Origin of the sequence: Paenibacillus sp. FJAT-26967, assembly GCF_001541095.1 — a bacterium.
In the GTDB taxonomy this organism is placed as follows: Bacteria; Bacillota; Bacilli; order Paenibacillales; family NBRC-103111; genus Paenibacillus_F.
Map to the genome: position 1 here is coordinate 1 of NZ_LMXH01000009.1, position 57,671 is coordinate 57,671.

The 57,671-nt window shown below is 45.8% G+C and carries 54 protein-coding genes and 1 other annotated feature (1 of these 55 running past the window's edge); of the genes, 42 read left to right on the forward strand and 12 right to left on the reverse strand.

Features of this window, described 5'->3' with window-relative positions:
• Positions 1-142: 142 nt before the first annotated feature.
• The 4 genes from AR333_RS21955 to AR333_RS21970 all read right to left on the reverse strand — a co-directional run bounded on the left by AR333_RS21955 (position 143) and on the right by AR333_RS21970 (position 3,550).
• Positions 143-523, reverse strand: coding sequence for a hypothetical protein (locus tag AR333_RS21955; protein WP_068777519.1), 381 nt, complete (start codon positions 521-523; stop codon positions 143-145).
• Between the two features lie 108 nt (positions 524-631).
• The gene (ligD, locus tag AR333_RS21960; RefSeq protein ID WP_068777520.1) at positions 632-1,525 is read right to left on the reverse strand and encodes a non-homologous end-joining DNA ligase; all 894 of its coding nucleotides are present in this window, start codon (positions 1,523-1,525) and stop codon (positions 632-634) included.
• A gap of 52 nt (positions 1,526-1,577) precedes the next feature.
• Complete coding sequence (gene ligD / locus AR333_RS21965) at positions 1,578-2,516, reverse strand: non-homologous end-joining DNA ligase (RefSeq protein WP_068777521.1); 939 nt, start codon at positions 2,514-2,516, stop codon at positions 1,578-1,580.
• Between the two features lie 185 nt (positions 2,517-2,701).
• Positions 2,702-3,550, reverse strand: a complete 849-nt coding sequence (locus tag AR333_RS21970) for a Ku protein (protein ID WP_068777522.1) — start codon at positions 3,548-3,550, stop codon at positions 2,702-2,704.
• A gap of 264 nt (positions 3,551-3,814) precedes the next feature.
• On the opposite strand from AR333_RS21970, the gene AR333_RS21975 reads away from it, so the two are divergent.
• From AR333_RS21975 to AR333_RS22015, 9 genes are all read left to right on the forward strand, one after another.
• Entirely contained in the window at positions 3,815-3,997 is a 183-nt protein-coding gene (locus AR333_RS21975) for a hypothetical protein (protein WP_068777523.1), read from the forward strand.
• 156 nt (positions 3,998-4,153) lie between these two features.
• Entirely contained in the window at positions 4,154-5,185 is a 1,032-nt protein-coding gene (gene thiL / locus AR333_RS21980; protein WP_068777524.1) for a thiamine-phosphate kinase, read from the forward strand.
• 10 nt (positions 5,186-5,195) lie between these two features.
• Entirely contained in the window at positions 5,196-5,669 is a 474-nt protein-coding gene (gene tsaE / locus AR333_RS21985) for a tRNA (adenosine(37)-N6)-threonylcarbamoyltransferase complex ATPase subunit type 1 TsaE (RefSeq protein ID WP_084783969.1), read from the forward strand.
• The gene (gene tsaB / locus AR333_RS21990) at positions 5,666-6,790 is read left to right on the forward strand and encodes a tRNA (adenosine(37)-N6)-threonylcarbamoyltransferase complex dimerization subunit type 1 TsaB (RefSeq protein ID WP_068777525.1); all 1,125 of its coding nucleotides are present in this window, start codon (positions 5,666-5,668) and stop codon (positions 6,788-6,790) included. The genes tsaE and tsaB overlap by 4 nt, the downstream gene beginning before the upstream one ends.
• Positions 6,791-6,813: 23 nt before the next feature.
• Entirely contained in the window at positions 6,814-7,314 is a 501-nt protein-coding gene (gene rimI / locus AR333_RS21995) for a ribosomal protein S18-alanine N-acetyltransferase (RefSeq protein ID WP_068777526.1), read from the forward strand.
• Positions 7,315-7,484: 170 nt separating this feature from the next.
• Entirely contained in the window at positions 7,485-8,513 is a 1,029-nt protein-coding gene (tsaD, locus tag AR333_RS22000; RefSeq protein WP_084783974.1) for a tRNA (adenosine(37)-N6)-threonylcarbamoyltransferase complex transferase subunit TsaD, read from the forward strand.
• A gap of 909 nt (positions 8,514-9,422) precedes the next feature.
• Positions 9,423-9,762 (forward strand) — a binding site (T-box leader).
• A gap of 172 nt (positions 9,763-9,934) precedes the next feature.
• Positions 9,935-11,479: a 2-isopropylmalate synthase gene (locus AR333_RS22005; protein ID WP_068777528.1), complete on the forward strand. Its 1,545-nt coding sequence runs from the start codon at positions 9,935-9,937 to the stop codon at positions 11,477-11,479.
• A 308-nt stretch (positions 11,480-11,787) separates the two neighbouring features.
• Complete coding sequence (locus tag AR333_RS22010) at positions 11,788-13,536, forward strand: alpha-glycosidase (protein ID WP_068777529.1); 1,749 nt, start codon at positions 11,788-11,790, stop codon at positions 13,534-13,536.
• Positions 13,537-13,585: 49 nt separating this feature from the next.
• Positions 13,586-15,325, forward strand: a complete 1,740-nt coding sequence (locus AR333_RS22015) for a methyl-accepting chemotaxis protein (RefSeq protein ID WP_068777530.1) — start codon at positions 13,586-13,588, stop codon at positions 15,323-15,325.
• Positions 15,326-15,556: 231 nt separating this feature from the next.
• On the opposite strand, the gene AR333_RS22020 is transcribed toward AR333_RS22015, so the two are convergent.
• The gene (locus AR333_RS22020) at positions 15,557-17,497 is read right to left on the reverse strand and encodes an ABC-F family ATP-binding cassette domain-containing protein (RefSeq protein ID WP_068777531.1); all 1,941 of its coding nucleotides are present in this window, start codon (positions 17,495-17,497) and stop codon (positions 15,557-15,559) included.
• A gap of 250 nt (positions 17,498-17,747) precedes the next feature.
• Between AR333_RS22020 and AR333_RS22025 the strand changes: the two genes are divergently transcribed.
• The 10 genes from AR333_RS22025 (at position 17,748) to groL (ending at position 26,629) form a co-directional block, all read left to right on the forward strand.
• The gene (locus AR333_RS22025; protein WP_068777532.1) at positions 17,748-18,566 is read left to right on the forward strand and encodes a 5-formyltetrahydrofolate cyclo-ligase; all 819 of its coding nucleotides are present in this window, start codon (positions 17,748-17,750) and stop codon (positions 18,564-18,566) included.
• A gap of 23 nt (positions 18,567-18,589) precedes the next feature.
• Positions 18,590-19,084, forward strand: coding sequence for a cyclic pyranopterin monophosphate synthase MoaC (moaC, locus tag AR333_RS22030; RefSeq protein WP_156430988.1), 495 nt, complete (start codon positions 18,590-18,592; stop codon positions 19,082-19,084).
• 36 nt (positions 19,085-19,120) lie between these two features.
• Positions 19,121-19,621 carry a molybdopterin adenylyltransferase gene (gene mog / locus AR333_RS22035; RefSeq protein WP_068777534.1) on the forward strand — a complete coding sequence of 167 codons (501 nt, stop codon included), beginning with the start codon at positions 19,121-19,123 and terminating at the stop codon, positions 19,619-19,621.
• Positions 19,611-20,681 (forward strand): molybdopterin-binding protein, encoded by a 1,071-nt coding sequence (locus AR333_RS22040; RefSeq protein WP_068777535.1) that lies wholly within the window; start codon positions 19,611-19,613, stop codon positions 20,679-20,681. The genes mog and AR333_RS22040 overlap by 11 nt, the downstream gene beginning before the upstream one ends.
• Positions 20,682-20,720: 39 nt before the next feature.
• Positions 20,721-21,017: a twin-arginine translocase TatA/TatE family subunit gene (locus AR333_RS22045; protein ID WP_068777536.1), complete on the forward strand. Its 297-nt coding sequence runs from the start codon at positions 20,721-20,723 to the stop codon at positions 21,015-21,017.
• 46 nt (positions 21,018-21,063) lie between these two features.
• Positions 21,064-21,852, forward strand: a complete 789-nt coding sequence (gene tatC / locus AR333_RS22050; protein ID WP_068777537.1) for a twin-arginine translocase subunit TatC — start codon at positions 21,064-21,066, stop codon at positions 21,850-21,852.
• 136 nt (positions 21,853-21,988) lie between these two features.
• Positions 21,989-22,567, forward strand: coding sequence for a glycerol-3-phosphate acyltransferase (locus tag AR333_RS22055; protein WP_068777538.1), 579 nt, complete (start codon positions 21,989-21,991; stop codon positions 22,565-22,567).
• Positions 22,564-24,156: an aminotransferase class V-fold PLP-dependent enzyme gene (locus AR333_RS22060; RefSeq protein WP_068777539.1), complete on the forward strand. Its 1,593-nt coding sequence runs from the start codon at positions 22,564-22,566 to the stop codon at positions 24,154-24,156. The genes AR333_RS22055 and AR333_RS22060 overlap by 4 nt, the downstream gene beginning before the upstream one ends.
• Before the next feature lie 419 nt (positions 24,157-24,575).
• Positions 24,576-24,857: a co-chaperone GroES gene (gene groES / locus AR333_RS22065; RefSeq protein WP_068777540.1), complete on the forward strand. Its 282-nt coding sequence runs from the start codon at positions 24,576-24,578 to the stop codon at positions 24,855-24,857.
• Positions 24,858-25,000: 143 nt separating this feature from the next.
• Positions 25,001-26,629, forward strand: a complete 1,629-nt coding sequence (gene groL / locus AR333_RS22070; RefSeq protein ID WP_068777541.1) for a chaperonin GroEL — start codon at positions 25,001-25,003, stop codon at positions 26,627-26,629.
• 55 nt (positions 26,630-26,684) lie between these two features.
• On the opposite strand, the gene AR333_RS22075 is transcribed toward groL, so the two are convergent.
• A complete protein-coding gene (locus AR333_RS22075) occupies positions 26,685-27,599 on the reverse strand; it encodes a site-specific integrase (RefSeq protein ID WP_068777542.1) in 915 nt (304 codons plus the stop codon).
• Between the two features lie 509 nt (positions 27,600-28,108).
• Between AR333_RS22075 and AR333_RS22080 the strand changes: the two genes are divergently transcribed.
• Positions 28,109-28,447, forward strand: coding sequence for a phage holin, LLH family (locus AR333_RS22080; protein WP_068777543.1), 339 nt, complete (start codon positions 28,109-28,111; stop codon positions 28,445-28,447).
• Here the strand turns inward: AR333_RS22080 and AR333_RS22085 are convergent.
• Entirely contained in the window at positions 28,444-29,031 is a 588-nt protein-coding gene (locus AR333_RS22085; RefSeq protein ID WP_068777544.1) for a hypothetical protein, read from the reverse strand. The two genes, AR333_RS22080 and AR333_RS22085, sit on opposite strands and share 4 nt — an antisense overlap.
• A gap of 558 nt (positions 29,032-29,589) precedes the next feature.
• Positions 29,590-30,000, reverse strand: a complete 411-nt coding sequence (locus AR333_RS22090; protein WP_068777545.1) for a type II toxin-antitoxin system HicB family antitoxin — start codon at positions 29,998-30,000, stop codon at positions 29,590-29,592.
• Positions 30,001-30,126: 126 nt separating this feature from the next.
• On the opposite strand from AR333_RS22090, the gene AR333_RS24815 reads away from it, so the two are divergent.
• The 6 genes from AR333_RS24815 to AR333_RS22115 all read left to right on the forward strand — a co-directional run bounded on the left by AR333_RS24815 (position 30,127) and on the right by AR333_RS22115 (position 33,709).
• Positions 30,127-30,270 carry a hypothetical protein gene (locus tag AR333_RS24815; protein ID WP_156430990.1) on the forward strand — a complete coding sequence of 48 codons (144 nt, stop codon included), beginning with the start codon at positions 30,127-30,129 and terminating at the stop codon, positions 30,268-30,270.
• A 198-nt stretch (positions 30,271-30,468) separates the two neighbouring features.
• A complete protein-coding gene (locus AR333_RS22095; RefSeq protein ID WP_068777546.1) occupies positions 30,469-30,846 on the forward strand; it encodes a pentapeptide repeat-containing protein in 378 nt (125 codons plus the stop codon).
• Positions 30,843-30,920 (forward strand): hypothetical protein, encoded by a 78-nt coding sequence (locus tag AR333_RS25830; RefSeq protein ID WP_367584971.1) that lies wholly within the window; start codon positions 30,843-30,845, stop codon positions 30,918-30,920. The genes AR333_RS22095 and AR333_RS25830 overlap by 4 nt, the downstream gene beginning before the upstream one ends.
• Positions 30,921-31,179: 259 nt before the next feature.
• Positions 31,180-31,800, forward strand: a complete 621-nt coding sequence (locus AR333_RS22100) for a stalk domain-containing protein (protein WP_068777547.1) — start codon at positions 31,180-31,182, stop codon at positions 31,798-31,800.
• Between the two features lie 608 nt (positions 31,801-32,408).
• A complete protein-coding gene (locus tag AR333_RS22105; protein ID WP_253735948.1) occupies positions 32,409-32,600 on the forward strand; it encodes a hypothetical protein in 192 nt (63 codons plus the stop codon).
• A 713-nt stretch (positions 32,601-33,313) separates the two neighbouring features.
• Positions 33,314-33,709: a hypothetical protein gene (locus AR333_RS22115; protein WP_068777549.1), complete on the forward strand. Its 396-nt coding sequence runs from the start codon at positions 33,314-33,316 to the stop codon at positions 33,707-33,709.
• Between the two features lie 80 nt (positions 33,710-33,789).
• Here the strand turns inward: AR333_RS22115 and AR333_RS22120 are convergent, their stop codons facing one another.
• Both AR333_RS22120 and AR333_RS22125 read right to left on the reverse strand, forming a co-directional pair.
• On the reverse strand, positions 33,790-35,400 hold the full coding sequence (locus AR333_RS22120; RefSeq protein ID WP_084783977.1) for an S-layer homology domain-containing protein: 1,611 nt from the start codon (positions 35,398-35,400) through the stop codon (positions 33,790-33,792).
• A gap of 249 nt (positions 35,401-35,649) precedes the next feature.
• A complete protein-coding gene (locus tag AR333_RS22125; RefSeq protein ID WP_068777551.1) occupies positions 35,650-38,109 on the reverse strand; it encodes an O-antigen ligase family protein in 2,460 nt (819 codons plus the stop codon).
• Positions 38,110-38,271: 162 nt separating this feature from the next.
• Between AR333_RS22125 and AR333_RS22130 the strand changes: the two genes are divergently transcribed.
• The 15 genes from AR333_RS22130 to AR333_RS25675 all read left to right on the forward strand — a co-directional run bounded on the left by AR333_RS22130 (position 38,272) and on the right by AR333_RS25675 (position 54,650).
• Positions 38,272-39,204, forward strand: a complete 933-nt coding sequence (locus tag AR333_RS22130; protein ID WP_068777552.1) for an NAD-dependent epimerase/dehydratase family protein — start codon at positions 38,272-38,274, stop codon at positions 39,202-39,204.
• 17 nt (positions 39,205-39,221) lie between these two features.
• A complete protein-coding gene (locus AR333_RS22135) occupies positions 39,222-39,995 on the forward strand; it encodes an ABC transporter permease (RefSeq protein ID WP_253735949.1) in 774 nt (257 codons plus the stop codon).
• 22 nt (positions 39,996-40,017) lie between these two features.
• Positions 40,018-41,295 (forward strand): ABC transporter ATP-binding protein, encoded by a 1,278-nt coding sequence (locus AR333_RS22140; protein WP_068777553.1) that lies wholly within the window; start codon positions 40,018-40,020, stop codon positions 41,293-41,295.
• Entirely contained in the window at positions 41,292-42,458 is a 1,167-nt protein-coding gene (locus AR333_RS24405; protein WP_084783970.1) for a class I SAM-dependent methyltransferase, read from the forward strand. The genes AR333_RS22140 and AR333_RS24405 overlap by 4 nt, the downstream gene beginning before the upstream one ends.
• A 10-nt stretch (positions 42,459-42,468) precedes the next feature.
• The gene (locus AR333_RS22150; RefSeq protein ID WP_068777554.1) at positions 42,469-44,721 is read left to right on the forward strand and encodes an HAD-IA family hydrolase; all 2,253 of its coding nucleotides are present in this window, start codon (positions 42,469-42,471) and stop codon (positions 44,719-44,721) included.
• On the forward strand, positions 44,718-45,935 hold the full coding sequence (locus AR333_RS22155) for a glycosyltransferase family 4 protein (protein WP_216638993.1): 1,218 nt from the start codon (positions 44,718-44,720) through the stop codon (positions 45,933-45,935). The genes AR333_RS22150 and AR333_RS22155 overlap by 4 nt, the downstream gene beginning before the upstream one ends.
• A gap of 20 nt (positions 45,936-45,955) precedes the next feature.
• Positions 45,956-47,818 (forward strand): DUF6020 family protein, encoded by a 1,863-nt coding sequence (locus AR333_RS22160; RefSeq protein WP_068777555.1) that lies wholly within the window; start codon positions 45,956-45,958, stop codon positions 47,816-47,818.
• 42 nt (positions 47,819-47,860) lie between these two features.
• Positions 47,861-48,604 carry a sugar phosphate nucleotidyltransferase gene (locus tag AR333_RS22165; RefSeq protein ID WP_068777556.1) on the forward strand — a complete coding sequence of 248 codons (744 nt, stop codon included), beginning with the start codon at positions 47,861-47,863 and terminating at the stop codon, positions 48,602-48,604.
• Positions 48,605-48,622: 18 nt separating this feature from the next.
• The gene (rfbC, locus tag AR333_RS22170) at positions 48,623-49,189 is read left to right on the forward strand and encodes a dTDP-4-dehydrorhamnose 3,5-epimerase (RefSeq protein WP_068777557.1); all 567 of its coding nucleotides are present in this window, start codon (positions 48,623-48,625) and stop codon (positions 49,187-49,189) included.
• Positions 49,186-50,202, forward strand: coding sequence for a dTDP-glucose 4,6-dehydratase (gene rfbB / locus AR333_RS22175; protein ID WP_068777558.1), 1,017 nt, complete (start codon positions 49,186-49,188; stop codon positions 50,200-50,202). The genes rfbC and rfbB overlap by 4 nt, the downstream gene beginning before the upstream one ends.
• A gap of 1 nt (position 50,203) precedes the next feature.
• Positions 50,204-51,061: a dTDP-4-dehydrorhamnose reductase gene (rfbD, locus tag AR333_RS22180; RefSeq protein ID WP_068777559.1), complete on the forward strand. Its 858-nt coding sequence runs from the start codon at positions 50,204-50,206 to the stop codon at positions 51,059-51,061.
• Positions 51,045-51,977 carry a glycosyltransferase family 2 protein gene (locus tag AR333_RS22185; RefSeq protein WP_068777560.1) on the forward strand — a complete coding sequence of 311 codons (933 nt, stop codon included), beginning with the start codon at positions 51,045-51,047 and terminating at the stop codon, positions 51,975-51,977. Before rfbD ends, AR333_RS22185 begins: the two co-directional genes overlap by 17 nt.
• A 102-nt stretch (positions 51,978-52,079) precedes the next feature.
• Complete coding sequence (locus AR333_RS22190; RefSeq protein WP_068777561.1) at positions 52,080-52,976, forward strand: glycosyltransferase family 2 protein; 897 nt, start codon at positions 52,080-52,082, stop codon at positions 52,974-52,976.
• A 76-nt stretch (positions 52,977-53,052) separates the two neighbouring features.
• Positions 53,053-54,459, forward strand: a complete 1,407-nt coding sequence (locus tag AR333_RS22195; protein ID WP_068777562.1) for an undecaprenyl-phosphate glucose phosphotransferase — start codon at positions 53,053-53,055, stop codon at positions 54,457-54,459.
• 62 nt (positions 54,460-54,521) lie between these two features.
• Positions 54,522-54,650, forward strand: coding sequence for a hypothetical protein (locus AR333_RS25675; protein ID WP_301336135.1), 129 nt, complete (start codon positions 54,522-54,524; stop codon positions 54,648-54,650).
• A 300-nt stretch (positions 54,651-54,950) separates the two neighbouring features.
• Here the strand turns inward: AR333_RS25675 and AR333_RS22200 are convergent, their stop codons facing one another.
• Positions 54,951-55,700 (reverse strand): SDR family NAD(P)-dependent oxidoreductase, encoded by a 750-nt coding sequence (locus AR333_RS22200; RefSeq protein WP_068777563.1) that lies wholly within the window; start codon positions 55,698-55,700, stop codon positions 54,951-54,953.
• A 233-nt stretch (positions 55,701-55,933) separates the two neighbouring features.
• On the opposite strand from AR333_RS22200, the gene AR333_RS22205 reads away from it, so the two are divergent.
• Positions 55,934-56,545, forward strand: a complete 612-nt coding sequence (locus AR333_RS22205; RefSeq protein ID WP_068777564.1) for a TetR/AcrR family transcriptional regulator — start codon at positions 55,934-55,936, stop codon at positions 56,543-56,545.
• 93 nt (positions 56,546-56,638) lie between these two features.
• Here AR333_RS22205 and AR333_RS22210 read toward each other — a convergent pair whose 3' ends face one another.
• Positions 56,639-57,671: the 3' portion of an adenine deaminase gene (locus tag AR333_RS22210; protein WP_068777565.1), read on the reverse strand. Its footprint extends 797 nt past the window's final position; 1,033 of the gene's 1,830 nt are visible here — the last part of the coding sequence; the start codon falls outside the window, past its right edge; its stop codon occupies positions 56,639-56,641.

Consider the following 57,671-nt stretch of genomic DNA (forward strand, 5'->3'; position numbering starts at 1 on the left):
ACAGGCAAAATTAAACGGCCTCAGTCCCGTGGAGTTCAGGACTAAGGCCGCCTAGTGTCTTTACTTATTTATAGTGTCTACTTGACGGGGTGCAGTTCAAAAAGGTCATAACTGACCTGAGAGATAGCCCTTTATTTTTTAATTAACGAGGTTTAGCAAATTTCAATAAAAGCACAGTGGCAATCTGGGGCGAAATGCCTGTCAGAACCAGCAGATTCAATACCAGATAGACAGGATCGGTGAATGTGTCCGTAATGACCAGAAGAAAGGCTGTAAACAGATAGAACAGACTGGCAAAGTAGGTATAAAAGAAGCTTCTGGAGCGGATTGCCCTGAACCTCGTATCATCCTTGGAGGCATAAGGGGCGAGATAAGCCTGAGCCAGCATATTTGCCGCGATAGAGAAGGTGAACATGAGAGTCGGCCAGTAGTTAAGGCTTGTGGAATCATTGGCTAGAATAAACCAGATGCTCACGCCTATCAGAACAAAAGCGCCTATAAGAAATAGAATTGTATTCTTCATGGCTTCACTTCCCGTGTCAGGTGTAACGTAGTGAAACTGCAAGAAATGAAGGGGCAGCAACTTCATAATTATACCAATCAGGTAAGTGATTGGCTACTTTCCATCCATTTACTCCAAATGGGCAAGAACCGCATCCAGATTCTGCGGGGGAACTTGCTCGATAAGATCGCCCATTTTGTGAATCCGGTCGATAATGACGTGCAGAGTAAATTCACGGGGATCGCTCCGCTGCTCCACTTCCTGCCACAGCAGCGGGGTGGACACCGTACCGGCCGTCCTGGCCCGGGGAGTATAGGGGGCCGACAAGGTTTTCCCGTACCAATGCTGCAGGTAGTCGAAATAGATCAGATCGCCACGGTTCTTTTTAAACCGTTCCACGGTAAAAAGTCCGGGATATTTCTTGACCGCATACGTCCCGATAAAATGGCCGATTTTCCGCAGCTGTTCGAACGTATATCCGCGCTGGATGGGTACATAAATCTGAATGCCGGTTGCTCCCGATGTTTTGGGAACGGACCGGATGTTCAGGGAATCCAGAATTTCTCCTATTACATGAGCGGCTTCCATAATACGCGGCTCGACTTCCAGGCTCGGGTCTATGTCGATGAGCCACTCGGCAGGCAGCGTGTCTCCGATGTGATGGAAGGAAGGATGAAATTCCAGACAGGCGAGATTTCCCAGCCAGATCAGAGTAGGGAGAGAATCCAGATTAACATAATTGATCCCGTCCAGCGGGGCCAGGTTAACGAATTCCGGCACAGGCTCGGGACTGTTTTTCTGATAGAACGATTTGTCGTGGATCCCGTGAGGAAAGCGGATAGTGGTTAAGTGACGGTCGCGGCAGTAGCGCAGCAAATAAGGAGAGAGTTCGATCAGCTTTTGCAGAAAATCGAGTTTCGTGATGCCGGCCTCGGGCCATAAGGGCTTCTCGGGGTTGGTAATGGTCAGTTCATGACCTTCGATCTTGATGGTTCCTTTGCTTTTCTTCGAACTCACGGACAATGCCTGGCCCCCCTTTCTTCTATGTATATGAAGTGTCCTCCACCTAAAAATTTTAGAAATGACAATCTTCCGGAGGAATCTGTGTGAACGATTGGATACTCGGCTGCCGTAAAGTTCCCCTCGGTGTCCATTCCATATAGTGAATTTTCACGGTGAGAAGCGGCTGAATCCATACAGCTTCCTTGGAGCGTTCCGGTATATTAGTAAAAGGTCTCTCGTCGATTCTAAGCTCCTCCGCCTGCCGGGTTATCTTCTTCCAATCCTGTACAGTCAGTTTGCCTGTACCTGCGTGGCCGATATATATCAGTCGCTGCCGGTCGTCATATAAGCCGAGCAGAAGCGCGTTGACCGTGCCAGCACGGCGGGTGACGCCTCCCACGACGGCAATCAGATCCTGGATGTATTTTTTCTTCATCCAGCGCTTGTCCTTCCCGTTGATCGCATAGGTGCTGTCCAGATTCTTGAGCACGATCCCTTCCAATTCGTGCTCCTTAGCTACCGTATCAAGCGGCTGCAGATCGGTATAGCTGGGCACGACTTGGACAATGGGATGAGGCTGTCGGATGATGGTATCCAGAAGCTGCTGACGTTCTCTCAGACTTTGACTGGTTACCCACTCTCCGTTGCAGTAGAGCACATCAAACACCATATAATGAATGGGGACTGCGTTGACCGCGTGACGGACCTTCTGCTCGTTCTTCAAGCTATCCCGTTTCATCACCTTATGAAAAGAAGGGGTACCTTCCTCAAGTGCAATAATTTCACCATCGAGAATAACGGAATCCGCACGACAGTATGAGCCGATATCTTGAAGTTCGGGATATTGCTGAGTCCGTTCGTTGAGCCTGCGGTTAATCAGGCGGACGGATTGGCCATCGAAGTATGTGAGCATCCGGACGCCGTCCCATTTAATTTGTGCTATCCACTCGTTTCCGCTTGGAAGCAGCGATGTGGAAACAGGCTCAAAAGGAATGACGGGATCATTAATCATAGTTCACCTCGCAATGGATTACCTTGTTTAAACCTGCGGCCAGCCTGGTTGCCCGGACAACGGTCGTTCTCCCAATATTCGTTAGACAAGAAAGGAAGAGAACGGGCTGGTGGGAAATGAATAAGCCGGGAGCTTGAAAGAAAAGCCCGGCCGGTTAGGCAGGGCTGTATCTTGCGTTCCATTCATTACGACACCGTTTCCTTCGCCTTCGCTTTGGCTTTGCTCTTGCGTGCCTTCGGTTTGGCATCCGCCGGGTCCGTTGCCACGGGCTTGACGGCTTCCAGACTGGCTTGCAGTGCCGACATGAGATCGATTACGTTCGTATGCGGCTGCTGCGGAGCAACCTGAACTTCTTGACCCGCAACTTTCTGCCCGATCGCTTCAAGCAGAGCGTTCCGGTAGTTATCCTGGTATTTGCCCGGCTCAAATGGCGTGGAGAGCTGCTCGATCAGCATCTTGGCCATGGTGAGCTCTTTATCGTTCACGTTGATCGCTTCGGGAAGGTTGGGCACCTGGTTAATCGGACGAATTTCATCCGGGTAGAATATGGTTTCCATCGCGATGCAGTTGTCAATCACGCGGATAGCCGCGAGGCTGCTTTTGGAGCGGATAGAAATATTGGCGATGCCGATTTTGCCTGTCTGGCGCATGGATTCAAGCAGCAGGTTATAAGCGTTAGCACCGGTATCCCCCGGGGATAAGTAGTAGGTTTTTTGAAAATAAATCGGATCGATATCATCCAGGTTCACAAAATCAAGAATCTTGATCTCTTTAGTCGCTTCTCCCGAAATTTTCTCAAGTTCTTCTTTCTCAAAAAGAACAAACCGTCCAGGCTCATATTCGTAGCCCTTCGTAATTTCTGCCCATTCAACCTGCTCATCACACGTTGTGCATGACCGCACATAGGATAGAGGGGTGGTACATTTTTTGTGGATATAGCGCATCGAAATGTCTTTTTCTTCGGTGGCGGAGAACATTTTAACGGGAACATGAACCAGACCGAAACTGATGGCACCTTTCCAGACCGTATGCATACTTACTCCTCCTTACGGATCAGCAGCTTGAGCTGCAGGATCGCAGTAGTCGCCTAGAATGTCTTTACTTATCAGTATATCCACCCTTTACTCTTCTTATGATCGGTTCGTGACTTGAATGCTTTGGACCTGTTGGAGGAAGTCTAATGCTATGTGTGCGGTTTGAAGCTTGAATCTAATCTGGAGTCAAATCTTGATTCTTGAATCTTGAAGTTTAAGCGGCAGCCTGTACTTCATAAACCGACTTAGGAGAGGTGAATAGTAATGAACGATAATCAGGGCAGAGACGATTATTTTATGGATATTGACCGGATGGTGAATGAGGGCCTCGGAGGCGGTCAAATCACGTATTCCAAAGGGGTCCTGGAGAACGGATTGATTGACGAATCAACGACCGACACGATGGAATATAAGGAGTCGCTGCAAAAAGAGGACGAAGAAAGCTGAGAACCGCGCCTGGCAGGCCTGTACGAGGTCTTGCGGGCGCGGTTTTTCGCAGGTAATCCAGATAGTTGTCAGAGCCTGAAAATGCCTTGCGTGCGGTTGCTACAAGACTCCATGAGGTCTATAATAGGAGGCAAACCGAACCGGAGGATTAAGGTCATGGAACAAGATGAATTCAGCCTGATCCGGCTCCTTACCGCAGGAAGGGAATCGGAGGAAGAACTGCGTACGCGCGGGGTCGTGACAGGGATTGGCGACGATGCCGCGGTTGCAGCTCTATCCCCGGGTATGCAGCTTGTTGCGACCTGTGACACAATGACAGAAGGAATACATTTCCTGCCGGTTACGATGCGGGATGAGGATATCGGGTTCAAAGCCATGGCTTCTAACATCAGCGATATTGCGGCGATGGGTGCGCGGCCGCGTTATGCGCTTATTGCGCTTTCTGTGCCGCCAGATGCGGATGTGGAGCAGATCCGAAGGATCTACGACGGTTTGTACGAATGCGCCGCGCTCTACGGCGTTACCGTTATCGGCGGAGATACCACTTCGACGCGCAGCGGAATCGTGCTGACCGTCACCGTTCTCGGCGAAGTCGCCGCAGGGGAAGCGCTGCTGCGCAGCGGCGCGAAGCCGGGCGACGCCGTCTTCGTTACTGGCCCGCTGGGCGGCTCCGCGGCGGGCCTGGCATGGCTGCTGCGCCGCGGCGTGAAGGCGGCCCAGTGGGGCGCGCTGCCCGCCGCAGAGGCGGAGCTGGTGCGCGCCCATACCCGACCGCTGCCGCAGGTTGCGGCGGGAGAACTGCTTCAGCGCACGGGCCTATGCCGTGCGCTGAATGATATCAGCGACGGGCTCGCGAGCGAAGCCGGCGAAATCGCCGAGGCTTCGGGAGTCGGGCTGCTCATCGCGGAGGAGCTGCTGCCGCTGGCGGCGGGTCTGGCCGCATGCGCGGAAGAACTGGCCGCCGACCCGCTGGAGTGGGTCCTGTACGGCGGCGAGGATTATCAGCTTCTGGGCACGGCGCAAGAAGCCGATATGGCCGTGCTGCGCGAGGTTTTCGCGCAGGACGGCCTGTCCCTGTACGTCATCGGCCGTGTGACGGACGCTGACGGCGGGGTGAGGCTGCAGCGCCCGGACGGGACTGTGCAGCCCCTCCCCAAGCGGGGCTACAATCATTTTGCAGCGAATTGAGGCGATGGACATGGCTTATCTCTACAGAGCCGCAAATGAAGAGGATACGGAATCACTGGCGCGGCAAATCGCTTCGTTGGTGATGGCGGGCGCCGTTATTGCGCTGGACGGTGATCTGGGTGCAGGCAAAACACGCTTTTCCCAGGCGATAGCCCGAGGTATAGGCGTGGAGGGCGTAGTGAACAGCCCTACTTTCACCATTATTAAAGAATACGAGGGAAGCGAGCTTCCTTTATATCATATGGATGTGTATAGGATTTCCCTGGAAGAAGCGGAGGACCTTGGACTGGATGAGTATTTCTACGGGGAAGGACTAACGCTGATCGAGTGGGCCAGTCTGGTTAAGGAGCTTCTTCCTCCGGACCGGCTGGAAATATACATAGAACATGGGGGAGACAATAACCGCGTGTTCCGGCTTACTCCCAGTGGGGCCGCTTATGAGGCCTGGTGCGCAAATTTGAAAGAGAACGGATGGTTAGTATGAACAGCAGGAGTTTGAAGATTGGGCAAGAGAACGCCCCCGCAGCCTCTTTGGATAAACATTCGGATGAGGGCGGAGGCGGGAGCCGCGTGGAACCGGGACTGCATGAAGCGGCGGCTGCTTTATCGAATCAGCCGATTATAGAGGGAAGTCCGCAGACAGCGGCTGGCAGTGCGGTCAGCGGATACTGCCTGGCCATTGATACCTCGACCTCTTCCCTCGCTCTTGCTCTTCTAGAAGATGGTGTTCCTCTTGATGAGAAAAGTTCTCAAGTAGATCGTAATCACTCGATTTATATTATGCCGCATGTTCAGGAACTGCTTGCGGCTAACGGGCTCCGTCCCCGGGATTTGCGGTCTGTCGCTGTCGGGCAGGGCCCCGGCTCTTACACAGGGGTCCGCATCGCGGTTACTTTGGCTAAGACATTCTCATGGTCGCTTAACATACCCATGGCAGCCGTTTCAAGCCTAGAAGCATTGGCGCTAGGCGGACGTACGGCTGCGCTGGAGCAGCAGAGGGAAGGCGATTCACTTTCCGTGACGAACAGGACGGCGCCGAGTCCGGAAATCCCGGGAGGCCGTAAGCAGGCGGGAGATACTCCTGTCCACGGTGCTGCAGCTCCGGTCCGCTGGTTCATCCCGCTCATGAATGCGCGCCGCGGGCAAGCCTTCACAGGTTTGTATGCGGCTGCAGGCGATGAGCCTGCGGCTCTTCTTGCCGCGGATGCAGCGGGAGATAATGAGAACGGGTCGCGATGGAGCTGTCTCATCCCGGACGGCATCCGGCTGATGACGGCTTATACGGCCCAGCTCAGCGAATGGGTCTCCGGCGGAAGCCTGCCTCCAGATGCAGGATTGCAGACCGATGGGGACCAGGTTACCTTCCGGCGGCCGGACGAAATTCTCTTTGTAGGCGAAACCGATATGTTTGAGGACGCGATCGCTCAGTTGTCCGCGAACCTGGCTATCCCTGTCCGTTCGCTTTCCTATGATTTGAAGGCCACGGAAGTAGGGCTTCTTGCCCTTGTGCGACTAGCTCGTGGCGAAAGCGATAATAACTTTACATTTGTACCGAACTATACCCAGTTGACCGAGGCCGAAGTTAAGCTGATGGCGAAATCTTGAGGGAAAGGGATGAACGAATCTTAATGGAAGACCGTAGATGGGAGCGGGAGCAGCCGATTGGCGCACCAATCTTTCGCATGATGCGGCTTGACGATATTCCGCTTATTTGCGAGATTGAACAGGAAGCTTTTACGACGCCTTGGTCGGCAGGAGCTTTTCACAATGAATTGACAAGCAATCATTTTGCCCATTATATCGTGATGCTGGTAGACGGGGTTGTGGCAGGATATGCGGGTATGTGGCTCATTATGGATGAAGCGCATGTCACGAACATTGCCATCTCGGGCAAATACCGGGGGCGTAAGCTGGGGGAAGTCCTCGTGAGGCAGATGCAGCACAAAGCTCGTTCACTCGGGGCTGTGCGCATGACGCTGGAGGTCCGTGCTTCGAATTTTATTGCCCAGCGGCTGTACGACAAAATGGGCTTCAAATATGTAGGCGTGCGCAAAGGATACTATACCGATAATAACGAAGATGCGATTATTATGTGGGCCGAGCTGCCTGAACAGGACCAGCCTGCTTAACGGATACAGGGCTGCATGATTATGGTCCTTAATAGTAAAAGCGTGTAAGTTTTGTTGATGTTCACCAAGGACTAGTCTTCTAATGTGTAAGCAAACGATTACGAATTACAAAGTCCTGCAGCACCTAACCCTCGAAGTCTGAGGAGGTGATCGGAAAAGGAATGAATGGAATGAATTCACCTGCAAAGTCTGTTTACATATTGGCCATTGAAACAAGCTGCGATGAAACGTCGGCGGCAGTTATCGAGAATGGCACTACTATTCGCTCCAATGTGGTATCCAGTCAGATCGAGACGCACCGGCGCTTCGGCGGTGTCGTTCCGGAAATCGCTTCACGTCAGCACGTAGAGACGATCACCTGGATTCTCCAGGAAGCCTTGGACCAAGCAGACTTGACCATGGAGGATATGTCTGCTGTTGCGGTCACGCAAGGTCCGGGTCTTGTCGGGTCTCTGCTTGTCGGCGTTATAGCTGCCAAATCGCTCGCGTGCGCCCTGGAGCTGCCTCTGATCGGCGTGCATCATATCGCCGGTCATATTTATGCGAATCAGCTGGTCCATAAGCTGGAGTATCCTCTTGTGTCTCTTGTGGTGTCTGGCGGGCACACAGAGCTGATCTACATGGAAAGCGAAGGAAGCTTCCGCATTATCGGACAAACCCGTGACGATGCCGCAGGAGAAGCGTACGATAAAATCGCGCGTGCCCTGAAGCTGCCGTATCCGGGTGGGCCTCACATCGACCGCCTTGCCCAAGAAGCGGACGGGGAGATCAAGATGCCCCGGGCTTGGCTCGAGAATTCTTATGATTTCAGCTTCAGCGGCTTAAAATCTGCGGTGCTTAACGTGCTTAACCAATCGCGTATGCGGGGAGAAGAACCGGTGGCGGCTCATGTTGCCAAGGGCTTTCAATCTTCCGTGGTGGAAGTGCTCGTAGAGAAAGCCGGGCGCGCCGTGCAGGAGTACGGAGCCAAGCAGCTCCTTCTAGCCGGCGGTGTAGCCGCCAACCGCGGGCTGCGCGAAGCACTCGCGAAGCGCTGCGAAGAGCTCGGCGTTCCGCTGCTTATGCCGCCGATGGACCTGTGTTCAGACAACGCAGCGATGATCGGCGCGGCGGCCTTCCTGAAATGGAACCGGGGAGACATCACCGGGCTCGATTTCAAAGCGGAACCTGTTCTCAGTTTGGAGAAGTGGGGTTATTAGGCGGGGAGTCTTTCCCGATGAATTGTATATCTGAAGTCGCTGCTCAATAAGGCAGCGGCATTTTTTTTCGGGTTATAATAAGTACCGTGAACCAGTGCCGCTATATCCTTATTATCCCGGATGATGTATAATTGTTCTCCCCCATTGATTAAAGGAGCAGCACATTCAGTAAAGTACCTTGTTTGGGTGAGCGTCCTGCTGTTTAACTCGCCAATTTGGCTGACCAAATTTCCTTGGATCGCTTCGGCGATAAACAGAAGTTTTTCATAGTTATTTTTTATAGTGGCAGCGGTGCTTGGTGCTTGTGGACAAGAATTCAGCCAACGAGAAGATATCCACAGGGGATAAAGTTGTAATCTTATACACATGTGAATAAAACTGAATTTTTAGAACATTTATAATTTTGTATTGACTTTCGGTTTTGCAGCATACTATAATCAACACCAAGTTAAATATGGAAAACGCTAGGAACGGGAACAGTAAGGATGTTCATTTGACCAGAGAGCTGCGGGTTGGTGCGACGCAGTCGGATGATTCCTGAACACTCACCCGGGAGCGGTGAAGCTGAGAACACCCTATCGCAGTTGCTGAATCGGGAGACGCTTAAGTCCCTGTATCGGCATGATACCGTGAATGGGATCGTTAGGTGTGAGGTAGGCTTTGACGGATGGCCCACGTGATGGGCAGCGAAGGAGCATGCGGTACACTGTTGTGATTGCTTCCTGAGCACCGAGGTGGGTCCGTAATTGCGGCGGATCAACAAGAGTGGTAACGCGGAAGGCTGACCGGCCTGTCGTCTCTTATATGGAGACGGCAGGCCTTTTTTGCGTATAGGCACACCAAAAGGTACAGCATGAGGTTTGTATTTTTAACACAGGAAGACGGCCCGAGGGGCCGGCAGCTCATACAACAAACGTGATGAACAAGAGTAGTACGATCCGGTTACGGTACAGAGAGCTGCGGGACGGTGCGACGCAGTCCGTGAAGGATCGGAACTCGCTTGGGAGCGGGAAGTGAAGAACACGCGCAGACCGGAACCGGCCGGCGTGACTGAAGCTTAAGACCGGGCGCCTCCGTTATCGGGCAGCGGCGAATGGCTGCCGGGTGAAGAAGAGACAGCAAGCTGGTGTGGATTACGCACACATAATTCTATCTTCTGGACCGGCGCAGCATCGCCGCTACGAGCGGACTCTTCCATGTGAAGAGTCAACAAGAGTGGTACCGCGCCGGCTATGCCGCCGTCTCTTAACAGGAGACGGCGGCTTTTTGTGTTTTCTTATGTGCTTCGGATTATCCCGGAGGGATGAAATTGAGCATGCAGAGAAGAGACGCGACTGCGGTTCAAAGTTAATGATGCATCAAGAAACCTCCGCAAGGAGTTTCTAATACAGCCCTTTAAGGGTAACTAGGAGGAATAGACAATGACTAAACGGCAAATTAAGATTTTTGACACGACACTGAGGGACGGGGAACAGGCCCCGGGAGGTTCACTGTATCCGGAGGAGAAAATCCGGCTTGCCCGGCAGCTTGTTAAGCTCGGTGTAGACACGATTGAACCGGGATTTCCGATTTCAAGCCCGGGGGATTTCGCAGCGGTCCAGCAGATTTCCAGGGAGCTACAGGGCGTTGAGATCTGCGGATTCGCAAGAGCGGTCAAAATCGATATTGATGCAGCGGTAAAAGCGACCCGGGATGCGGCACTGCGCCGAATTCACATGTTTATCTCTTCTTCGGATATCCACTTGAATTTCCAGCTTCGTAAAACGCGGGAGGGGGTCAAGGAAGAAGCGAGAACGATGGTGGCTTATGCGAAGCAGTTCTGCGAGCGCATTGAATTTACGGCGATGGACTCCAGCCGGACCGGACGCGAATACCTGTACGAGCTGATCGAAGCGGTCATTGCGGAAGGCGCGACTATTATCAATCTGCCGGATACTGTCGGCTATGCGCTGCCGGAGGATTACGGACAGATGTTTGCCGATGTACGCCGTCATGCACGCGGAGCGCAGCACGTTGAATTCAGCACCCATTGTCATAACGATCTGGGTCTTGCGGTTGCTAACTCCATAGCCGCGATCAAGAACGGCGCCACCTATGTGGAGGTGTCGGTGAACGGAATCGGGGAGCGTGCGGGTAACTGTTCTCTGGAAGAAATCGTAATGGCGATTGAGACGCATTCCGAGGGGCTTGGAATGACGACAGGTATAAATCTCAGCGAAATTTATAATACTTCTTGCATGGTCAGCCGAGTGATGAACATGCCGATTGCGTTCAACAAACCGGTTGTCGGACGTAATGCCTTCCAGCATGAATCGGGCATTCATCAAGACGGCTTGCTGAAGAACCGCAATACTTACGAGATCATGGAGCCGGAGAAGCTGGGCATTCCCCGCTCTATGATTATTCTGGGCAAGCATTCCGGCCGTCATGCTCTCAAACATCGGGCAGGTCAATACGGCATTGACCTGGACGCAGCGGCTCTTGAAGATGTGTACAACCGCTTCAAGAACATGGCCGATGAGCAGAAGCATGTCACGGACGACGAGCTGCTTGGCTTAATCGGAGACCACACAGCAGCGGAGCGTTTCTCTCTGGTTCATCTGCAGGTCGTCAGCAGCAGCGACCGCAGCAGGGTCGCCTCCGCAAACATCCGGGACAATGAGAGTGGCGACGAATGCACCTGGTCGGGTACTGGAGACGGACCGATTGAAGCCATCGTGAATTGTATCCGCCAGGCACTGCCTATGGAGGTTACCTTCGCTGATCTGGAACTGCATTCGCTGTCCGCGAGTGAGAAGGCGACGGGCGAAGCTGCGGTTACCGTATCCTACGGCTCGCAGACGTACAAAAGCTCAGGCATTGACGGGGACATTCTCTTCGCGACTGCCAAGGCGTTCTTGTCTGCCTGCAATCAGGCTGTCCGTGCTAATCCGGACGCTTCACGTGATGTATCCTTAATGGCCTGAATTATTCACAGGGTGAGTGTGGAGAAGTTATGCACACCCCCTGTGGATAATGTGGATAACCCCTGAAAAACTTTATTTTTCAGGGGATTTTTATTTCCCGGGGTTCCGCATAACTTCCGCATAACTTTTGAACCTAAAACTGTGGATAATGTGGATAAATCTGTTCATAAGTGCCTGAAGCGGTGAAAATTAAGCTTTTTTTTATTAAGAGACTGTGGATGACTATGTGGATAAAAATATACTGGTTCGCAGAGGTTGAAAATCGTGTAAATAGGGACGATATCTTTATTCGGTAAGGAGTGAAACGGATGAATATTGAAGCCTTTTATCACGGGACTAAAAGCAACTGGGCCTATGCATACGATAATAATTTGATCCATCTGCGTGTCCGTACCCAGCGTGATGATGTGGAGCAGGTAACGGCGATTACAAGCGACAAATACGACTGGGACCGCTTTTACAAAGAATTTCCGATGTTAAAAACGGCTTCCGATTCCTTGTTCGATTACTGGGAAGCTGAGATTTCCCCGGAACACAGGCGGTTGTCCTATTGCTTCCGCTTTAGTTCGGGAGATCAGCAGCTGTGGATGACGGAGCAGGGAATTCGTGCGGAGCAGCCCTATCCGACCGGTGGCTATTATGCTTTTCCGTATATTCACGAAATCGATGTCTTCCATCCGCCAGCATGGGCTAAAGACGCGATATTCTATCAAATATTCCCGGAACGGTTTGCCAACGGGGATAAGAGCAACGATCCCGAGAGGACTCAGGAGTGGGGCGGAAGGCCCGAAGTGGACAATTTTTTCGGAGGTGATCTTCAAGGTGTTCTGGATCATCTCGACTATTTAACCGATCTTGGCATCAATGCGATTTATTTTACCCCTCTATTCCTATCTCCTTCTAACCATAAATACGACACCATTGATTATAAACAGGTAGACCCTCATTTCGGTGATAACAAGCTATTGAAGCAACTGGTGGATACCTGTCATGAACGCGGGATCCGCGTGATGCTTGATGCTGTTTTTAATCACTGCGCGCTGGATTTCCCTGCTTTTAAAGATGTCAGGGAGAAGGGGCCGGAGTCGAAGTATGTGGATTGGTTCCATGTGAATGAATTTCCGATAGCGGTCAAGGACGGAATTCCGACGTATGATACGTTTGGTTTTTTTGAAAGTATGCCGAAATTTAATACCGCTAACCCGGAGGTCAAAGACTACCTGATCGGGATCGCTAAGTATTGGATCGAGGAAATCGGAATCGACGGCTGGCGCCTGGATGTTGCGGACGAGATTGACCACCATTTCTGGCGGGAACTGCGGCAGGTTGTCAAAGAAGCCAATCCGGAAGCATACATTGTGGGCGAGGTGTGGAACGGCTCGCTGATGTGGCTGCTGGGGGACCAGTTCGATTCGGTCATGAACTATCCGTTCTCGGATAAAGTGCTGGAATTCTTCTCCGGGCCAGGGATGGATGGCCATTCGTTCGCAAGCAGCATGGGCTTTCTGCTTATGCGTTATCCGAAACAAGCCAATGAAGTAGTTTTCAACCTGCTGTGCAGCCACGATACTCCGAGAGTCTTGACGCGCGTCGGCGGTGACAAAAGAAGGCTGAAACTATGCGTAGTGTTCCTGATGACGTATATGGGTACGCCTTGCATTTTCTATGGGGACGAGGTAGGGCTTCAAGGGGGCGGCGATCCGGACTGCCGTCAGTGTATGCAGTGGCATCCCGATATGCAGGACAACGAGCTGCTTGATTTCTACAAGCTTCTGATCCATCTCCGCAAGAAAAACAAAGCGCTGCGACAAGGCAGCTTCCGTTTCCTGAAGGCGGATATCGGGGATCCTTGCATTATTTATGAGCGGATCGACGGGGACACTCACTTTACCATTTGGATGAACAATACGGAGGAGCGTGTGACCCTCGGGCATCCGATGAACACCGATGATTGGCGTGATGCATTGTCTGAAGAAGAGGTAAAACCTGTCGATGGCATGATGAATATCGAATTGGATGAACTTGGATATAGAATTTTGTACAGAAAGTTAAAATAATCGTCGATTGATGTCGATATAGTCCCTATAGAAACTATAGGGGGATCTAATGAGACATTTAAAATGGAAAGTAACGACCAAGTTGATCGCATTGACGACGGTACTAATGTTGGTTCTGTCCGGAGTCTTGATGGCTGTGTCCTATATCCAGCAAATAAAGGATTATCAAAGGAAGCTGAAAGCAACGGAGAAGGTTGTCGGACTGATGTGGGAACATGAGATTCCGCTGCTGACGAAGGTTATGGAGCAGACTAAGAAAGGGGATCAGTCTGAAGCCGCTAAAAAGGACAGGGAAGAAATCATCAGTATCGCGGATCACTTTGTTAAAGACAGCGATGTGTCGAATATCGTCCTCTACTATCCGGAAGAAAACGTAACTGACGGCAAGACTACCTTAAAAGTAATCGGGTCTAACTCCAAACTGGCAGCGGAACCTCTGATGGACTACCCGCTTTCGGAAGAGTACGGAAAAGCTTATGAGGGGATGAAGAAAGAGGGGCAGGGCATATCTCCCTTCTATAAAGATGAAGCGGGCGAGTGGATCAGCATCATGAGTATCATTAATGATTCCTCCGGACAGCCAGCCGCTTACGTGGGAGTAGATTTTGACTTCGACGATGCCTATGAAGAATTGACTTTCCGGTTCTGGATGAGTCTGGGGATCAGTCTGGGAATCGGGCTGCTGTTTATCGGAATTTTAAGTCTGTTTGTCCGCAAACTCTTGAAGCCGGTGGGTGAACTATCCCGTTTGTCCCTGGAAGTGGCTCAAGGTGATCTGACGGTGAGTATTCCCGTACGGAGTCAGGATGAGTTCGGTACGCTGGCACACAATTTCAACATGATGACGGCGAGTATCCGGGAGTTGATCACCGGAATTCGCGACTCGTCTGAGGAAGTGGGTCACGCTTCCGAAGTTCTTAAGACCAGTGCGAATCAGACAACCGAGGCCACGCATCATATTGCGGGCTCGATTGAACAGGTGGCCGCGGGTGCCGAGCGCCAGATGCAGAGTACGCAGGAAAGTACCATTGCGATGGAGGAAATGGCTTCCGGTATCCAGCGGATTGCAGAATCGGCGGGATCGGTCGCCCAATCTTCCGAGTCTGCCGCTGAAGAGGCTTCCCGGGGGAATGTGCTGATCCAGCGCAATGTGGCGCAGATGTCTCACATGAACGAGACGGTCCAAAGCTCGATGGAATCGGTGAATGAGTTGACCGGGCTATCGGAGCAGATCGGCAATATTACTTCCATGATTGCCGATATCGCCAAGCAGACGAACCTGCTTGCGCTTAATGCGGCGATTGAAGCGGCGCGTGCCGGTGAGCATGGCAAAGGGTTCTCGGTCGTCTCGGATGAAATCCGCAAATTGGCCGAACAGTCCAAGCAATCCTCCGAGCAGATCTCTGATCTCGTTGTTACGATCCGTTCCGGTACCGGTAAGGCGGTAGGGATGATGAAGCGGACGGCGGAGGAAGTGACGGAGATGACCCAGGTTGTTGCGGAAAGCGGCGAAGCCTTCCAGCGGATCGTGGATCATATGGATGAGCTTGCAAAGCAGATCCTGGAGGTGTCCTCTTCCTCCGAGCAAATGTCTGCGGGTACCGAGGAAGTCGCCGCTTCCATCTCGGAGCTGTCCAGCATGAACCGCCAAGCTTTCGACAGCGCACAAACAGTCGCGGCTTCATCCGAAGAACAGCTTGCTTCAATGGAAGATATTTCAGCTTCCGCAAGTGTTCTTAATGAGATGGCTCAAGAACTCCGGCTGAGTGTAAGCAGGTTTAAGCTGTAAAATGAACGGAATGATCCGTGCATTAATAACAGCTAAGTATCGCAATACAACGGCAAAGTTATTCGAATCCAGCGAAGCCCGGCACGATCTGGACGGATACTTAAAATTAACTAAAAAGCAGTCCTCCGGGAGACCACGTAGTCTCTTTGGAGGACTGCTTTTTTTAGCTGTTTAAAGGTAGATACGATGGAGACCGGATAAGACGTTCGGAGCCCAACCGCAGTTCCGGTTCTATCCTACGAGGGATTCCCACTCGTCATAGCACTGCTGCAGTTCATCGCGCGTCTGCTCAATGAGGGTGTTCTTCTCCTGAACCAGCAAATAGTCGTTATAAACGTCCGGATCAGCAAGCTGCTCTTCGAGAACCGTAATCGCCCCTTCCAGGCGGGCAATGTCTTGTTCGAGCTGCTCTACGCGGCGCTGCCGGTTACGTTCTTCACGCCTCGCCTGCTTGTCCGCCTCGTAGCCGGCCGCGGGTTTCTCGGCGGCCGAAGAGGCGGACGATTTCCCTTCGCGTGTGGACAACTGCCGGAGCCGCTCGGCTTCGATCTCGGCGAGTTCGGCTTTTTTCTCTGTGTAATCGTCGTAATTACCCAGATAGTGAGTGACCCCGCCAGGCTCAAGCTCCAGCATGCTCTCCGCCATTTTGTTCAGGAAATAACGGTCATGGGAAATGAACAGCAGCGTTCCTTCGTAATCCAGCAGTGCCGATTCCAGCACTTCCTTGCTATACAGATCAAGATGGTTGGTCGGCTCATCGAGGATGAGCATGTTGGCATTCAGCAGCATAAGCTTCGCTAGTGCGACCCGGGCTTTCTCGCCGCCGCTGAGGGAGGAAATTTTCTTGAAAACATCCTCGCCGGTGAACAGGAAGTTGCCGAGCACGGAGCGGATACGCGCTTCTTCTATAGAAGGAAACGTGTTCCAGACTTCTTCCAGGATCGTCTGCTGCGGATTGAGAGTAGTCTGTTCCTGGTCATAAAAGCCGATCTTCACGTTCGTTCCCCAGCGGATCGTTCCTGCATCCGGGGAATATTTCCCGATCAACGCTTTGAGAAGGGTGGTCTTGCCGACACCGTTAGGCCCGATCAGGGCAGCGGTTTCTCCGCGCCGCAGATCAAAAGAAACGTTCCTGAGCAGCTGCTTGCCTTCGCCGACCGTAATGCCGACATCTTTGACCTGGAGCACTTCTTTGCCGGAGGTCTGGTCAATCTGGAATGAGAAGCTGGCACGTTTGAGATCGCCGAGAGGTTTATCGATGCGATCCATCCGTTCTAACGCTTTGCGGCGGCTCTGCGCACGCTTGGTCGTTGTGGCCCGCACGATGTTGCGCTGGACAAAATCCTCCATACGCGAAATTTCTTCCTGCTGTTTCTCGTAGTGCTTCATGCGAATTTCGTAATCCGCTGCTTTAAGATCCACAAAACGGGAATAATTGCCCGTATAACGTCTGGAGCTTGTCCGCTCGATTTCGTAAATCGCAGTCACGAGAGAGTCCAGGAAGTAACGGTCATGGGAAACGACCAGAATAGCGCCGGGATAACCGCGCAAGTACGATTCCAGCCATGTCAGCGTGCGGATGTCCAAATGGTTGGTCGGCTCATCGAGGAGCAGTAAATCCGGCTCTTCGAGCAGCATTTTGGCGAGGGCGAGCCTGGTTTTCTGGCCGCCGCTCAGTGTCTCGACTAAGGTATCGGGGGGGAAATCGCCGAAGCCCATACCATGCAGAATTCCGCGGATTTTGGCTTCGGTTTCATAGCCGCCTTGCTCGCGGAAATATTCGGATCTCGCCGAATAGCGGTTCATCGTCGCTTCATACGCTTTGGGATCATTCGCCAGCTTCGGATCCGCCATCTGCCGCTCGAGGTTCCGGAGCTCCGCTTCCACAGCGAAGAGGGATGTAAAGACGCTGCGCATTTCTTCCACAATCGTTTTGTCTGTTTGAAGCCCGCTATTTTGACGCAGATAGCCGATACGCGTTTCTTTCGCTTTAAAAATTTCCCCTTCATCATAAGAAAGCTCGCCTGCCATGATTTGCAGAAGCGTAGATTTACCCGCTCCGTTAACGCCGACAAGCCCGATTCTTTCCCTGTCTTCTATTTGCAAGGTTATGTTAGAGAGCACGGCCGATACGCCGTAGCTTTTACCTATTCCGTTCACTTGAAGCAGCATGTTTCTTTTCTACCTCCGTATGGACTCTATAAATTTATTTACTTATTATTAAGGATAGACTGCCCGCCGTGTTCGTGCAGAAGGTATATTCGCAAGCATACCCTAAGTGTACAGGAAAAAAAGCTTTAGGAAAACTGAACACATTTTTTTCAAACTAACGGGCAATGTGATAAAATAGTGACAACTACCTTGAATAGATAAAATTTTCTATCAAATACAGATACGGTTGAAAAGAGGCTGCTTGCTTCTCATGAATAAGGATTATAAGAGCCAAGTGCGCAAACGTACGGAGAAGCTGCGATCGAGCCTCGCCCCCGCCGACCGCATTCAGCGGGAACAGCGGATTAACGAGCACCTGACAGCCTGGCTGCAAGTGGCTATAGCCGGAGGCGGCATCCGGGAGGGCAGACGGACTGCCCTAAGCCTGATGGGAGAGACATCCCACGATCCGTCTTTCTTTAGTGAGAATGAAACTGGAAACTTGCCGAACAGGATGAATTCCTTGCTCACGGATGGAGAATCGGCCAACCTCCCGCAAACCAAGACAGACCAGAGCGATGAACCTGCTGCCCGGTCTGCCCGCCAGGAAGAGTTTGTACCCCCTGTGCTCCTGGCTTACGTGCCCTTCCGTTCGGAATGTGACATTAAACCTGTTATCGAGGCTTGCTGGGAAACAGGTATCCGCGTCTATGTGCCGCGTTCACTCTACAGTACCCGCGAACTCAAATTTTATGAAATACACAGCTGGAGCGATCTTGGGGAAGGCATGCACGGAATCCTGGAGCCGAATGAGGCCAATGAGGTTCTGACCGATCTGCTGGCCGTGACCGCCGTGTTAGTACCGGGACTGGCTTTTGACCGGTCTTTCGGGCGGCTCGGCTATGGCGGCGGTTATTACGACCGCTTTCTGGAAAAACTCCTGATTGCCTGCGGTAAAGCGGAGAAGAAAGTTCCGCCTCTGCTGGCGGCGGCATTTGAGATTCAACTGGCCGATGACCTGCCTACGGAAGCTCACGATATCCGGCTGGATGTGATCATTACCGAGAGCGGAATCTATACAAGAACTTAAGAATGTGAAAGTAGGGAAAGCTAGTGGTTTCATCGGACAAACTGACTCATTTTAATGAACAGGGACGAGCCCGGATGGTAGATATCAGCGGGAAAACGACTACCAGACGCACGGCAGTGGCCCGTACGACCGTTACAATGCTGCCGGATACACTCCGCATAATCCGCGAAGGCGGTCTTGCCAAGGGGGATGTGCTTGCGGTATCTCAGGTTGCAGGGATTATGGCTGCCAAGAAGACATCGGATTGGATCCCGATGTGTCATCCGCTTGCGCTGTCGGGAGTTGATATCCGTTTTGAAGAGCAGGGAGACAACGCGCTCGTCATAGAAGCGGAAGTCCGGACGACAGGGCCGACCGGCGTCGAGATGGAGGCGCTCACAGCTGTCTCGGCAGCCGCACTGACGGTGTACGATATGTGCAAAGCGCTGCAAAAGGACATGGTGATCGGACCCACCATGCTTTTGACTAAAACTGGCGGTAAAAACGGTGATTTTAACAGAAATGATACCATTTCTTAATGAATTTTTGTTACAGTAGAGGGAGAGGTGAGGGGTATGCGCTGGAAGGTTGCGATTCTGACGGCCAGTGACCGCGGTTCCAGGGGAGAGCGGGAAGATACGAGTGCCCAGGTTATTCGCGAACTGGTAGAAGAAGAGATCCAAGGAGATATCATTGAATATCGTGTCGTTCCCGATGAAATGGATGAAATTATGGCATCCCTGATTGAAATGACGGATTATTTTCAAGCAGACCTCATCCTGACGACAGGCGGTACGGGGCTGGCGGCAAGAGATGTGACGCCGGAGGCTACACTCAGTGTAATCGACCGCTCGGCTCCCGGCTTCGCGGAAGCTATGCGGATGAAATCGATCGAGAAGACGCCGAGAGCTATGCTTTCCCGTGCGGTTACGGGGATTCGGGGTTCCACGCTCATTATTAATCTGCCGGGCAGTCCCAAGGGAGTCCATGAGAGCTTGATGGCTATTATCGATGTGTTACCCCATGCGCTATCGGTCCTTACCGGACGGGAACTGGGGCACAGTGATGAAAGCTGAGCCGATGCTGCGCGAGGTTAAGGTGGAGGAGGCTGTCGGCCTTGTTCTTGCCCATGATCTCACGCAGATTATTCCCGGCAAGTTCAAGGGCCGCTTGTTCCGCAAAGGCCACACGATTAAAGAATCGGATATTCCGGCTCTGCTGAGTATCGGCAAGGAGCATATCTATGTGCTTGAGCTTGCCCGGGGATATATGCATGAGGATGAGGCGGCTCTACGCCTTGCACACGCCGTATGCGGAGCCAATGTCCAGCAGACGGAGCCTCATGAAGGTAAAGTAACCCTTAAAGCCGCTATCCATGGTCTTGCCAAAATAAACCGGACTTTCGTCCACGCTTTTAATGAAATAGACCAGCTTGTGCTATCCACAATCCGCTCGAATACAGTCGTGCGGCCGGGCCAGCCTCTGGCGGGGACACGCGTCATTCCCCTGGTGATCGGGGAAGAGCCGGTTGCGCGAGCGGAAGGCTTGGCTGCGGCGCACAAGGAGCCCGCTGCCGCGCAGGACACGCTGCGCATGAGCCCGGGCGCAGCAGAGCGCGATCACACGGCGGGAGGAGGGCTCATCGCCGTGAAGCCGCTGCGCAGCCTGCGTGTAGGGCTGATCACCACAGGCAGCGAAGTGTTCAAGGGCCGAATCGAGGATCGCTTCGGCCCTATTGTACGAGCCAAGGTGGAGGCTCTTGGCTCGCAGGTGATCGATCAGAGGTTCACGCCGGATGACATGGAGGCGATTGGTGACGAGATCCGTCGTTTCCTCGGACTCGGCGCTGATCTTATCCTGGTAACCGGCGGTATGTCGGTCGATCCCGACGACCGTACGCCCGGCGCGATCCGCCGGGCAGGGGCCCGCATCGTCAGCTATGGTACGCCGATGCTCCCCGGCTCGATGCTGATGATGGCATACATCGGCGATGTGCCCGTCATGGGCTTGCCGGGCTGCGTCATGCACGATCCTTACACATCGTTCGATGTCCTTCTGCCGCGCATCTGCGCCGGAGAAGTAATCGTCCGTGAAGATATTACCGAACTGGGCTACGGCGGGCTGCAGGGCTGTTAGAGAAGCATATCCGTCAGACTGAAGGAGGAATACGTACACATGTTCCAGAATATAGGGTTTACTGAAATTTTGCTGGTCGCTCTCGTTTGTCTGCTCCTGTTCGGGCCGAGCAAGCTGCCTGAGCTGGGCAAAGCTTTTGGCCGCACCTTAAGGGAGTTCAAGAACGGCGCAAGAGAAATGATGTCGGAGAGCGAATCCGAGGACAAGAAAGCGGTCAAAGCTCCCGAAGCCACTCAGGAAGCTCCGGTACCGGCTTCGCTGACTCAGCAAGCCTCACAGCCGCCCGTTTCCGCTAGTGCGGAGAGAAGCGATAATCCCCGCCGGCTCCCGGATTAATAGGGTTTGCCTGTGAAGGTAGTGAAAGTAGATAGGTTGGTGCTGCATGGATAAAGAACAGCCATTGCTCGAACACTTGACCGAGCTGCGCAGACGGATTTTCTGGGTACTGGGTGTCCTGGTCGTCGGCGTTGTCATTGGTTTGATTTTTGCAAAACGTGTAATTCTCTTTCTCAAATCCGTACCCCCGGCAGACAAAATTGCCTGGCACGTCTTCTCGCCATGGGATGCCCTGCGTTTATACATGAATTTCGGTATGGTTGTCGCCCTGCTTATTACGCTTCCTGTAGCTCTCTATCATATTTGGGCTTTCGTGAGCCCCGGCCTCAAGAAAGCGGAACAGAAAGCTTCCATCTTGTACATACCGGGAGCTGTCATCTTGTTCCTTGCCGGTTTGGCATTCGGTTATTTTGTCGTGTTCCCGATGGCATTCTTCTTTACGACGGCGATCAGTCATTCGATGGGAATTACGGAATTGTACGGTGCCGCTCAATATTTTTCGTTTATGTTCAATATCATTCTCCCGTTGTCGGCACTCTTTGAGCTGCCCATCGTCGTTATGTTCCTGACGAAGCTGCGGATTCTCAATCCGCTCCGGTTGGCTAAAATGCGCCGGTATGCTTACATGGTACTCGTTATCTTGTCTACCGTTATTACACCGCCGGATGCGATTTCTGCTATTCTCGTCTCGGTGCCGATGATTCTCCTGTATGAATTTAGTGTCTTTTTGTCGAGAATTATTTATCGCAAGCAGCTTGTACAGGATGCGGCATGGGAAGCCGAATATGGAGATCAGGAAGAACTGGACGAGCAAAGCGAACAAGCGGTCAAATGACTGCTTGTTTTTTTATACCTTCTGGCGGAACTGCCAGTCATAGCGGAGTCCGTCAGGCCGCCGCTTTAACTGTTCAGGGGGGGAAGGACTGTTTATAATGAGATGGAGGAAGATTACGCGGGAATCGAGTGATTGAATGATGATGAATCCGGTTATTATGTTGTTGGCCGCCTATGGATTAGGCTGCTTGTCCACAGCGTATCTTCTTATTAGACTTCAGCATGGGCAGGATATCCGCACACTCGGAAGCGGAAATGCCGGCGCCCGGAATGCAGGGAGGCATTTCGGTTCCAAGACATTTGCTGCGATATTCATTGGAGATGCCGGCAAGGCTGTCCTGGCGGTTTATGCCGCTTCCTGGTTCACCGATTCACGGACCGTTCTGTATATGGTGTTGCTGGCGGTAGTGGCGGGCCATGTGTACCCGGTGTTTCTCCGCTTTCGGGGCGGGAAGGGAATGTCTCCCTTCGCAGGAGGGGCGCTGGCTCTGGACTGGCGTGTTTTTCTCGGTATGCTGGGATTAGCTTTGGTTCTGCTGCTTGTGTTCCGGAGGTTTACACCTGCAGGGCTTATCGCGATTGTTACTTATCCCTTCTTTATTTATGGAGTTGAATTATCGAGGGCCGGCGCTCTGCTCGGAGGGTTGACCGTCTTGCTTATTCTTTTTGCGCACAGAAGTAATATTAAGGAAATGATCAGGGGTGGGGCAGGATGAGTTTGATATATAAAATTGCTTCGACCAATTCGGAAATAGAGCAAATCCACCGTTTGAATTACCAGACGTTCGTGGATGAAATCCCTCAACATGAGCCTAATGCGGAATGTCTCAGGGTAGACCGGTTTCATGACGAAAATACATATTTGATCGGGAAAAAAGGCGAAAAGCTGGTTGCTATGCTAGCCATACGCGGACAACGTCCTTTTTCGTTGGATGAAAAGCTGGGGAACGTGGATGCTTATTTGCCCTTCAAGTCTAAGAATATGGTCGAAATTCGCCTCCTGGCCGTTGACAAGCAGTATCGGAACGGCTCCGCTTTCTACGGCTTGGCACAGTTCTTGAAGGGCTATCTGTGGGACTCAGACGTAGATATGGCCGTGATGTCCGGAACGACGCGGGAGCTGAAGCTGTACCGGCGGCTCGGTTTTGTGCCGTTCGCCCACACGGTAGGAACCAAGGAGGCTGCTTTCCAGCCGATGTATATGACCCGGCAGTCTTTCCAGGGATCGGAGACAGCGAAGCTGTTCAATAGCCCGGAGTCTGTGTCTTTTTGCGCCGGACCCGTGTCTATTGAAGCTGAAGTAGCCGGATGGATGAACCGCCAGCCTGTGTCGCACCGTTCCGCGCATTTTGTGGAGAAGATGACGGACGTGCAGGCAAAATTAACTGCTATGACACAGTCGGAGCATGTGCAGATTCTGCTGGGCTCGGGGACACTCGCCAATGATGCCGTAGCGGGACAGCTTTCGCGCTTAGAGGGAAGAGGGCTGATTCTCGTAAACGGAGAGTTCGGGGGCCGCCTGGTAGACCATGCCCGGCGTATGAGGCTGGATTTTGATGTGCTGGAAGAGGCTTACGGAAAGCCCTTTGACACGGAGTCGGTCGAGGCGATGCTTCACAAGTCTTCTTATTCGTGGGTATGGATGGTGCATTGCGAGACTTCGACGGGAATGCTGAACGACACTGAGTCGGTCGGGGAATTGTGTTCCAAGTATGGGGCAAGGCTCTGTCTGGACTGCATCAGCTCACTAGGAGCGGTGCGTCTGGATCTGCGGCAGGTGTATCTGGCGAGCGGTGTCAGCGGCAAAGCTATTGGAGCTTACACAGGCCTGGCGTTTGTTTTTCATCAGGAGAAAATAACTCCGTGCTCTCATCTCCCGCGTTATCTGGATCTGGGTCTGTATGCAGACAAGCAGAGCGTGCCTTTCTCGCATTCTTCTAATTTACTCGATGCCTTGAACGAGGCTTTACAAAAATATTCCGATTCCGGCCCTTATGAAGAATTAATGGACATGAGCGAGCTGCTCTATGAAGAGCTTGCCCGATTGGGGCTTAAGCCTTTGACGGAACAAGATCATGCCGCTCCTCTCATTGTTACGATACCGCTGCGGCACCCTCTTTCTTCCTGCGAAATAGGGGATGAGCTTGCCCGGCAGGGGTTCTGCCTGCAGTATGAAAGTGATTATCTGGCGGAACGTAATCTTATCCAGATTGCCACAATCGGCATCAGCAGGGAGAGCCTGCTCGATATGACGCGCGAGCTGGAAAAGATCCTGGGGAACCTGCGGTCTCCGAGCATGAGCTAAACAAGTAAGCCGGATAGTCGGCTTGACATGGCAACGGTACATAGGCGCGCTGAGAATGCTCCGGCTGGTGAAGCAGGCCGCATAACAGTGTGGCGTGGAGTTTAACCCTCGGTCTTCGGTCTGCGGAGGATTAGCGGAGATTAGCCGCAACAAAAGCGTGAGTCCATAGATGCGGCCGCGTGTGAATGTCTTTGGTACAAGACGAATAAAAAAAGCCGATCTCGGATACAATGGGGAAGGCACTTCAGTTTGGGAACGTCTTCCAATTCATTTTTTACCGGAAAAACTATAAAAAATAACAAAACCCACTTGCAAAACGATGATAAAATCATTATCATTAAAAGTGTTGTTAGCACTTAAGATGTTTGAGTGCTAAACCCTAAACCAATCCATACAAACCTAAAGGAGGCTATTTATCCATGATCAAACCGTTGGGTGATCGCGTTATCATTGAAGCCATTGCGAAAGAGGAAACGACTGCTAGTGGGATCGTACTTCCGGACACAGCCAAAGAAAAGCCGCAGGAAGGTAAAGTTGTAGCGGTTGGTAGCGGAACGCTGAAAGATGGCGAGCGTATTGCACTGGAAGTTAAAGAAGGCGACCGCATTATTTTCTCCAAGTACGCAGGGACTGAAGTGAAATTCGAAGGCCGCGAGCTGTTGATTATGCGTGAGAGCGACATTCTTGCCGTCTTAGCCTAATTTAGCACAATAACGTAGAACAACTATACTTAAGCATACATTCGTATACTTGCCGGGACGGCGAGACCGCTCTGACCGGGGGACAAGTAAGGACATAGATCGCAAACGGAAAGCGAATATCATTTCAGGGAGGGTTTTAAACCATGGCTAAAGATATTATGTTCAGTGAAGACGCGCGTCGCGCAATGCTTCGTGGTGTGGACGCTCTGGCGAACGCAGTAAAAGTAACACTCGGACCAAAAGGCCGCAACGTTGTACTCGAGAAGAAATTCGGCAGCCCGCTGATCACGAATGACGGCGTAACGATCGCTAAAGAAATCGAACTCGAAGACGCTTTCGAGAACATGGGTGCACAGCTTGTTAAAGAAGTCGCAACCAAAACGAACGATGTAGCGGGTGACGGAACAACGACTGCTACGGTTCTGGCTCAGGCTATGATCCGTGAAGGTCTGAAGAACGTAACTGCGGGTGCTAACCCGATGGTAATCCGCAAAGGGATCGACAAGGCTGTCCGCGCGGCTGTTGAAGAGCTTGCAAGCATTGCGAAGCCTATCGAAGGCAAGCAAAGCATTGCACAAGTAGCGGCAATCTCCGCTGCTGACGATGAAGTAGGCGAGCTGATCGCTGAAGCTATGGAGAAAGTCGGCAAAGACGGCGTTATCACCGTTGAAGAATCCAAAGGATTCGCGACCGAGCTGGAAGTGGTTGAAGGCATGCAGTTCGACCGCGGATACATCTCCCCTTACATGATCACGGATACAGACAAAATGGAAGCTGTCCTGGACAATCCTTATGTTCTGATCACGGACAAGAAGATCACGAACATTCAAGAAATCCTGCCTGTACTTGAGAAAGTCGTACAACAAGGCAAACAGCTTCTGATCATTGCTGAAGACGTAGAAGGCGAAGCTCTTGCAACGCTGGTAGTCAACCGTCTGCGCGGAACGTTCACTTGCGTAGCTGTTAAAGCTCCAGGCTTCGGCGACCGCCGCAAAGCTATGCTTCAGGATATCGCTGCTCTGACTGGCGGCCAAGTGATTACAGAGGAACTCGGCCTTGAGCTGAAATCCGCTACTGTACAACAACTGGGTACGGCTCGTCAAATCCGTGTAACCAAAGAAAACACGATCGTTGTTGACGGCGCTGGCGCTAAAGAAGACATCAACGCTCGCGTTTCGCAAATCAAAGCTCAACTGGAAGAAACCACTTCCGAGTTCGATAAAGAAAAACTGCAAGAGCGTCTGGCTAAACTTGCTGGCGGCGTTGCGGTAATCAAAGTCGGTGCTGCTACAGAAACCGAACTGAAAGAACGCAAACTGCGCATCGAAGATGCCCTGAACGCAACTCGCGCTGCTGTTGAAGAAGGTATCGTAGCAGGTGGCGGTACAGCCCTCGTGAGCGTGTATAATGCCGTATCGGCTGTCGGTGCTGAAGGCGACGAGAAAACAGGCGTAAACATCGTTCTGCGTGCTCTGGAAGAGCCTGTACGTACGATCGCTGCGAATGCGGGTCAAGAAGGATCTGTTATCGTTGAGCGTCTGAAGAAAGAATCCGTAGGTATCGGCTACAACGCGGCTACCGGCGAATGGGTCAACATGCTTGAAGCAGGTATCGTCGATCCTGCCAAAGTAACCCGCTCCGCGCTGCAGAACGCGGCATCCGTTGCTGCGATGTTCCTGACAACGGAAGCTGTTATCGCCGACAAGCCTGAGAAAGACAAACCAGCTATGCCGGATATGGGCGGTATGGGTGGAATGGGCGGCATGATGTAAGAAGAATAAAAACCCTTGGTGCAACAAGGGTTTTTAATAAGTAATGTGTTACTTGTTAACGTTTTGTTAACATTGGATCGCTAGTTTTGAGGCTTCTCATTAGTTCACCGAACTTTTGAGATGCCTCTATTTTTTTTGGTTTAGTTATATGTAGGTAGATGCGTCTGGTTATGTCGTCATTAGCATGTCCCAGGCGATGCATAATTTGTTCGAGTGAAATGCCGGCTTCCGCAAGGAGTGATGTATGAGTATGTCTTAGGGAGTGAGGGGTGAGGTCTTGATTGAGGCAAGATATTCGGAGTAGCCGCTTCATCCTGATCTGTATTACTTTTATGACTTCTGGATATCCAGCGTATCTTCCGGTTTTGGCAAATACGAAATCGTAATTGGCGTAGGCTGCATTCTTTGATTTTTCAATATCTTGTATGGTTTTTAAATTCATAAGATCGTCCATTATTTCTTGCTCTATTACAATGTCCCGAATTGAACTTTTTGTCTTTGGAGTATTTATTTTAAACTCGCTGTAATTGTTTTTGGGATTGTATAAGGTCTTGTTGATGGTGATTGTGCAATTATCGAAATCTATATCTCTCCATTTTAGTGCACATAATTCTCCAACACGTATTCCGCTGTATGCGAGAGTCCGAAATATTTCATAGTCTCGTTCTAATCCGTGTTCACTAGCGCATTTTAAAAACGTAGCCAAATCTTCTTTTTCTAAGTACCGAGGTATCTCTTCTTTATTTTCTAAGTCCGCTACCGTTTTTACTTGTTTGGGTACATATGCATTTTCTGCCGGGTTAATCTTTATAGCACCAATTTTTTTACAGTAATCGAAAATCATGTTGCCAGTTGAATGTATCCCTTCCAGAGTATTGTCAGAAATCCCACTTTCCTTTAAAGATATCAATGCGTCTTGATACATAATCTCGGTTATAGTACCAACAATAAGTTTTTGGAAATATGGCATCAATTTGTTTCTTTCATATGTCCTAATTCTTATTGTTCCATCTTTTTTAACCTTGCCATGTTTTTGGTAGGACTCTAACCACTGTAATGAAGCATCTTCGAAATTAATCTTTTGATCCTCTATATAATGGCCTTTGGTTAGCTCTGTATGAAGTAAAGCAGCGGCTGCCTGTGCGGCTGCTTTTGTCTTAAATTCACCTTTACCCTTCTGTTTCCTTTCTATGGCTTTATAGACAGCTCGGCGGACTCCGTGCTACTCAAGGATGATAATTTTTTGGACCAGGTTACCAAGGCAACCGCAGACGGCCTGGCGGAAGCGTTCGGGCTGCCCGCAGCTGGACTGCAAACGATCCGCTGCAGAATGCTCTGAGCAAGATGCAAAAGGCTGAATTGATCGACACTCCGGATTATTGGCTGGCTAACGCCCGCGCCGGTGGAACGGTCAAAGGTGAATTTGCTGAGCTGCTTATTATACGTATGGCTGATAAATTATAGGGGAGGGTCTATTCGATGGCTCAACAAATTACGGAGATTCTTGAAATGCTAATTCTTGCTGCAGTTACCGCTCTTGCAGGCGTAGTGGCCGTGGCGATTACGTCCGGCAAAACGTACCTTATTAATTGGCTGCAGGCCCGGACCAATGCGGCACAGCAGGATCTCATTTTTAAAGTCGCCCGCGAGGCTATGGCCTTTGCTGAAAATCAGGATGCGTTTATCAAAGGCAAGGACAAGCTTTCCGCGGCCATTGATTACGCGGCCAAGGAGCTACAGAACCGTGGGGTAAATGTGGACCGTAAAAAGCTGCTGGCAACGGTCCAGGCTGCCTGGATGGAATATAACAAGTCTTAACTTCCAATATGGTTTAAGATTTTTTTAGCCATATTATGAAGTCCGTCTGGCAGTGATAGCTCTGTTATCGAGAACACGAAAATATTATCTTTCGCTGATTCTAATCCATCCGGGAGGTCGTCGTAAATTGAGGTTATAAGGAAATTAGGAAAGGCTTTATGGCCGGCAAGCGTTTCACTTATGTTTAAAATCAGTGCATGTGAAACATTTTCATTAACATACAGACATCCGAAAGTTTGAGCCCAGTACCAAGATTGGAATAGGCTCCAAGCGTTCTGGCTGTTGCTTTTATCTTTAAACATATGATCGAAAAGCCACGGATTGGTTAGGTATCGAAGATCCAAATTTGTAATAGCTTCACTCGAAGGATTTAAAAACATTGAATGACTTAAATCTTCAAGGTATCGGTTCCACATTTCTTTTTTATTGTGAATAAAGACATCGTGTTCAAGAAGCCCTTCTTTATTGGAGTTAATCGCAGGGAATTTAGTCGAACCGGTATAAAAATTGGTATAGATATTATCTAGGAATTGCAAATAATTAAGAACAAAGGAACATGAGTTTGTTATCTGATTTCCTGTCATATTTCCTCCTTAAAATGTGATGATAATAGAATAGTTCCCAATGGCTTTTGATCCATTGGGAACATTAAGTTCATATTTACCATGCATGATTAAAAAGGATTATAGAACCCTATTTTACAATTAGGAACAACACTCATAACGACCCCGTTCAAACCATATGACTTACCTGTAATTGTAGCAGAATATGCCCCTTTATAGCCAGTTATGGATTCGTTACCACTCGCATTATTATTTTGCGATCCTGTTCCTGAGATATCAATAGTTTCTAAGGGAGTTCCTGTAGTTGTTGAAATTGTAATTTCCCCATTAAAGTAGTATGGGGCTGAAAAGGCAGGGTAAACTTCCCATCTGAAGTATTTACCGGAAGATATATATTCTTGAGACAAACGGATCGGAAAGCTTTATTCGTCGGGCAAAATCAGTCTGTGTCATTTCAGCTTTCGCGAGGAGATCAGGTAAACGACTCCTCCTGATCCGGATATTCAAAACAAGATGTGCCTCCTTGCTGCTAATGTCTGATTCATTATATATCGTATATAAATAAAAAACGAGCAGCCTCTAAGGGCGCTCGCCTTGTTTGATGCCAAGTGCGTCTTTTAATCCGGCTTCTTCGCTGGCGTCCCGTAGCCACTTAGGCAGCGTGCAGTTTTTGGTCACAGACTTGTTAGTTGCTTCGTCCCTGTAAGGCGGCAGGTAAACGTCCAGGTATACGATACGGTCCGTCGGGCTGTGCAGCTCGATGTCTTCGGGATTCGACGGATCAGGGATAGGCAGCCCCTTGTCTTCCATTTCAATGATTCGATCTATCATCATTTCTTTAGCGTTTTTGATGCCTGTCACAGTATCCGCGGCCATGACGGCTGTCCCAGGAAGGTCGGGAAAATACAAACTAACCCCGTCATCTGCCGTTTCGATAACAACCGGGTAGATAAATGAGTCTTTACGAGCCGGCGAAAAATCGAGATACATAACCTTGTGCTGAACAACCTATATATAATGCTTGCAGATGCGATGACAGACCGGATCATAAATGACATGACCGCGATCCTGAAGTAGCTACGAGAGCGAGATATAAAAATATATGAGGATGAGAGAGTGGACGATTTTCTAAGGGTCAGATTTACGTGCCGCGGCTACCAGGACGACATTGCTGTTACGCGTGATGTTGTTAAATCGGAGATCAAGGTCAAGCTGCAGAGGTACATGGGGGATATGGTCAAGGATTTGCAAAGTAAATAGTCAGCACAAAGAAAAGCGACTTATTGGACACTAATCCGCCCACGGTCACTTTTTATTATGATTTAGATTTGTAAAAGGATTGAACTAACGGGCAGGATTGCGTAACAAAAGTCTCCCAACTTCGTCTATAATTTTACATGGAAATAATTGGGTAGTTGATCGAATCAAATTCGAAGATAAATTGGAGGTTCGAATAGTATGGATGTAAAATCGGAGTTTCTAAAAAAATTAAAGCTGCATAAAGAGTATAATGAGAGTCAACGTAAATCAGGGCAATTGCTTGAGTTAGAAGGTGCAGATTTATCAGGTATTGATCTATCAAATAAGGATTTAAATAGTGCTATTTTGTATGAGGTCAGATTTAATAATACAAACTTAAAAAACTCTGATCTGTATGGTTGTTTTCTGGTTGGAGCATATTTTAATGGGGCAGATTTGACGGGAGCACTATTAAACAAAGCAAACCTAGATTATACTGCATTCGAAAATGCTACATTAAAAAACGTTTCTGCAGTTAGAGCAACATTGCTAAGGCTAACATATACCGAGCAGACTTATCTAACGCTTGTCTTATAAGGGTATATTTTAGAGAGGCAAATCTCGAGCAATTTAATCTTAGAAATGCTAATGTGCAAATTGGATTGATGTAGGTCCAGAAGGCGCCCCTAAGAGAATCGAGGGTGAAGAGATGCGTGCATGGCTATGTAATGCTGCAGATTGCTCAACTAACGGATAACGATAGTTGAATAAACAGTTGAGATGGCTGCTGACCCTTAATGGTACGGATGCCTTTACTCAACTAACGGGCAGGTTAGTGATATTGCTTTAGTGTAAGAAAGTAAAAAATGGAAACTTTTAACTTGTCACTTCGTCTATTTCATTAGAATTTAATATTGGGAGTGATGAATTTTGAAAAAGTTTGTTTTAGGTCTAATTTGCGGAGTTGGTTTAACAGCAACGACTGCTGTTTATGCAGCAGACACTATTCAAGCATACTTGTTTCCTGCGAAATTCGAAGTGAATGGACAAAACAAAGAAATCAGCAGTGAATATACGGTATTGAACTATAACGGTCATGCTTATGTACCTGTACGTTTTGTAGCAGAAAGCTTGGGGCTTGGGATAAGGTATGCAGACAAAGATAATGTGATTTTGATTATGAATGAGCCAACTAACGTTGATGAAGTAACAAAAAAGGTTTGGTTGGTCCAATACCGCATAACTAACGGAGTGGACAGAAATTATGTAAAAGGTCTTTTAGGCGAACCAAGCGTAGAACGAACGAATGATGATTCGCAACAAGCGGTTTGGAGATATGATATATCGCCGACTCAAGGATATAAATACGATGATTTAAACAAAATTGACATTAAGGGACTTGAACAAGGAGACATTAAAGCTCAGATTTTCATACATTGGTCTAATGAAGGCAAAGTTGAAAAAATTGAATTGTGGTACAAAAAAGATAAATGGATTATCGTGAACTATTTATACGAAGACGGCTCAACCACAGATGCTATATACGAATAAAGCTGAAAAAGCATCATTAAAGATGGTACTTTTTCACTACGCTAACGGGTAACGATAGTTGAATGAACTGCTCTTATTACAAAGAAAAGCGACTTTTGGATATGATATCCGTAAAGTCGCTTCTTTTTCAGATTTAATATTTATCACTGCTTTCAATACTCATCACTTGTTGCCTGTGCCATAACTGCTTCAGCAGTTCGACTGTCTCAGGGTCACTTGTAATCTGGTGCTCAAACGCCTGTTCCTGGCGCTGTGTTGCCGCTATATCCGCATTAACATGAATATGTTCCTTCTTGCTCCACCTTTCGGGGTAACGTCGTTCCAGAAGCCATGCGCCCGCCTTCCAATCGTGCTGTGCGTGACCACGAATCGTTTGGATTGTCTCCGCTTCACAGTCCGCTATAGCTCGATTATAGGCAAAGTAGAAGTCACTATGAATACCTTCGCTTTCTTGTTCGCCTTGCTTAAGCCATCGGTAAACCGTGTTCGTACTATTTCCGCAGATACCACAAGCAGTTTCTGGTCAAGGATTTGCAAAGTAAATAGTTTGAGACATTATTTCAGACTCTCTTGAAAAGAACAAATGTTCTAAATGGGGAGAGGTTTCCGTGATTAACTTAAAGCGATACATTGGCAGAAAGATTGAAATCATTTATGTTGATCGCTTCGAAAAAATCTCGCAGCGCACCATTAAGGTAAAAGGAATCGAAGGCGAGTTTATCAAGGCATTCTGCCTGGATAAGAATGCAGCACGTATTTTTAAAATGAAGCAGATCCTTTCTGTTAAACCGGCATCTTGAAATTGTATGAATGGGAGTAACTACTCAAACACATAAGCAGATTTAGTCCCAATACACCACGAAGGAGAGGTTTCGATGGATTGCGATCAGATAGGTTTGAAACATCAAAAAAGGATAGAAGTAGTTTTAACACGGTGTGAACAGAACGAACATGTTTTACATATAAAGCTTTCGTTGCTATTGAATGAACTCAGAATTATTCCTGGGGTAAGAGTTGAGGTGCTAACGGAAATAGAGGAGTTATACATACAGAAAGGCATCGACTATTGTTACTTCGCATATCATCACGGATTTCAAGATGGTAGAGCGAACAAATAAATTTGTTAACGTGTTAACGTATTGTTAACGCAAATTCGTTAACAACGGTGTTTTAGTGTGCATGATGTTGCAGAACAATTCAGCAAAATCGCACAAACAGCACAAGTTTGCAACGATGTAACACCCCTAGATTTTATGGGCGGCATGATGTAAGAAGGGCTGAACAGCCCTGTAATACCAGTAAAAGCGGACTCCTCCGGGGGTCCGTTTTTTTCTGTTACCTGAGTTAAAAATCTCATAGATTACGAAAACCACAAGATCTTTCTTTCTGAGCGGTCGTGGTCCACTTATCAGAGATTAAGAGGGAAGAATAACGATCCATTTATTTACAAAATATTATACCTGCTGGTAATTATTTCTGCTATACTCAAATTACCAAAAACAGGAGGTGTATTATGAAAAAGAAAATCATGTCCGTGACTCTAGCAAGTCTTCTTTCTCTCACTTTTGCAGTATCATCGGCCCTGGCGGCTGGTGATCAAGTCGTTTCCACAGGTGTAACCGGTAATAATTTCAGTTCTACAGCGATCATTGACGGTCAAGGGAAGAATGGGAGATTGACACTGAAAGTAAGCGGGGATGCTTATGGCATAACCTCCCTCTCCGAGAAATGTTCCAAGAGCTGGGTTAGTAAAGGTCTACTCAATACCAACTCGGTCACGAATGGCGGAGTAGTCACAGCTAACTTTTATTTGAAAAGCGGCTGCCAGTACAAAGCAGATTTATATGGCACAGGGGATGGACAAGCAACGGTATGGCTCTATAATTACAATGGTCCCATAGTACCGTAAATTCCAGTATTATAGGTGAGAAAAACACATAAAAAACGACAGCCGCTTTGAAGCGGACTGTCGTTTTTCTTGTCTAGCGGTTAAATGAATTTAGCTGCTTCCAGGAAGCGTTTCAGCATAGCGGCACTTTGTGCACGAGTCGCCTGCTCAAGAGGTTTAATCATAGTCGGTGTCATACCGTCGATGATTTTCAGATCAAGAGCTGCTGCGATCTCTTTCTCTGCCCAGATGATGCTGTTCGAATCACTGAACTTGGCAAGAAGCTGTTGGCTCTTTGCGGAATCCACATTCGTGTTTACGCCTGCATAGTTCAATGCACGCACCACCATAGCGGCCAGTTCTTCGCGGGTAATCTGGTTATTCGGACGGAATGTACCGTCTTCATATCCGTCAACCAGCTTCAGCTTGGCTGCAGTCGCAACCACGTCTGCATACCATTGGTTCGATGCTACGTCTTTGAAGTTAGAAGCGGCACTGTTAGGCTGTACGCCAAGTGAGCGGACCAGCATTGCTGCGAACTCGGCACGAGTGATGCTGCGGTCTGGCTGGAATGTCGTGTTGGTAACGCCATCCACTACGAGCTTATTAGCAAGCATCGTAATGTAAGACTCGCCCCAGTGGCCTTTGATGTCTGAGAAAGTTTTATTCAGTTCGAGTACACCGTACACACTGTGGCCTTGACGCTTGATCATGACATCTGTTTTGCCATCGCTAAACGTGTAGAAAGCAGGCACGAACATCATGCTCTTAGTGGTTTCGTTATACAGGAATGCAGTTGTTTTAGCTTGGCTCAGTACGGAGTTAAACTCCAGGCTGCGAGGTACGTACACGCTGCCTGTATCGATTGCTGCAAATTTATCTGCTGCAGTCGCTGCTGCCAGATTAAAGTCGGCCGGAGTACCTACAATTTTACCGCCCATAGCTGCTGCTGCTGTTTGCATGCTGCTGCGCTGTGCTTCGGATACGAACTTAATGCTGACGCGAATATACAGTTCACTTGTAGCTACACCCAAAGAGCTGGCAAGGGAATCGTAGCTTAGAGATGCTAAAGGTACATAGTAGACAGCACTGCCGTTTCTGACTTTAACTTGTTTGTTGGTGCTGTTGTCTTTCAGGATCCAAGCCGGGATGTTGACCATATCCCCATTAAGTACGATTTCGAGTGTATCGCCTTTGCTGAGAGCTTCTTGAAGCGCTTGAGCGTCAAGAGAGCCATCCGCTCCTGCTTTGAGGATGCTCGGAGCTGTATTCTCATCATCCGGTGTTGTTGCTCCACCTTCGTTACCGCCGCCTGGAGTAGTAGGGCCGGGGGTGGTATTGTTATCATCGTCACTGTAGTTGGAGTTGTACGCTTCCTTATAAACGGAATCTACTACAGAGTGCAGTCTGACGTAGGAATAAGTGGAACTAACAACGGTTGAAAAATCATATTTATATTGCTTTGTCGTTTCATCGTAGTAATTGGCGTATGTAGCTTTAATAACTTTCACCAAATTACCACTTGGTCCATATACATGCAGGTCGGTTTCATTTCCTACCTTACTATCAAGGTATACGGAACCTGATACGGTATCATTGTTGAATGTTACATTTGAGTAGCTTGTTTTGGCTAAAGCAAGAATCGGCATAAGAGCAGAAAGCATTAGCATCAAGCACAGCATCTGTGCAGTTTTGGTAAACCATCGATTCATCGGGGCAGCGCTCCATTCATTCTTAGATATTGTTTTTTTAATCTTGATCTTATGTTTCATCTTTTGTCGATTCACCTCCTTTGGCGACAGATTATAAAGCTCATGTTGTAAGTATTTAACAATCGTAATTATCCATATATCGACATATTGAAACATTTAGCTTATAAAATAAGCTTTTTTATCAAAATAAAGACCTCATCCATGAAAAGGACAAGGTCTTTGGTAATTGTTATTTAATTTAATCTTGTATTATTTTAGCGGGGGGGAGCTGGCAATGATCTGATCCACTTCTTGCTGTACAGTTGGGGATTGCCCTTTTGCTTTATCTAATGCGGCCTGATCAGTTTTATTCTGCAGTTTAAGTGCAGCCAAATAGTAACGCATTCCGGTTTGTTCGCTGCTATCTTTTAACTCGGAAGATACAAAAGGCTTCAGCTCTGCTTCTGTCTCAGCATATTTGCCTTGGGCAAAAAGCATTTGACCTATACTTAATCTCATAGCAGCCGTAACGTCAAAATCACGTCCTTGCAGCTGTCCTTCAGGAAGTTTAGACAGTTGTACTTTTCTATCCAGCACTTCCTGATATACCTTAGCCGCTTTATTCCAGGATTTTTCCGCTCTGGCTTTATCCTTGGCCTGGTATCCCTGGAAGCCCGTTGAGACCTCGTATTGGATCATTCTTTCATAGAAAGATATGTCCCAAGGATATTTCTGTAATGCTATGCCAATCAGTTGAGCAGCCTCATCCCGCTGTCCCTTGGCTTGAAGCAGACGAATCTGACGATCCAGGAGAAATTTGTTATTAGGTTCCTTTTCGCGTGCTTGCTCAATTAGAGCCTTTTGTTCGGTGTAAAAATCTTCATTCTTATCTAGTTCATATAGCTGTGCCAGCATATCCGTTTTGACCAAGATGTATTCGGGATGATTGGGCCTTAATTCAAGTGCATTGTTTAAAGGGGTCACGATATCCGTATAGTTTTGGGATGTTTTGGCCACCTCTAATGCTTTGGCGTACGAGCTGTTGGCTGTTAAATAACGTACGGACACAAAGAGGAATACAATTGAAAGTACAATCATCGCAGCAGGGAAAGCATACCGCACGGCACTGACCTGTTTAGAGAACTCTTTCGTTTTCACTTTGGAGAGCATACCGCCCAGACAGATGAATAAGAGAGCACCCATGTAGACATAACTGATATCAAAGTCAATCATACTGTGCGCCAGAATAGCCGATGCAAAAATAAAGTACAGGAAGTGACTATCCCGCTCATTCTCAGAACTACGGATATAGGTGCGGATATAAAAAGTAAAGATCGCTATTAATAATCCGGCTAAAACGAGGAAACCGACGGCGCCGACTTCAACCAGGTATTGCAAGAAGAAATTGTGGGCTTGGCGGCTTGTGTAAGGATTGTTCTGATACTGTTCATACAGCGCTGACCATGCTCCGCCTCCGGCACCGAACAGCGGATAATCTGCGAACAGCTTCATAGCATCTTTGTAAAAAGTGAACCGTTCTAAAACGCTGTGTTGGGAGAAATTAATCGTTTCGATTCGGGTGCGTACATTTTCAGGCAAAATGTTTTTAAGTGGTGTTGCCATTAAGATAATGAACCCCAGAATTCCGAGTAGAATCGAACCGCCTGGAATAGTCATTCTAGCCCGCTTGCGTGCAGAGAATGTCTCTAGTTTGCTTTCCAGTGCAGGAGCAGCAAAGCGTTGTACCAGAAGCGCCAGAATGGCATAGACAAGCCCTGCACCCAGCAGCAGCAACCATCCCTGTGCGGACAAAGAGGCCGAAAATTGTTTATTTACATCGATTCCGATTGCTGTCACTTTGCTCAGCACGGCAAATGACGCAAGAGTCGACAAAATCAGATGAATCAATAACAATATTTGCCTTGATGGCTTTTGAAAGATTAGAATAAGAAAGAACACCGCTGGAAGGAAAATTAGTGCACCGCGTGACAAAGTTAACATAAAGGATACAAGCACCGGCACCAGCATCCAGCTGTGGATCAAGACCTGCGGCCATTTGCGGTTTTTCGACACCAGGAACAGTCCGCAGCCCCATAGGGCGATCAAGAAGCCGGCGTACGTGTTCGCATACTGAAAGACCGATGCTAAACGGAGTCCGTTGGAGTCTGTCATCACTGCGTCTTGATAGATTCCCCTGACAGCATCTATAGGTGCGAACCAGCTAACAAGCGTGCCTGCAAGCTGACCGTTGCCTAGCCAGTTCAGCAGTCCAAACAGCACAATTACATATCCGCTTGTCAGTAAGACAGTCTGAATGATCCGGTTGCCGATCACAGAAGTGGTCAGATAGGCCCCGATCAAGAAAAGAGTAACTTGAACAATTTGAATTAACAGAAGATTCTGGCCCGTATAGGCCGATGCAGCCGGAACTAAGGATATCAAATAGCAGAGCGGCAAAAGGAAAATAAGAATACTTAGTAAATCCTTGCGGTCTCTAAGCTTCCAGAAATAAAAGAAATACACAGCGATCATCAGCAAGAATATGGAGGCCCAGACGACGGCTGAATAAATCGGTCTCTCGAAGTCTAGCGAATTACCGTTAAATAAGGCCTTTTGGAATGGGGCCCAAAACAAAAACAGGCTAGCAAACCCGATTAACAGCCAGAAAATAATCGAGCTTCTTTCGGCCTGTTCTCTTTCGTCTAACTTTGGTTTTTTATACGCGTACATGCATAGTCTCCCTCTCTTAAATCTCGACAATATTTTATCATAGTGGAGAAAATATTCCAATTTGAGTTTGGGTCAGAGAGCATGCGCTTGTACTTTATATGCTATTATGTTTAAGGTTGAATATCATATTGCTTAAACTATTACATGTGTGGAGGGGCAGGAATGAATGTTCTTGTAACCGGCGGAGCTGGATTTATTGGATCAAGTATTGTTGAACTGTTAATAGAGAATGGACATAATGTATCCATCGTAGATAATTTGTCTACCGGTAAATTAGAATTCGTGAATAAAAAGGCGAATTTCTATTGTGCAGATATAAATGATGATTTAAGTGAATTGTTCGAAGAGATTGAACCGGAAGTTGTCGTACATCATGCTGCCCAAATTAGTGTGCAGACGTCAATTTTAGAACCGGCTAAAGATGCAAACATAAATATAACAGGGACTGTGAATTTATTGGAAAGTTGCATCAAGTATAAAGTGAGAAAAATTATTTATGCTTCATCCGCAGCAGTTTATGGTAAACCTGCTTATTTGAGTATCGACGAAGAGCATCCTACTGTCCCTATTTCATTCTATGGGATCTCAAAATATACGCCGGAGAATTATATTAAACTATTCGCAGATCTATACGGAATAAAATATACAATATTACGTTATTCGAATGTTTACGGCCCAAGACAGGACTCTAAAGGGGAGGGAGGGGTTGTATCCATATTTTTTGACAAGCTATGTAATGATGAGATTCCCGTTATCTATGGATCTGGTAGTCAGACCAGAGATTTTATATATGTAAAAGATGTCGCATTTGCAAATTTAATGGCTTTAAATAACGGTGACAATTCAATAGCTAACATATCGTCAAACAAACAAACTAGTGTCAATGAGTTATTTGAAGTCATTAACAGAGCACTGGATATTACGAAAGTTGCTCGATATGGTAAACCCAGATTAGGAGACATATCGGATAGCTGTTTAAATAATCGATATGCAAAGGCAATTTTAAACGGGTGGGCACCAAAATATTCACTTCAGACGGGACTTGCTGAAATGATAGAATCAAATCGAATTTTGAAAAATTGCAACCATATATAAACCTAAGGAGTTACATTGTGCAAAATTTACTTAAATTAATGTTTAATCTTTCTATTAATGATTTTAAAGCTAGATATACGGGATCATTTCTAGGTATCGTATGGGGAATTGCTAATCCTCTTATTACTATTTTAGTATATTGGTTTGTATTTGAGGTGGGTTTTCGCTCAGGCGTCCGTCCCGACGGTACTCCATTTATCGTTTGGCTTGCTTGTGGAATGATTATCTGGTTCTTTTTTGCAGAGTCTCTCTCAAGTTCAACTCACAGTTTCATTGAGTATAGCTACTTGGTAAAAAAGGTTGCATTTAGAATAGGGATTCTACCAATAGTAAAAATTATATCTTCATTTTATAATCATTTATTCTTCTTGATAATTTTTAACATAATTTTAATTATGTACGGTTATTTCCCGAATGTTACTTACATACAATCATTTTATTATTTGATTTGTGCTTCATATCTCTTATTGGGAATCAGTCTTATTACTTCGTCATTAATTGTTTTTGTTAAAGATATCGGACAAGTAGTAGGTATTATCATTCAAATCGGATTCTGGTTAATTCCAATTGTCTGGTCAACTGAGATATTATCTGATAAATACACAAAAATTTTTAAATTAAATCCAGTTTATTATATTGTAGAAGGTTACCGAGATACTTTTATAAATCACGTATGGTTCTGGCACCGTTACAATCAGACCGCATATTTTTGGTTAATCTCATCAATCATATTAGTATTGGGTATCTATTTGTTTAAAAAGCTGAAGCCACAATTTGCAGACGTATTATAAAAACCATATTAAGGCGGTAATTATGGACGAGTACTCAATTAGATTAAAAGGAATTAGCAAGAAATACAAACTCTATAATAAGCCAGTTGATAGAATTAAAGAAATATTACCATTTCATTCAAAAAAACTGCATAAAGAATTTTATGCAGTTAATAATATATCTTTAGACGTTAAGAAAGGTGAAACACTCGGGATCATTGGGAAAAATGGTTCCGGCAAATCAACATTACTAAAAATCATATCAGGGGTTTTAACAGAAACAGCTGGCACCAAGGAAATAAATGGGGAAATATCTGCATTATTAGAACTCGGGACTGGTTTTAATCCTGAATATTCAGGCATAGAGAATATATATTTAAATGGTTTAATGCGAGGATATACTCGGAATGAAATGGATGGGAAGTTACAACAAATTGTGGACTTTGCCGATATTGGATCTTTTATAGATCAACCAATAAAAACATACTCTAGTGGCATGTTCGCTAGGCTGGCTTTCTCTGTTATGATTAGTTTTAAGCCAGAGATATTAATAGTTGATGAAGCTCTTTCTGTGGGTGATGTTTTTTTTCAACAGAAATGTAATAGATTCATGAAAGAAGAAATGCAAGGTGTGACCAAACTTTTAGTGACACACGATCTAAGCTCCATAGCAAACATGGCAAATCGTGTTATTGTAATTAAAAACGGAGTAGTTGTTTATGAGGGAGATCCTCTAAAGGGAATTGAGTTTTATACCAAAAGTATCCATACGGAATCTTTTAGAGTCAATAATCCAATCGCTTTGAATGAGCATGTCAGAACTAGCGATTCACTATTGTTGAATAATTTTGAAAAAGTGAGCCCGGACTCTTTAGGCGGTGCCCAGGAGCTAGTTATTACGGGTGTAAGTTTTACAGTAGATGACTCGGAGTATAAAGGGTTTATATCAAAGGGTTCTAAACTTGAAATTAGCATGATGATAGAAAGTAAGAAAGCAACTGAGGAACTGATAATCGGATATTTGGTTAATGATAAATATGGGAATGCAGTATTTGGTGAGAATACTCACAGTTCTCAAATTATCACTCGTGCAACGGAGCCGGGAAAAGGCTACCTAGTAAAGTTAACTATTGTTTGGCCAGAAATCCAAGAAAATGATTATTTCATTACTCTAGGGCTGGGTGAAGGGTATCATGAAATGAACCATATCATACAATGTTGGGCCCACAATATCATACAACTAAAGAATATTACTTTCAATTCGGTGCATGGACTTTTTAATAATAAAATAGAAAGTATAACACTGGAGGAAATTGAATGAATAAATGGAAGATAAGCGAGCCGGTGTTTGAAGCTGATTATAAAAATGAAAAGTTGAGAATAGCCCCGTGGGAAGGACATAGAATATTCGCATATGACTTTCTGAAGTTTTTCAAACCTAATAACATTGTAGAACTTGGTACCCACTATGGATGCTCTTTTTTTGCATTCTGCCAGTCGGTAAAAGATTTTAAATTGGATACAGATCTCTATGCAATTGATACATGGAGAGGTGACGAACAAGCGGGTTTATATGGAGAAGAGGTTTTTAATACTGTTAAAGATATTGTGAATGATTGTTTCTCAGATATCCGTGTAAACCTTATAAGAAAAACATTCGATGAGGCACTGGATCTTTTCGAAGATAATTCAATTGACATGATTCATATAGATGGCCTTCATACTTATGAAGCTGTATCGCATGATTTTTTGACTTGGTTGCCTAAATTAAAAGAAAATGGAGTTATTTTGTTTCATGATGTTTTTAGTCCGGCTGGATATGGTTCAAATCGCTATTGGAAAGAGTTAAAAGAGCAGTTTTCTTACCTAGAATTCAGACATAGCTGGGGACTAGGTTTGCTATTTCCTAAAGGAGATCATCTTCTCAAGAAGATGATGGAGATAAATATTGAAGATAAGATATCTTTATATCAATATAAGGCATTATATGAGTTTGAACAAATTAAAACAGAAGACCTGTCAAATATGGTTTTACAACGGGATATAGCCATTAAGAGCAATGAAGAAATGATCATTGAGCGCGATCAGAGTTTAAAAGATGCCCGTAATCTAATAAAGAGTAAAACGGATGCGTTTGAAGCAGCAGAAATAATGATAAAAGAACGTGACATGGCTCTGGTTAACTCCGAATATATGATAAAAGAACGTGATGAAGCTTTATCTAAAGCAGAAAATATGATAAAAGATCGTGACGAAGCTTTAGCGAGTGCAGAGAGCATGATTATAGAACGTGATGAGCTTATAAAAAACATGGAGAATATGATTGGAATTAAAGATAATGAGTTGAGGAATATCCAAGAAGAGGTAAATGATCTAAAAGATCAATTTAACGAATTAACTTTAAAGTGTGAAGAAAATGAAAGGATCATAGAATCTTATAAGTCTAAAAAAATTATTGTGAATTTAAAAAGACCGTATAAATAAGGAGATTACGATGGACCAGTTAGTAGAATTTATTGATAAGCAAACAAATGTAGCCTATGTTTTTTTCGATGTGTTTGATACGATTCTATTAAGAGAGGTTGATCCGGAATATACCAAGAAGATATGGTCTAAAAGATTGGCAATTCAATTGGGTGACGTAATAAGTTATGAAGAACTTTATCGCATTAGATTCGAAATGGAGTCCTCCTTATGCAAACAGAATGAGGCGGACGGGTTTGATCTTGAATTTAATTACAGCAAATTTATTCATACTTTGTATAGGTATTTGATTGATATAAAAATTATTGATGTTCATTATTCATACGAGAAATTTTTTGAAGAGTGTATACAGATAGAGTTGGAAGTTGAAAAGGCTGTACAATTCGTTGATCCAAAATGGATTGAGGTTGCTGATCATATTAAAAATAAGTTTAATGTGAAAATAGTATGTGTTTCTGATTTTTATCTAACACAGGATATGATGAAAGATTTATTTAATCACCACAAAATACTAGATTATTTTGACTTAATATACGTATCGTCAGAATATTTAATAACTAAAAGAAGTGGCCGTCTCTTTGATAAAATTTTAGAAGAACAATCTATAAATCCTAAAACTGTTGTGATGGTCGGAGATAATGAGATTTCGGATTTCGAAATGGCTAAGAAGAAGGACATAAATGCTTACCTTTTGGACCGTAATACTCAGCGGGATTTCTATACTTCGTTCTCCAAAAAAAATTCAATACAGAAAATAAGAGAGGAGTTAAATAAGTTAGCCAAAAACACCTCTAAGCTATATCCTTTTGAAGAGATTATATTTTCATTGTTTCTGTATGTCGCTCTATTACACAGACATCTACTTAAAAATAAAGTGAGGAATGTATTTTTTCTTTCTCGTGAAGGCGAATATTTACTAAATCTATTTAATATTTATCAAGAAATGGAAGGCTATAAGGGGATTCAGTACATTACACCTCATTATCTGAAGGTTTCAAGAAGAGCTACCTTCCTACCATCTTTGAAATCTTTAGATGAGGAAGACTTTGGAATATTGTTTAGACAATATCGGAATATAAGTTTATACGATTTTCTTTCCAGTTTGGGATTTGAAGACTCTGTTGTTACTGAGGTCAGTAATAGAATTAGAGTCGCTCCTCGTAACAAAGAATCAGATTTTCCTACAAGCGATACTTATTACAAATTAAAAGAAGATGAATTTTTTAAAGAGATATACGAAAACAGCAGGAAAGAGCAGAAAGCAAATTTCTTATTATATATGAAGCAATTTAAAGTGGACATTTTTAAAGAAGGTATGTACTTAGTTGATGTCGGGTGGAAAGGAACCATACAAGATAATATATATCGTATATTTGAATCTCAAGTTGATATAAATGGAGCTTACTTGGGTTTAGTTGCATCTGGAAATGCAGATGAACACAATATTAAAGAGGGGTTGCTTTTCAGCGCTATTCCGATTAGAACTCCATATTTTGATGTGTTCAATGAGAATCGGGCTCTATATGAAATCATACTTGGGGCTTCGCATGGAAGTGCTAATCGGTACATTTTGAGTGACGGAGAAATTGCTGTCGAAACGAAACAGGATATAAAAGAAAAAGAAATTTTTACAAAAATTGTTTCACCCATGCAAATAAACATGCAACAAACATTTAAACAAATTTGCAGTTTACTTTGCAAGAAAAGTATAAATATAGATGAACTTAGAATTGAGTTTGCAAAAATTCATTCTCGATTAGTCTATTTTCCAACCCGGAAAGAGATTAGTTTTTTTAATGGTTTATATCATTTTGAAAATTTCGGAGTTATAGAATATACGGAGTTTACTCGCCCTTCTAAAAAAGGAATTGTGCATACTATGAAGAATACCGTCAAAATGTTAACTAAGCCCAGAAGCCTGTTTATTAATAGTTTTTGGGGACCAATAACTTTAGAGAATGCGGGTTTGCATTATTTAGTTAAATTATATGGACACTATAAATACCGTAAGAGTTTTAATATAGATATTGATAAGCCTGATACCGATTATCATAAAGTAAGTACATCGAAAGAGATTCTTCTGCTTCAAAATAAATTAAATGAACAAGATGAAGCTATAAAAAAAATGACTTTAATGATTGATGATCGTGACGACGCAATTAAAAGCATGACTATTATGATTGACGAACGGGATAAGCTTATTAAGGAGTTAAATGAGATTATAAACAAACAACAAACTACAGATTCCGAGGTTCTGAAATGATGAAGTGGGCAATGCTATTAGGTTCACCTGATATAAGTGGGGGCACTTATGTTATTTTTGAACATGCTATTAGAATTAGTAAAAGTGGCGTAGAAGTGACTATAATAACAGAAGATAAAGTGGATATGGCACGTTTACAATGGCATCCTGAAGCTAGAAGCCTCATTTGGAAGACCTTTAAAGAAATCGACAGTATGCTATTTGATGTCTGTATTGCTACATGGTGGAAGACAGTATTTGATTTGCATCGTGTGAATGCATTGAGTTACGTATATTTTGTTCAATCAATCGAATCAAGATTTTATTCGGAACAGGAAAAACCGCTTCGTAAATTAGTTGAATCAACCTACAAGCTTCCGCTTCATATTATAACAGAAGCAAGATGGATTAAAGATTATTTGCTTGAAAACCATAATCAGAAAGCAAGGCTCGTATTAAATGGAATAAGAAAAGATATTTATAAAAATACGGGGGAAAGAATAGCTGAGAGAACACCGGGGAAAGTGAGAGTTTTAGTAGAAGGACCAATTGATGTTCCTTTTAAAAATGTATCTAAGACAATAGAAATATGTAAACAATCTAAAGCAAGTGAAGTATGGCTGCTTACTTCTAGTCCTGTTGAGCGGTATCCTGGAGTCGACAAAGTCTTTTCAAGAGTTCCCATTTTTAAAACACCTGAAATATATGGATCATGTGACGTTATTGTAAAATTAAGTTATGTGGAGGGCATGTTTGGTCCTCCCTTAGAAATGTTTCATTGCGGTGGGACGTCTATTACCTATAATGTAACAGGCCACGATGAATATATCGTAAACGGGGTAAATGGTCTTGTTGCTGACAGGGATGATGATGATCAGGTTTTGAAATATATTAATAACCTTGTTGAAGATAATGCGCTTCTTCAAACTCTAAAAGATAATGCTATGCAAACGGCACATGCCTGGCCAAGTTGGGAAGAATCAGCAGCTGAATTTAAAGAGGCGGTTGTTGATATCATTAAGAATGAATCATCCGTCTCAAGAAGTGAGCTGCAGAATCAATCATCGTTTTTATTTGATTGGTATGTAATAGCTGAGGATTATAGAATCGCAGATTACAATAGAACAGGGAGTGAATTCAAGCTTAAATTAAAGAAATATGTTAAAACGCATCATCCGACAGTGTTTGAAATACTCAGAAAAATAAAATTTAATCTTTTGATTAGACGTCGTTAAGTTATGGAGAAAATAATATAATGAATAGACCGTTAAAAATTTTTGTTATTTCATTCATTTTTTCATTGTTTTTTTGTATTATGCTCCCATTTGAACCATCTAGTAAAACGGTCATAGAAATTGGAGCGACCGGTGAAAAGAATATAAATTCAAAGGGTACAGAAGTTTGGATCAAACAATTAATAGTTGATGGACGCGAGATTCCTTATAGTGAAATGAATTTACCTAGTGGCTGGGAAATAGTAAATGGTGTTCCTGTTTCAGTAAAGGAACAACCTAGCAAATTAATTTGGAAAGGAAAAGGAAAAACAGTTTTTATATCTCTCGTTAGTCATCCCTATTCTGGAAAAGCAGAAATTATTGTTAATGGGGAGATTTCAAACTATGATCTTTACTCCCAAGATGAGAAAATAGAACAGATCGAGTATAATACAAAGTTTAGTTTTTTAGATATTTTTAAATATGTGTTATTTATCGTTATGATATCTGGCTTCGTTTACTTAGTGATATATATAATTACTTCGAACAATGTATCGAGGAAAATTAATTCTAGTATAATATATTACATTCTACCTTTATCAATTTGGTTGATATATTGGTTGGCGTTCTTCCCTGGTTTAATGAGTGGAGATTCTTTAGATCAATGGAGACAGATTCACACTCTGGAATTGAATGATGCTCATCCGGCTTTTCATACCTTAATAAACTGGTTATTAACTCAGTTTTGGGATTCACCAGCTATTATTTCACTATCACAAATTATTTTTATGGTTATCATTTTCGGAAAAACAATGGTGTTGTTAGAAAGAAAATTTAACTTGAGCAGGATTACCCTAGTAGTACTCTGTTTAGTTATATCCATATTACCGGTTAATGGGATGTTACTGAATAATTTATGGAAGGATGTACCTTATAGTATTTGTCTGCTTTGGTTAACCTTACTCCTGATGAAGGTTTTTTTAACGAGTGGAAATTGGTTAGTATCTAAGAAGAATCAAGCATTATTAATAGTCGTTCTAATATTACTTACTTTGTTAAGACATAATGGCTTTATTCCTGCATTTGGTATAATGTTTTGTTTGTTAATTTACTATAGGTCATTTTGGAAGACATCTCTAAAAATTTTGTTTGTAGTAATCATATCTTTTTTTATTTTTAAAAATGGTATTTACAACCAGCTGAACATTGCTCCTACTCCAAAAGTATTAAGTTATTCTATACCTATACATCATATTGGTGCCCTATTAAACCAAGATATTGTGCTAAGTACTAAAGAAAAACAAATAATCGATGAATTGATGCCTTCTGAGTTGTGGAAAGATAATTTCCACAAATACACTGTCGACACTCTAATATATAATTCCAATTTTAATATGAGGGTCTTTGACGAAAAAGATATAAGTGGTGATTTTTTGAAGGTTTGGCTTGGATTAACTTTAAAAAATCCTGGTATAGTATTAAGAGATTGGATGCATATGACATCTATAATTTGGGAAATGAGAGAACCTATTAATAGTAAAAATCTTTACACAGAAACAACGATAGTAAATAGTATACCTGGTGCTACTTATAATTTGCATTCTCAATCTAAAATACCAAGTGTAAAGGAAACATTACTTAAATATTTCAATCTTACTATGGATCATAATCTTTCATGGATAATCTGGCGGCCAGCTTTACTTTTGTTATTTTCTTTATTTGGTTTTTATGTTTTGTTTAAGAAATATGGATGGAAAATTTCAATAGTATACCTGCCTTTAATGTTAAACCTTAGTAGTATTTTTCTAGCAATACCGGCTCAACAACTTCGATATATTTATTCTGCAACATTAATATTACCTATAATAATCACACTATGTTTTTATAAAAGAACTGGTAAATAACTCTGTACAAAGATCAATGTTATTTATGATGGGGTGTACAAAATGAGAGGCATTATCCTTGCAGGTGGCACTGGATCTCGGCTTTATCCACTTACTAAAGTGACTAATAAGCATCTCCTTCCCGTAGGTAAATATCCCATGTTGTATCATTCTCTTTTTAAATTAAAGCAGGCAGGCATTAAAGACATCTTGATCGTGACTGGAAAGGAACATATGGGGGATGTTGTCAACTTGCTTGGCAGTGGTCGGGACTTCGATTTGGCCTTTACGTATAAAGTCCAAGATGAAGCTGGCGGGATCGCTCAAGCGTTAGGTATGGCAGAACAATTTGTCGGCAATGAAAAAATGATTATTATTCTCGGGGATAATGTGTTTGAAGACGACATTTCAGGCTACGTACATAGCTTTTCCAGTCAACAATCAGGAGCTAAAATATTAATCCAGGAGGTACATGATCCTCAAAGATATGGCGTTCCAGAACTTAGTGGTAATAAAATCATCTCCATCGAGGAAAAGCCCATAAACCCCAAAAGCAGTTTCGCCGTAACGGGAATATACATGTATGATAAGCAAGTGTTTGATATAATCAAAACGCTAAAACCTTCCGCGCGTGGTGAGCTTGAGATTACGGATGTTAATAATGCATATATTGAACAAGGCGAACTGACTTTTGATATTCTTCAAGGCTGGTGGACTGATGCAGGCACCCATTCGTCGTTAGCCCGTGCAAGTGAGTTAGCAAAAGATACAGTGTATGGGGAGGAATTCGGCACACTAAAGCCCTAATTGAAAGGGGATTTAATGATGAACATTATTTCTACAAAGTTCTCTCAGGCTCTATTAATCGAACCCACGGTCCATGGTGACAGCCGTGGTTTTTTCATGGAGAGCTACAATGCTGAAAGATTTAATGAGCTTGGTATTCAGCACCAGTTCATTCAAGACAATCACTCACTATCCTCCGAAACAGGTGTTCTCCGCGGGCTTCATTATCAGCTTAATCCCAAAGCTCAGACCAAGCTCGTACGAGTTCTCGCAGGAGCCATTTATGATGTTATAGTAGATATTCGAACAACCTCCTCTACTTTCGGACAGTGGCAGGGTTTTATTCTTAGTGCGGCTAATAAGCGACAACTCTTGGTTCCGCAAGGTTTTGCTCATGGTTTTTGTACTTTGGCCCCAGATACGGAAGTATTGTATAAAGTGGATGAATATTATTCACCTGAACAGGATAGAGGAATACTCTGGAATGATCCTTCTCTTGCAATTGATTGGCCAACCTCTACTCCTATATTGTCTGATAAAGACAAAAAGCATCCGTTATTGAAGGACGCAGAGATTAATTTTGGCGAAGGAGAGGCACATCTATGAAGCTGTTGGTTACAGGAGGGGCAGGCTTTATCGGGAGTAATTTTATCCTATATATGCTTAAAAAATATCCTGAGTACCAGATTGTTAATCTGGATGCCTTAACTTATGCAGGTAATTTAGAAAATTTAAAAGAGGCTGAGGGTAATCCTCAATATCAATTCATTAAGGCTGATATTGCTGACGGAACTGCAGTTGCCAAAGCATTCGATCTGGGAATAGATGTTGTAGTTAATTTTGCGGCTGAATCGCATGTGGACCGCAGTATTTTGGAACCTGACGTTTTTGTCCGCACGAATGTCATGGGAACGCAGGTACTTCTGGACGCCGCAAAAGCTAATCAAGTAAAAAAGTTTGTCCAAGTGTCGACGGATGAAGTATACGGCTCGTTAGGTGAAACCGGATTATTTACAGAAGATACTCCACTAGCACCTAACAGTCCTTATTCTGCCAGTAAAGCCGGCGCAGACTTACTTGTACGTGCCTATCACGAAACATTCGGCTTGCCTGTCAACATTACGCGCTGTTCGAACAACTATGGACCTTACCAGTTTCCTGAAAAGCTGATCCCTCTTATCGTTGCAAATGCTCTTGAAGATAAATCACTGCCTGTGTATGGAGATGGACAAAATATTAGGGATTGGCTCTATGTGGAGGATCACTGCTCGGCGATTGATCTTGTGATTCATCAGGGTAAAAATGGCGAGGTATATAACATTGGCGGCAATAATGAACGAACAAATCTTGCGATTATAAAAACGATTCTTGAGAATCTGGACAAATCAGAAGAATTGATTACTTTTGTTAAGGATCGTCCGGGTCATGATCGCAGGTACGGTATTGATGCAGCCAAAATAACCTCCGAACTCGGCTGGAAACCGCAGTATCATTTTGAATCTGGGATTAAGGAAACAATCGAATGGTACTTGCAAAATAAAAGCTGGTGGGAAAATATCCGGACGGGTGAGTATAAGGATTACTATACGAAACAATATGGCTCAGCAGCGGGTGAATAAGATGAAAGTGTTAGTAACGGGTGCCAATGGACAATTGGGTACCGATATTTGCCAAGTGTTGAAAGCTGCCGGGCATGATGTATTCGGGTACGGGCGCAGGGAACTTGACTTCACCGATCAAGAACAATGCGGCCTAGTTCTAAGGAGAGTAGCACCCGATGTAATCATTCACTCCGGTGCTTACACCGCCGTAGATAAGGCAGAAAGTGAAGCAGATCAAGCTTTTCTGGTTAATGCGGTTGGCACTAGAAATCTTGCGGTAGAAGCGGAAAAACTAGGCGCTAAGCTCTGCTATATTAGTACGGATTATGTGTTCGATGGCAGAGGCACAGTGCCGTACAATGAATATGATCGCACTAACCCGCAGACGGTATATGGTAAATCCAAGCTGGCGGGTGAACTGCTCACTCAATCACTTTGCAGCCGTTTCTTTATTGTGCGAACTTCATGGGTCTATGGCAAGAGTGGAAACAATTTTGTTAAAACGATGCTAAAGCTGGGGAGAGAACAATCTTCTCTAAACATTGTGCATGATCAAGTGGGCTCGCCAACGTATACACTTGACCTAGCCTGCTTCCTGTTGGAGCTGATACAAACGGAAAAGTACGGCATCTATCATGCATCAAATTCTGGCACCTGTACATGGTACGAGTTCGCTCAAATGATTTTTAAGGAAGCTGGCGTAGAAGTTTTAATTAATCCTTGTTCGACGGATCAGTTTCCTCGTCCAGCACAAAGACCGGCATTCTCCGCTATGGATAGTATGGGGATTAGAACCAATGGGTTTAAAGGCCTCAGGCCGTGGCAAGAAGGTCTTGTGGATTTCCTGAAGGAGTATGCCGATGGAGCAAACAGATAGCGTTGTTGTTCTTTTATCTACTTACAACGGAGAAAAGTTTCTGGAAGCCCAATTGGATTCCATATTGAATCAATCTTACTCTAATCTCACTGTTATTATAAGAGATGATGGATCAACAGATGCGACTGTCTCCATATTGGAAGCATACCAGCAATACGATCAGATCATCTTGGTGTCGGATACCCGTAACAACTTGGGCCCTAAAATGAGTTTTGGGGAATTACTGAGACTTGGTCTTCTCGATACCACAGCAAAGTATTTTATGTTTGCCGATCAAGACGACATTTGGCTGCCGGATAAAATTGAACGGACTCTCCGGAAAATGAAACAGGAAGAAGCAGGTGGGGCATCTCTGCCCATTCTCATTCATTCCGACCTGAGAGTGATTGGGATACAAGGAGAAGAGATCCATCCTTCTTTTTGGGCATATCAGAACCTGAGGCCATCTAGAGATTCTTTCCCGCGGCTTCTTATGCAGAATGTAATAACGGGCTGTACGGTGATGCTGAATCGACAGCTGGCAGAATTATGTTTACCTGTACATCCGGATGCCATTATGCATGATTGGTGGATAGGGCTGGTTGCGAGTGCATTTGGCAAAATAGGTTATGTACATGAACCCACGATACTTTACCGTCAACATCAGCAGAATAGCGTAGGAGCGAAACGTTTTAACAGTCGTTATATTCTCAATAAGATTTTTGAACCGGTCTCTATTGAAAAGAATATTAAGCAGGCCAGTGCGTTTAGGGCAAAATTCATTCATACATTATCCGGGCAAAACCGTTTATCCTTGGATCAATACATTGCTTTAGAACACGCTTCGTATGTAAAGAGACGTCTAGTCATTGTTAAGAATGGATTCTATAAAATTGGTTTCATTCGCAACCTGGGCTTACTAATTAATTGGAAATAAATAGACCAAGCCCTAGCTTCGGTCTATTTGTTTGTAAATATTATCGCTTGCAGAAAGTGACATGCTATAATAGAAATATCTAGTAAATCGGATGTGAATTACATGGATCTGAGTATCATTATAGTAAATTTTAATACTCCCCAGCTTACGATAGATTGTTTACAATCCGTACACCAATCTGCAACTTCTTATACCTACGAAGTGATCTTAATAGATAATGATTCCTCGGACGATTCTGTTGCTCGTATTCAAGAGGAATTCCCTCAAATGAGGCTGATCGTAAACAGAGAGAATGTAGGTTTTTCACGTGCTAACAATCAAGGCATAAGAATTGCTGCTGGCCAATATATTCTATTGTTGAACTCAGATACTATAATAAAAAGAGATACGTTTCAGATTATGATCGATTTTATGCGGAACCATCCTCAGGTTGGAGCATCGGGCTGCAAAATTGTGCTGCCTGACGGAACACTCGATAAAGCTTGCAAGCGTGGATTCCCGACGCCTTCTGCGTCTTTTTATTATGCATTCGGTATCAGCAAGTGGTTTCCTAAGAATCCACGATTTAACCAATATCAATTATCGCACTTGAACCCGGATGATGAATACCCGATAGACTGCCTGGTCGGCGCATTTATGCTGGTTAGACGGGAAGTGATCGAGCAGGTAGGAATGCTGGATGAGGACTTCTTTATGTACGGGGAAGACGTGGATTGGTGCTACCGGATCAAACAAGCAGGCTGGCAGATCTATTATTATCCGCGTACTCAAATTATTCATTACAAGGGAGCCAGCAGCCGGCGCAAACCTTATAAGATCATTTATGAGTTTCATCGGGCCATGATATTATTTCATCGCAAACATTACAAGCAGAAGCACTCTTTCCTAACGAATGCGATTGTATATGCGGGGGTTGGAGTGAAGTTTTCCCTGGCACTTTTGAAGAATAAGGCAATTCCTGTGATAAAGCCTAATAAGAAAACGGATTTAGGGGCGTGAGGATGACGATAACCTTCGCGGGATTTCCTGCAGCCAGCCCCCATTATGTGATGAAAGATTTATGAGGTGAACATTCATGCTTCGCAGAAATCAAAAATTTCTAACACAAATTTACGCGATTTTTGATTTTGCCGTTATCCAAACGGCTTTTTTGCTTGCCTGGTGGGTGAAATTCGAGAGCGGGTGGCTGGATGCCAATCAGCCGATTCCGATTTCGGTTTATGCCATATGGAGCGCCGTATATGGAGCGGTGGCAATTGCAGTAGGCTTCTTTATCGGCCTATATGGTCCGAACCGTAAGAAGCGCTTTGCGGATTCCCTGCTGAAGATCGTGCAGACGCACTTCATTTCTTTGTTCATCCAGCTCAGCTTGCTGTTCTTCTTCAAGGAAGTTCATATCTCGCGTGAATTTCTGGCGATTTATATTACACTGGATATTATTCTCATCACAATCTATCGCTACATGCTCAAAGAAAGCCTCAAGCGCCTCCGTGAGAAGGGCTACAACAAACAGTTTGTGCTCATTTTGGGAGCCGGATCTCTAGGCCGTCGTTTTCATGATAATCTGACTCAGCATCCGGAGCTGGGTTATGACATTGTGGGGTTTTTAGATGACAATACGGACAGCAATCCTCTGCATACCAGACGCTTCAAGCCGGTGATCGGTACACTTGACGATCTGGAAGAGACTTTGCAGAACAAGCTGATCGACGAGGTTATTATCGCACTGCCGCTAGATGTACATCATAAATTTCCGCGTATTATTGCAGCGTGTGAGAAAGCCGGTGTAAGGACGTTGATTATCCCGGACTTTTTCGATTACCTGCCGGCACGGCCTTTCTTCGATAATTTTGCGGGCATGCCGCTTATTAATGTAAGGGACATTCCGCTTGATATGGTGGGGAACCGGATCATTAAGCGTACTTTTGATCTGCTTTTCTCGCTGACGGCGATTCTTATTACGCTTCCGGTTATGATTGTGATTGCGGCCGCGGTCAAATTGTCTTCTCCAGGACCGGTTATATTCAAGCAGGAGCGGGTAGGACTGAACCGGCGGAGCTTTTACATGTATAAATTCCGTTCGATGCGTCAGGAAACCTCCGCAACATCCGACACGGGATGGACGACTGCTAACGACCCCCGCAAAACGAAGTTGGGAACTTTCCTTCGTAAAACGAGTCTCGACGAGCTCCCCCAGTTTTTTAATGTTCTATTCGGACATATGAGTGTGGTGGGGCCTCGTCCGGAGCGCCCGTATTTCGTGGAACAATTCAAGGAAGAAATTCCGAAGTATATGGTCAAACACCACATCCGGCCGGGAATTACGGGGTGGGCTCAGAGTAACGGGCTGCGCGGGGATACGTCGATTTCGGAGAGGATACAGCACGACATTTTTTATATCGAGAACTGGTCTTTTATCTTTGATATTAAAATCATCTGGAAAACGATCATCAACGGGTTCCTCAATAAAAACGCCTACTAGTATAATAGGCCGTCATCTTCCCGATACTAGGATCATATCCTGGTAAAGGGGAGGTTTTTATTATGATCGATCATGAAGACGCTTACCCGGACGGACAGATGCCTATGGGACGAGGGCTATTGATCGGGATGCTGATGGGGGCGGTCATGTGGGCCGTAATCATTGGGGGATTCGTGTATCTCATCAACTAAAAATAAACGCTTATAAGGCATGTCAGCGTCTTTCCCGCACAGAGGTCGACCGACCGCTGTCATTCCTTGCAGCGGCACCTGCTGGAATTTGCACGCGATGCGTAAGCAGAGAAATGATATCTACTCAAAAAAGGCAGCCCAGCGCGATGCGCAGGCTGTCTTTTTTGGTATGCTCTCGCAATAGCCATCGCCGCCTCGCATTGCGATGCGGCGATGACGGTAATAAAAAAGCGCCGAACGCGAAAGATCCAGATCCAGGATTGGTCATTCACGGTCCAGCGCTTTTAACGAATCACAACCTTATCTTGCTGTCCATCCGCCGTCGATGATGAGCTCGGTTCCGGTAACGAACGAAGCTTCATCCGAAGCCAAGTACAAGACGCCGTAAGCGATATCTTCGGGTTGGCCCAGACGAGGCAGCGGTGTGCCCATTTCGAACATTTGACCGGCACCATTGTCCAAAGCTTCCTGGATCATTGGCGTTACAATAATTCCGGGATGTACGGAATTCACGCGGATCTTGTGCGGTGCGAGCTCAATAGCGGAAGCTTTGGCGAGTGAACGTAAAGCTCCCTTGGCAGCAGTATACGCATTCGTATAATTAAGAGCTACAATACCTGCGATAGAAGAGATATGAATAACAGAACCGCCGCCGGCTTTTTTCATCTCGGGGACGACGTATTTCATCCCGACGATACAGCCTGTCAGATTGATGCTCAGCACCTTATTCCACTCTTCGATGGTGAACGTATCAAGGGTTGTGTCTGTACTCACTCCGGCGTTATTCACGAGCACATCAATTTTTCCAAAATGTTTAACAGCTTGCGCGGCGACATTCTTCCAGTCTTCTTCAGACGCTACATTGTGCTTAACGGCGATCGCTTGACCGCCCTGGCGGGTGATTTCCTGCACGACTTGATCAAGCTGTGCTTCCTGAAGATCCGTAGCAACGACCTTTGCGCCTTCCTTGGCAAAAAGCTTCGCTTCCGCGGCACCCTGTCCCATTGCGGCTCCTGTTATAATAACGACTTTATCCTCTAAGCGTCCCATCTATATACACCCTTTCTAAGTCACACTTTGGAAGCGTATACAAATACGCCGAATATTTGCAATACAACTATCCAACAGTGAGTTGTTTAATTGACATTGTGTCAATTATAATACTAAAAGAGGAATTCAAATTGGACAACCAACAAAAAAATAGAATTTGTCGATTAATCATCAGAACCAGTTCCAATGTTGTTAAAGCGCCCTATGATAGACACAGGAGAGGGGGAATGTCGATGAAAGCCAAATCTAAAACCGATCCCCGGATTGTGCGCTCACGGCAAATGTTCCGGGATGCCTTAATTGAATTAATTAAAGAAGAGGGCTATAACAGTCTAACGGTGCAGAAAATCGCCGCGCGTGCGGATTTGAATCGGGCGACCTTTTACCTCCATTACCGGGATAAGCAAGATCTCATGCAGCAGAGCGTGAACGAAGTATTCAACGAGCTTACCCAAAGTCTGCACTTAAGTGAAGTGAACCCTTCCGGCTTTAATTACCAGACAGAAGAACCCCATCCTGCTTTTCTGAGGCTCTTTGAGCAAATCGGACTTCATGCGGACTTTTACGAGGTCATTCTAAATGAGCCCAACCTGCCCGATTTTACCGGTCGTCTAACGGAAGTGATTTCCCGTTTCGTAAACGCTGGAATAGATACGGTTGCCCCCCGGGATGACCAGCTGAATGTGCCCAGGGAGATGCTTGTCAGCTACACTAGCGCAGCTTTTTTGGGAGTTATAGGATGGTGGCTGAAGAATGACAGGCAGTTTTCACCTAAATATATGGCTGCCAAAACGATGCTTCTCGCGATTAAAGGCCCGTATGCGGAAAATCCTTTTTACTCGTGAAACCAATTTTAAAAGACTCCAGTACCCGCACAAAAAAAGACGGCTCCCGAATAAGAAGCCGTCTTTTAAACGTTCTAAGAAAAGCGTCCGCTCTTACTTTTCTTCCGCAAACAGAGGGACTTCTACGAAGCCCTGTTCTGTAATTTTGATCAATCCTTTGTCAGACAGGCGGAGCTCAGGAATAACGATGAGCGCGAGTAACGACAGGGTCATGAAAGCATAGTTCATCGTGCAGCCAGCCTTCACAAGTGCTTCACTTACTGCGCGAGACTGCTCGGCAACCTCTTCGAACGGGGCGCTGGACATCAGTCCGGCGACAGGAAGAGGAAGCTTGACGATTTCATCTTCCGTGACTACGGCAATACCGCCCTGCATGTCTGCTGCTGCATTGCCCGCTTTGGCCATCAGTTCATCGGAATTACCGATGATCATCAGGTTGTGGCAATCGTGGGCAACAGTCGAGGCAATAGCCACGGGCTTATTGAAGCCGACATTCGACACAAGACCGAGCGCCTGATTGCCGGTTCCGGTATGGCGCTCAATGACCGCCATTTTACAGAGATCCTTCGTGAGATCAAGCTCGATACGGCCCTTGTCGATGCGAACCGTAACCAGTTCTTCTTTGGTATCTACGTGGTTCTCACGCACTTGCATGGCTCTCGCCGTCAGCTCACCGGATTGCACGGGTGCCTGGATGACGAAGTCATCTGCCTGCAAGTCGCGGGCCAGGTGAACCGAGCGTATAGCCGTCTCGGGGTAATCAAACGCCGGCAGTTCCACCGTCATGCGGCCCTGCTCCGCAACAACTTGTCCTGCCGCAATGGTCATCCCTACATGGACATCCACGAGGCTTCCCTCAAGCAGAATAATATCCGCGAAGGAGCCTGGTGTAATACTTCCCACATCACGTGCTACACCGAAGCGTTCTGCCGTATTTATCGTCGCCATCTGGAATGCCGTTACCGGGCGTACGCCTTGTGCAATGGCATGACGAACCACGAAATCCATATGGCCTTCGTCTACCAGAGATTCGGGACTGCGGTCATCGGTAACCAGCATCATACGGCGGGTATCGATACCGTGCTCCGTATGGGCTTTGATCGATTCGGCCACATCATGCCAAGCG

Excerpts from the sequence above, each read along its gene's own strand:
- AR333_RS22120 (WP_084783977.1), bottom strand. The coding sequence starts at position 35,400 with ATGAATCGATGGTTTACCAAAACTGCACAGATGCTGTGCTTGATGCTA.
- rimI (WP_068777526.1), top strand. The coding sequence starts at position 6,814 with ATGGAAGACCGTAGATGGGAGCGGGAGCAGCCGATTGGCGCACCAATC.
- AR333_RS25675 (WP_301336135.1), top strand. The coding sequence starts at position 54,522 with ATGATCGATCATGAAGACGCTTACCCGGACGGACAGATGCCTATGGGA.
- ligD (WP_068777521.1), bottom strand. The coding sequence starts at position 2,516 with ATGATTAATGATCCCGTCATTCCTTTTGAGCCTGTTTCCACATCGCTG.
- AR333_RS22060 (WP_068777539.1), top strand. The coding sequence starts at position 22,564 with ATGAGTTTGATATATAAAATTGCTTCGACCAATTCGGAAATAGAGCAA.
- AR333_RS22155 (WP_216638993.1), top strand. The coding sequence starts at position 44,718 with ATGATGAAGTGGGCAATGCTATTAGGTTCACCTGATATAAGTGGGGGC.
- groES (WP_068777540.1), top strand. The coding sequence starts at position 24,576 with ATGATCAAACCGTTGGGTGATCGCGTTATCATTGAAGCCATTGCGAAA.
- AR333_RS22160 (WP_068777555.1), top strand. The coding sequence starts at position 45,956 with ATGAATAGACCGTTAAAAATTTTTGTTATTTCATTCATTTTTTCATTG.
- AR333_RS24405 (WP_084783970.1), top strand. The coding sequence starts at position 41,292 with ATGAATAAATGGAAGATAAGCGAGCCGGTGTTTGAAGCTGATTATAAA.
- mog (WP_068777534.1), top strand. The coding sequence starts at position 19,121 with ATGCGCTGGAAGGTTGCGATTCTGACGGCCAGTGACCGCGGTTCCAGG.
- tatC (WP_068777537.1), top strand. The coding sequence starts at position 21,064 with ATGGATAAAGAACAGCCATTGCTCGAACACTTGACCGAGCTGCGCAGA.
- groL (WP_068777541.1), top strand. The coding sequence starts at position 25,001 with ATGGCTAAAGATATTATGTTCAGTGAAGACGCGCGTCGCGCAATGCTT.
- AR333_RS22080 (WP_068777543.1), top strand. The coding sequence starts at position 28,109 with ATGGCTCAACAAATTACGGAGATTCTTGAAATGCTAATTCTTGCTGCA.
- AR333_RS22095 (WP_068777546.1), top strand. The coding sequence starts at position 30,469 with ATGGATGTAAAATCGGAGTTTCTAAAAAAATTAAAGCTGCATAAAGAG.
- AR333_RS22020 (WP_068777531.1), bottom strand. The coding sequence starts at position 17,497 with ATGCTGCTTCAAGTGAACGGAATAGGTAAAAGCTACGGCGTATCGGCC.
- AR333_RS22200 (WP_068777563.1), bottom strand. The coding sequence starts at position 55,700 with ATGGGACGCTTAGAGGATAAAGTCGTTATTATAACAGGAGCCGCAATG.
- AR333_RS22010 (WP_068777529.1), top strand. The coding sequence starts at position 11,788 with ATGAATATTGAAGCCTTTTATCACGGGACTAAAAGCAACTGGGCCTAT.
- AR333_RS21970 (WP_068777522.1), bottom strand. The coding sequence starts at position 3,550 with ATGCATACGGTCTGGAAAGGTGCCATCAGTTTCGGTCTGGTTCATGTT.
- AR333_RS22190 (WP_068777561.1), top strand. The coding sequence starts at position 52,080 with ATGGATCTGAGTATCATTATAGTAAATTTTAATACTCCCCAGCTTACG.
- AR333_RS22015 (WP_068777530.1), top strand. The coding sequence starts at position 13,586 with ATGAGACATTTAAAATGGAAAGTAACGACCAAGTTGATCGCATTGACG.
- AR333_RS22025 (WP_068777532.1), top strand. The coding sequence starts at position 17,748 with ATGAATAAGGATTATAAGAGCCAAGTGCGCAAACGTACGGAGAAGCTG.
- AR333_RS22195 (WP_068777562.1), top strand. The coding sequence starts at position 53,053 with ATGCTTCGCAGAAATCAAAAATTTCTAACACAAATTTACGCGATTTTT.
- AR333_RS22055 (WP_068777538.1), top strand. The coding sequence starts at position 21,989 with ATGATGATGAATCCGGTTATTATGTTGTTGGCCGCCTATGGATTAGGC.
- thiL (WP_068777524.1), top strand. The coding sequence starts at position 4,154 with ATGGAACAAGATGAATTCAGCCTGATCCGGCTCCTTACCGCAGGAAGG.
- rfbD (WP_068777559.1), top strand. The coding sequence starts at position 50,204 with ATGAAAGTGTTAGTAACGGGTGCCAATGGACAATTGGGTACCGATATT.
- AR333_RS22085 (WP_068777544.1), bottom strand. The coding sequence starts at position 29,031 with ATGACAGGAAATCAGATAACAAACTCATGTTCCTTTGTTCTTAATTAT.
- AR333_RS22090 (WP_068777545.1), bottom strand. The coding sequence starts at position 30,000 with ATGTATCTCGATTTTTCGCCGGCTCGTAAAGACTCATTTATCTACCCG.
- AR333_RS22165 (WP_068777556.1), top strand. The coding sequence starts at position 47,861 with ATGAGAGGCATTATCCTTGCAGGTGGCACTGGATCTCGGCTTTATCCA.
- rfbB (WP_068777558.1), top strand. The coding sequence starts at position 49,186 with ATGAAGCTGTTGGTTACAGGAGGGGCAGGCTTTATCGGGAGTAATTTT.
- rfbC (WP_068777557.1), top strand. The coding sequence starts at position 48,623 with ATGAACATTATTTCTACAAAGTTCTCTCAGGCTCTATTAATCGAACCC.
- tsaE (WP_084783969.1), top strand. The coding sequence starts at position 5,196 with ATGGCTTATCTCTACAGAGCCGCAAATGAAGAGGATACGGAATCACTG.
- AR333_RS22130 (WP_068777552.1), top strand. The coding sequence starts at position 38,272 with ATGAATGTTCTTGTAACCGGCGGAGCTGGATTTATTGGATCAAGTATT.
- AR333_RS21955 (WP_068777519.1), bottom strand. The coding sequence starts at position 523 with ATGAAGAATACAATTCTATTTCTTATAGGCGCTTTTGTTCTGATAGGC.
- tsaB (WP_068777525.1), top strand. The coding sequence starts at position 5,666 with ATGAACAGCAGGAGTTTGAAGATTGGGCAAGAGAACGCCCCCGCAGCC.
- AR333_RS22205 (WP_068777564.1), top strand. The coding sequence starts at position 55,934 with ATGAAAGCCAAATCTAAAACCGATCCCCGGATTGTGCGCTCACGGCAA.
- AR333_RS22125 (WP_068777551.1), bottom strand. The coding sequence starts at position 38,109 with ATGTACGCGTATAAAAAACCAAAGTTAGACGAAAGAGAACAGGCCGAA.
- AR333_RS22185 (WP_068777560.1), top strand. The coding sequence starts at position 51,045 with ATGGAGCAAACAGATAGCGTTGTTGTTCTTTTATCTACTTACAACGGA.
- AR333_RS22005 (WP_068777528.1), top strand. The coding sequence starts at position 9,935 with ATGACTAAACGGCAAATTAAGATTTTTGACACGACACTGAGGGACGGG.
- AR333_RS21975 (WP_068777523.1), top strand. The coding sequence starts at position 3,815 with ATGAACGATAATCAGGGCAGAGACGATTATTTTATGGATATTGACCGG.
- AR333_RS22140 (WP_068777553.1), top strand. The coding sequence starts at position 40,018 with ATGGACGAGTACTCAATTAGATTAAAAGGAATTAGCAAGAAATACAAA.
- AR333_RS22115 (WP_068777549.1), top strand. The coding sequence starts at position 33,314 with ATGAAAAAGAAAATCATGTCCGTGACTCTAGCAAGTCTTCTTTCTCTC.
- AR333_RS22150 (WP_068777554.1), top strand. The coding sequence starts at position 42,469 with ATGGACCAGTTAGTAGAATTTATTGATAAGCAAACAAATGTAGCCTAT.
- AR333_RS22045 (WP_068777536.1), top strand. The coding sequence starts at position 20,721 with ATGTTCCAGAATATAGGGTTTACTGAAATTTTGCTGGTCGCTCTCGTT.
- AR333_RS22075 (WP_068777542.1), bottom strand. The coding sequence starts at position 27,599 with ATGCCATATTTCCAAAAACTTATTGTTGGTACTATAACCGAGATTATG.
- AR333_RS22040 (WP_068777535.1), top strand. The coding sequence starts at position 19,611 with ATGAAAGCTGAGCCGATGCTGCGCGAGGTTAAGGTGGAGGAGGCTGTC.
- tsaD (WP_084783974.1), top strand. The coding sequence starts at position 7,485 with ATGAATTCACCTGCAAAGTCTGTTTACATATTGGCCATTGAAACAAGC.